Source organism: Runella aurantiaca (assembly GCF_003339505.1).
Taxonomy (GTDB): domain Bacteria; phylum Bacteroidota; class Bacteroidia; order Cytophagales; family Spirosomataceae; genus Runella; species Runella aurantiaca.
Map to the genome: position 1 here is coordinate 1 of NZ_QPIW01000031.1, position 57,671 is coordinate 57,671.

Annotated in this window: 43 protein-coding genes and 1 rRNA gene (1 of these 44 running past the window's edge); 17 read left to right on the forward strand and 27 right to left on the reverse strand. The window is 45.9% G+C overall.

Features of this window, described 5'->3' with window-relative positions:
- From DVG78_RS25225 to DVG78_RS25270, 10 genes are all read right to left on the reverse strand, one after another.
- Positions 1-123: ribosomal RNA gene (locus DVG78_RS25225) — 16S ribosomal RNA — on the reverse strand; the annotation flags it as partial.
- Positions 124-731: 608 nt separating this feature from the next.
- Positions 732-1,451: a bacillithiol biosynthesis deacetylase BshB1 gene (gene bshB1, locus DVG78_RS25230; protein WP_114463800.1), complete on the reverse strand. Its 720-nt coding sequence runs from the start codon at positions 1,449-1,451 to the stop codon at positions 732-734.
- A gap of 6 nt (positions 1,452-1,457) precedes the next feature.
- A complete protein-coding gene (locus DVG78_RS25235; protein ID WP_229598317.1) occupies positions 1,458-2,537 on the reverse strand; it encodes a M23 family metallopeptidase in 1,080 nt (359 codons plus the stop codon).
- A 72-nt stretch (positions 2,538-2,609) separates the two neighbouring features.
- Positions 2,610-3,551, reverse strand: coding sequence for a thioredoxin-disulfide reductase (gene trxB / locus DVG78_RS25240; protein WP_114463802.1), 942 nt, complete (start codon positions 3,549-3,551; stop codon positions 2,610-2,612).
- Positions 3,552-3,720: 169 nt separating this feature from the next.
- The gene (locus DVG78_RS25245; protein WP_229598318.1) at positions 3,721-5,703 is read right to left on the reverse strand and encodes an OmpA family protein; all 1,983 of its coding nucleotides are present in this window, start codon (positions 5,701-5,703) and stop codon (positions 3,721-3,723) included.
- Positions 5,704-5,710: 7 nt separating this feature from the next.
- Positions 5,711-7,693, reverse strand: a complete 1,983-nt coding sequence (locus DVG78_RS25250) for an OmpA family protein (protein ID WP_114463803.1) — start codon at positions 7,691-7,693, stop codon at positions 5,711-5,713.
- Positions 7,648-8,250, reverse strand: coding sequence for a 7-carboxy-7-deazaguanine synthase QueE (locus DVG78_RS25255; RefSeq protein WP_114463804.1), 603 nt, complete (start codon positions 8,248-8,250; stop codon positions 7,648-7,650). Before DVG78_RS25255 ends, DVG78_RS25250 begins: the two co-directional genes overlap by 46 nt.
- A gap of 88 nt (positions 8,251-8,338) precedes the next feature.
- Positions 8,339-9,346, reverse strand: a complete 1,008-nt coding sequence (locus DVG78_RS25260) for a transaldolase family protein (RefSeq protein WP_114463805.1) — start codon at positions 9,344-9,346, stop codon at positions 8,339-8,341.
- Positions 9,347-9,453: 107 nt separating this feature from the next.
- Positions 9,454-11,436, reverse strand: coding sequence for an alginate lyase family protein (locus DVG78_RS25265; RefSeq protein ID WP_114463806.1), 1,983 nt, complete (start codon positions 11,434-11,436; stop codon positions 9,454-9,456).
- A gap of 63 nt (positions 11,437-11,499) precedes the next feature.
- Positions 11,500-11,958, reverse strand: a complete 459-nt coding sequence (locus DVG78_RS25270; RefSeq protein WP_114463807.1) for a DUF5606 family protein — start codon at positions 11,956-11,958, stop codon at positions 11,500-11,502.
- 193 nt (positions 11,959-12,151) lie between these two features.
- Here DVG78_RS25270 and DVG78_RS25275 point away from each other — a divergent pair, with 193 nt between their 5' ends.
- Entirely contained in the window at positions 12,152-13,240 is a 1,089-nt protein-coding gene (locus tag DVG78_RS25275; RefSeq protein ID WP_114463808.1) for a plastocyanin/azurin family copper-binding protein, read from the forward strand.
- A 54-nt stretch (positions 13,241-13,294) separates the two neighbouring features.
- Complete coding sequence (locus DVG78_RS25280) at positions 13,295-14,797, forward strand: DUF7133 domain-containing protein (protein WP_114463809.1); 1,503 nt, start codon at positions 13,295-13,297, stop codon at positions 14,795-14,797.
- On the opposite strand, the gene DVG78_RS25285 is transcribed toward DVG78_RS25280, so the two are convergent.
- The 5 genes from DVG78_RS25285 to DVG78_RS25305 all read right to left on the reverse strand — a co-directional run bounded on the left by DVG78_RS25285 (position 14,798) and on the right by DVG78_RS25305 (position 23,463).
- Entirely contained in the window at positions 14,798-15,637 is an 840-nt protein-coding gene (locus DVG78_RS25285; RefSeq protein ID WP_114463810.1) for a glycoside hydrolase family 16 protein, read from the reverse strand.
- Positions 15,638-15,752: 115 nt separating this feature from the next.
- Positions 15,753-18,590 (reverse strand): S8 family serine peptidase, encoded by a 2,838-nt coding sequence (locus tag DVG78_RS25290; protein WP_114463811.1) that lies wholly within the window; start codon positions 18,588-18,590, stop codon positions 15,753-15,755.
- Between the two features lie 110 nt (positions 18,591-18,700).
- Entirely contained in the window at positions 18,701-19,762 is a 1,062-nt protein-coding gene (locus DVG78_RS25295; protein WP_114463812.1) for a mandelate racemase/muconate lactonizing enzyme family protein, read from the reverse strand.
- Positions 19,763-19,818: 56 nt separating this feature from the next.
- On the reverse strand, positions 19,819-20,880 hold the full coding sequence (locus DVG78_RS25300; protein ID WP_114463813.1) for an N-acetyltransferase DgcN family protein: 1,062 nt from the start codon (positions 20,878-20,880) through the stop codon (positions 19,819-19,821).
- Positions 20,881-20,934: 54 nt separating this feature from the next.
- Entirely contained in the window at positions 20,935-23,463 is a 2,529-nt protein-coding gene (locus tag DVG78_RS25305) for a serine hydrolase (RefSeq protein WP_114463814.1), read from the reverse strand.
- A 219-nt stretch (positions 23,464-23,682) separates the two neighbouring features.
- Here DVG78_RS25305 and DVG78_RS25310 point away from each other — a divergent pair, with 219 nt between their 5' ends.
- From DVG78_RS25310 to DVG78_RS25325, 4 genes are all read left to right on the forward strand, one after another.
- Positions 23,683-24,135, forward strand: coding sequence for an Lrp/AsnC family transcriptional regulator (locus tag DVG78_RS25310; RefSeq protein WP_114463815.1), 453 nt, complete (start codon positions 23,683-23,685; stop codon positions 24,133-24,135).
- 168 nt (positions 24,136-24,303) lie between these two features.
- The gene (locus tag DVG78_RS25315; RefSeq protein ID WP_114463816.1) at positions 24,304-27,345 is read left to right on the forward strand and encodes an amidohydrolase family protein; all 3,042 of its coding nucleotides are present in this window, start codon (positions 24,304-24,306) and stop codon (positions 27,343-27,345) included.
- A gap of 49 nt (positions 27,346-27,394) precedes the next feature.
- Positions 27,395-27,772 carry a four helix bundle protein gene (locus tag DVG78_RS25320; protein ID WP_114463817.1) on the forward strand — a complete coding sequence of 126 codons (378 nt, stop codon included), beginning with the start codon at positions 27,395-27,397 and terminating at the stop codon, positions 27,770-27,772.
- Positions 27,750-29,135, forward strand: coding sequence for an amidohydrolase family protein (locus DVG78_RS25325; RefSeq protein ID WP_229598319.1), 1,386 nt, complete (start codon positions 27,750-27,752; stop codon positions 29,133-29,135). Before DVG78_RS25320 ends, DVG78_RS25325 begins: the two co-directional genes overlap by 23 nt.
- A 64-nt stretch (positions 29,136-29,199) precedes the next feature.
- Here DVG78_RS25325 and DVG78_RS25330 read toward each other — a convergent pair whose 3' ends face one another.
- From DVG78_RS25330 to DVG78_RS25345, 4 genes are all read right to left on the reverse strand, one after another.
- Entirely contained in the window at positions 29,200-29,928 is a 729-nt protein-coding gene (locus DVG78_RS25330) for a DUF4412 domain-containing protein (RefSeq protein WP_114463819.1), read from the reverse strand.
- A 208-nt stretch (positions 29,929-30,136) separates the two neighbouring features.
- Positions 30,137-31,027: an NmrA family NAD(P)-binding protein gene (locus DVG78_RS25335; RefSeq protein WP_114463820.1), complete on the reverse strand. Its 891-nt coding sequence runs from the start codon at positions 31,025-31,027 to the stop codon at positions 30,137-30,139.
- A 79-nt stretch (positions 31,028-31,106) separates the two neighbouring features.
- Positions 31,107-31,694 carry a TetR/AcrR family transcriptional regulator gene (locus tag DVG78_RS25340; protein WP_114463821.1) on the reverse strand — a complete coding sequence of 196 codons (588 nt, stop codon included), beginning with the start codon at positions 31,692-31,694 and terminating at the stop codon, positions 31,107-31,109.
- Between the two features lie 128 nt (positions 31,695-31,822).
- The gene (locus tag DVG78_RS25345; protein WP_114463822.1) at positions 31,823-33,253 is read right to left on the reverse strand and encodes a circularly permuted type 2 ATP-grasp protein; all 1,431 of its coding nucleotides are present in this window, start codon (positions 33,251-33,253) and stop codon (positions 31,823-31,825) included.
- A 234-nt stretch (positions 33,254-33,487) separates the two neighbouring features.
- On the opposite strand from DVG78_RS25345, the gene DVG78_RS25350 reads away from it, so the two are divergent.
- Both DVG78_RS25350 and DVG78_RS25355 read left to right on the forward strand, forming a co-directional pair.
- Positions 33,488-35,029, forward strand: coding sequence for a DUF5723 family protein (locus tag DVG78_RS25350; RefSeq protein WP_114463823.1), 1,542 nt, complete (start codon positions 33,488-33,490; stop codon positions 35,027-35,029).
- A 7-nt stretch (positions 35,030-35,036) separates the two neighbouring features.
- Positions 35,037-35,798 carry an enoyl-CoA hydratase/isomerase family protein gene (locus DVG78_RS25355; protein ID WP_114463824.1) on the forward strand — a complete coding sequence of 254 codons (762 nt, stop codon included), beginning with the start codon at positions 35,037-35,039 and terminating at the stop codon, positions 35,796-35,798.
- Positions 35,799-35,802: 4 nt separating this feature from the next.
- Here the strand turns inward: DVG78_RS25355 and DVG78_RS25360 are convergent, their stop codons facing one another.
- The 4 genes from DVG78_RS25360 to ade form a co-directional block, all read right to left on the reverse strand.
- Positions 35,803-36,735 carry an endonuclease/exonuclease/phosphatase family protein gene (locus tag DVG78_RS25360; protein WP_114463825.1) on the reverse strand — a complete coding sequence of 311 codons (933 nt, stop codon included), beginning with the start codon at positions 36,733-36,735 and terminating at the stop codon, positions 35,803-35,805.
- Entirely contained in the window at positions 36,720-37,982 is a 1,263-nt protein-coding gene (locus tag DVG78_RS25365) for a replication-associated recombination protein A (protein WP_114463826.1), read from the reverse strand. The genes DVG78_RS25360 and DVG78_RS25365 overlap by 16 nt, the downstream gene beginning before the upstream one ends.
- A 126-nt stretch (positions 37,983-38,108) precedes the next feature.
- A complete protein-coding gene (locus tag DVG78_RS25370; protein WP_114069394.1) occupies positions 38,109-38,690 on the reverse strand; it encodes an RNA polymerase sigma factor in 582 nt (193 codons plus the stop codon).
- Positions 38,691-38,790: 100 nt separating this feature from the next.
- Positions 38,791-40,434, reverse strand: coding sequence for an adenine deaminase (gene ade, locus DVG78_RS25375; RefSeq protein ID WP_114463827.1), 1,644 nt, complete (start codon positions 40,432-40,434; stop codon positions 38,791-38,793).
- Positions 40,435-40,613: 179 nt separating this feature from the next.
- On the opposite strand from ade, the gene DVG78_RS25380 reads away from it, so the two are divergent.
- From DVG78_RS25380 to DVG78_RS25415, 8 genes are all read left to right on the forward strand, one after another.
- Positions 40,614-40,949 (forward strand): hypothetical protein, encoded by a 336-nt coding sequence (locus DVG78_RS25380; protein WP_114463828.1) that lies wholly within the window; start codon positions 40,614-40,616, stop codon positions 40,947-40,949.
- Between the two features lie 90 nt (positions 40,950-41,039).
- On the forward strand, positions 41,040-43,274 hold the full coding sequence (locus DVG78_RS25385) for a DUF5916 domain-containing protein (RefSeq protein ID WP_114463829.1): 2,235 nt from the start codon (positions 41,040-41,042) through the stop codon (positions 43,272-43,274).
- A 243-nt stretch (positions 43,275-43,517) separates the two neighbouring features.
- The gene (gene lepA / locus DVG78_RS25390) at positions 43,518-45,305 is read left to right on the forward strand and encodes a translation elongation factor 4 (RefSeq protein ID WP_114463830.1); all 1,788 of its coding nucleotides are present in this window, start codon (positions 43,518-43,520) and stop codon (positions 45,303-45,305) included.
- Between the two features lie 148 nt (positions 45,306-45,453).
- On the forward strand, positions 45,454-45,774 hold the full coding sequence (locus DVG78_RS30420) for a Uma2 family endonuclease (RefSeq protein ID WP_229598320.1): 321 nt from the start codon (positions 45,454-45,456) through the stop codon (positions 45,772-45,774).
- Positions 45,775-45,995: 221 nt separating this feature from the next.
- On the forward strand, positions 45,996-47,624 hold the full coding sequence (locus DVG78_RS25400) for a pyruvate dehydrogenase complex dihydrolipoamide acetyltransferase (protein ID WP_114463831.1): 1,629 nt from the start codon (positions 45,996-45,998) through the stop codon (positions 47,622-47,624).
- Positions 47,625-47,737: 113 nt separating this feature from the next.
- Positions 47,738-48,280: an ATP-dependent protease subunit HslV gene (gene hslV / locus DVG78_RS25405; protein WP_114069382.1), complete on the forward strand. Its 543-nt coding sequence runs from the start codon at positions 47,738-47,740 to the stop codon at positions 48,278-48,280.
- A 43-nt stretch (positions 48,281-48,323) separates the two neighbouring features.
- Positions 48,324-48,884: an aminoacyl-tRNA hydrolase gene (gene pth, locus DVG78_RS25410; protein ID WP_114463832.1), complete on the forward strand. Its 561-nt coding sequence runs from the start codon at positions 48,324-48,326 to the stop codon at positions 48,882-48,884.
- Positions 48,885-49,085: 201 nt separating this feature from the next.
- Positions 49,086-49,589 carry a hypothetical protein gene (locus DVG78_RS25415; RefSeq protein ID WP_158550095.1) on the forward strand — a complete coding sequence of 168 codons (504 nt, stop codon included), beginning with the start codon at positions 49,086-49,088 and terminating at the stop codon, positions 49,587-49,589.
- A 131-nt stretch (positions 49,590-49,720) separates the two neighbouring features.
- Here DVG78_RS25415 and DVG78_RS25420 read toward each other — a convergent pair whose 3' ends face one another.
- The 3 genes from DVG78_RS25420 to smpB form a co-directional block, all read right to left on the reverse strand.
- Positions 49,721-51,124 (reverse strand): Gfo/Idh/MocA family protein, encoded by a 1,404-nt coding sequence (locus tag DVG78_RS25420; RefSeq protein ID WP_114463834.1) that lies wholly within the window; start codon positions 51,122-51,124, stop codon positions 49,721-49,723.
- A 216-nt stretch (positions 51,125-51,340) separates the two neighbouring features.
- A complete protein-coding gene (metG, locus tag DVG78_RS25425) occupies positions 51,341-53,404 on the reverse strand; it encodes a methionine--tRNA ligase (RefSeq protein ID WP_114463835.1) in 2,064 nt (687 codons plus the stop codon).
- Positions 53,405-53,521: 117 nt separating this feature from the next.
- Positions 53,522-53,959: an SsrA-binding protein SmpB gene (gene smpB / locus DVG78_RS25430; protein WP_114069375.1), complete on the reverse strand. Its 438-nt coding sequence runs from the start codon at positions 53,957-53,959 to the stop codon at positions 53,522-53,524.
- A 227-nt stretch (positions 53,960-54,186) separates the two neighbouring features.
- Here smpB and DVG78_RS25435 point away from each other — a divergent pair, with 227 nt between their 5' ends.
- Positions 54,187-57,168, forward strand: a complete 2,982-nt coding sequence (locus DVG78_RS25435; RefSeq protein WP_114463852.1) for a prolyl oligopeptidase family serine peptidase — start codon at positions 54,187-54,189, stop codon at positions 57,166-57,168.
- A 72-nt stretch (positions 57,169-57,240) separates the two neighbouring features.
- On the opposite strand, the gene DVG78_RS25440 is transcribed toward DVG78_RS25435, so the two are convergent.
- Positions 57,241-57,671, reverse strand: the 3' portion of a protein-coding gene (locus DVG78_RS25440) for a GNAT family N-acetyltransferase (RefSeq protein ID WP_229598321.1). Its footprint extends 106 nt past the window's final position; the window shows 431 of its 537 coding nt (coding positions 107-537); its start codon lies beyond the right edge, outside the window; it ends in the stop codon at positions 57,241-57,243.

The following is a 57,671-nucleotide window of genomic DNA, read 5'->3' on the forward strand; positions in this document are numbered from 1 at the left end:
GTGATAGGTAGGTTGCATACGCGTTACGCACCCGTACGACAGTGACATTGCTGCCCCTTCGCCTTGCATGTATTAGGCCTGCCGCTAGCGTTCATCCTGAGCCAGGATCAAACTCTCCATCGTAAATATTATTGAAAATCAAATTGACTGATTCGCAAAAGACTAGCTATTAAACCTTAACTTACTCATCATTTCAAAGAGCTAACCAAACTTTTTCTTTCGAAAAAACCTCACATCGTTTGTGAGAATCTCGTGTTTGGGGTTGCAAAGGTCTGAATTTGAATTCTTATTTCCAAATTTTATTTTTGATTTTTTTACTATTCAAAAACTTATTTAGAACAACCTTTTCAACTTTTTCCCCTCACTCATTGTTTGGGGTTGCAAAGGTCTGAATTTGAATTCTTATTTCCAAATTTTATTTTTGATTTTTTTACTATTCAAAAACTTATTTAGAACAACCTTTTCAACTTTTTCCCCTCACTCATTGTTTGGGGTTGCAAAGGTCTGAATTTGAATTCTTATTTCCAAATTTTATTTTTGATTTTTTTATTTCTCAAAATTTTATTTGGAATTTACCTTTGTTTTGGCCCTAACTCGTTGTTTGGGAGTGCAAAGGTAGGTAGTTCATTTTATAATCCAAGACCTTTTTTGAAAAAAAACGACAATTATCAAAAGTTCTTTAAATAGTAAAATGCTACTTACTTAATAGTGCAATTTTCTAAGTATTTCCACTAGATAAGTGACCACAGATTATCTACGCCTAGTATTCTGCGAGAAGTAAAACCTTCTCCATACTTTACGCCTATATAATGTCCATACTCTTTTGATCTGGCTTCCAAAAACTCTAAAAACTCGGGAGAAGAAATATAACTATTGGGTTCTTGGCTGTTGGGATCATGAAATTGGCTCCTAAACGCTCGAATAGCCTCTTCTTTCTTTTTCCAGTAAGGTGTTATGTCTACTACGAAATCGGGCTTAATGTATCTATCTTGGGTAAAATGGTAGATAAACTTAGGCCGCCAAGCCGCCTGAGCGTTTCCAAACTCATCAAATGTATCTATTTGTCGCAATCCAGATAAGAAACAAGCATCATAAATGAGGTTTGCCCCCTTCCCATGGTCGGGGTGTCGGTCTTCTTGGGCATTGGCTAAGACTATCTCTGGTTGGTATTTCCTTATATAAGGTACAAGGGCCAGTTGGTTTTCCTTATCATTTTGAAAAAAACCATCCGCCAGTCCAACATTGTCTCTGACTTCGGCACCAAGTATTTTTGCCGCTGCATCAGCTTCAGCCCTACGGATTTCGGGGGTTCCGCGGGTTCCTAACTCTCCACGGGTCAGGTCTACGATTCCAACGCGCCGTCCTTGGGCTATAGACCCCAAAATAGTGCCAGCGCATCCCAACTCTATGTCGTCAGGATGCGCCGAAATTGCTAGTATATCAAGTTTCATTATTATTTATTTTACGCGAAGCTTTTGGCCGATTTGTAATCGTGCGCTTAACCGAATGCGGTTCTTTTGTGCCAACTCAGAAGCCGACATACCATATTTATTGGCAATAGAGTCGAGGGTTTCTCCCCGGCGTACCCGATGCAGAACGGTACGTTTTACTGCTGCTTTACTTATATCAAACTCACTATCAATTGATTTTCCACCTCTGAGGTGGTCCCAAACCCGGGGCGATAACACAAAACGCTCGCTTCGAATGGTCTGTCCAGGAAAATCCCAAACCCATGCAGGACTAAACGGATTGCCCTCATAGCGGTTTTCATAATGAAGGTGGTCGCCATAGCTTCGACCCGTGTTTCCTCCCAATCCAACCATATCGCCCGCTTTTACGAGCTGTCCTACTTCAACGGTTGTTTTTGATAAGTGACCATATAAGGTTTCGAGACCATTGTAATGACGAACTAGCACGAATCTTCCGTAACCGCCGCCATTGTAAGCAACCACCCGAACAATGCCGTCGTAAGTGCTATATACTGGGTCGCCAGTATTTAAGTCCAAATCCATTCCTTCGTGCCATCTTCCCCAACGAGGGCCAAACTGTGAAGTCACTTTAGCTTCGCTCGTGGGAAGATTCCAAAAACGCCCTTTTCCTGGGTCATACAATCGAAGGGTTAAATTATCCTCAAATTCCAGCGGATTGAGGTTGTAGGGATCGATGGTTTTTGAATCCCAGATGGTGTAGTAATCTGCTACCTGAACCCAATCATCTCCCACTTGCACAGAATCGACAATTTCGGCAACGGTGGTTTCACCTTCGTCAATGGTTCCTGTGGTGTCGTCTGCTACGGTTGGATTAATTTCTTTTACTGGCTCAAACTGATTGGAGAACCGCATTTTGGGGGTTGTGGATTCAAACTCCTCAAATTCGTCCTTTTGTGGCTTGATTACAGGGGTACTGACTTTGGGTTCCTCTGTTTTGTTGGGCTTAATTTTTGGATTTTTTTTAAATAGACCTTTCTCTTGTGCTTGCAAGCCCGAAAAGCAACCAATGGAAAGGAGTACAAACAAGTAAGCAAACTTGGCTTTCATCAGCGATTGGTTTAGCCGACTTTTGAGTAGGGGGAACGCATCCATGCCTACTCAAAAGACGAAAGTTAAACATTAGTGTAAGCCTTTCTCCGCCAAATAACGTTCTGCATCCAACGCGGCCATACAACCGGTACCCGCAGCCGTTATGGCTTGACGATAAATGTTGTCTTGTGCATCGCCGCAGGCAAATACACCTTCTACATTCGTTTTAGAACTTCCTTTGATGGTTTGGATATATCCTGCGCCATCCATATCAATGTATTCTTTGAAAATATCGGTGTTGGGTTGGTGCCCGATGGCTACAAAAAAGCCAGTAACATCCAGTACTGTCGATTCACCAGTCTTAATATTGCGAATTTTTGCACCCGTTACTTCTCCGTTACCAATAATCTCTTCGGTTTCGGTATTCCACAATATTTCGATGTTGGGCAATGATTTGACACGATCTTGCATAATCTGCGAAGCCCGCAACTCATTACGACGAACAATCATGTAGACTTTCTTGCAAAGCTTTGACAAATAGCTGGCTTCCTCACATGCCGTATCTCCTCCTCCTACAATTGCGACCTCTTGATTACGAAAGAAAAATCCATCACAAACCGCGCAAGCCGATACTCCATGCCCATTCAGACGTTGCTCCGATTCCAAGCCGAGCCACTTTGCAGATGCGCCTGTGGCGATAATGACGGTTGGCGACTCGATAAGATGGTCATTGTCAATCCAAACTTTATGAAGAGTTGGATCCGAAAAATCTACTTTTGTGGCTAATCCGTATCGGATATCGCTACCAAAGCGGCGCGCCTGCGCCTCAAAATCCATCATCATTTGGGGTCCCTGTACTCCTTCTGGATAACCCGGGTAATTATCAACCTCGGTCGTGATGGTCAATTGACCGCCAGGCTGTCCGCCTGTGTATAAGACCGGCTTCAAACCGGCACGAGATGCATAAATTGCTGCTGTATACCCCGCAGGGCCTGAACCAACTATTAAACAAGAAACTTTTTCTGAAGACATTACGAAATTACGATTAAGATTCAACGATTTCTCGATGGTTTTTATATTAAATTCTACAACCCATTCCTAAAAATCGTTCATCTATTCAATGCAATTATTTGCAAAAGAGTTGCAAAATTAAGTAAAAAAGTACCGGATAACAAAACGAAGGGAGACCGCTTTTCAAAACTCACCAAATGCGCCATTCTATCCGGCGATTAAGCTGCCGATTCTCTTCGGAAGTATTCGGAGCCATCGGTTTCGCCTCTCCAAACCCAATCGCACGAATGCGCTCACGGGAAATACCTGCAGTAATCAGATAGTCTGCCACGCTTTGCGCCCGTTTTTGGGAAAGGATTTGGTTTTGTTTTGGGTCCCCTACGTCGTCGGTATGGCCTGCGATTTCGATACGTAAGGTGGACTGGAGTTTCAACTCTTCAATCAGCTTGTTGAGTTCAGTCCGCGATTTATCCTGAAGATCCGCCTTGCCTGTTTCAAAATAGATATTACTCAACACGCCGAACGTGTTAAGGTTCATCGGCTCCAGTTTAATGTCAAGTTGCAACCCCTCGGCCTTGTTTTTTTGCGTGTAATCAAAGGATAAACTTTTATAAAAATAACCCGCCGCGTTTACGTACAATCCCCATTCGCTTCCGTTGGGCAGGGTAGTGAGATACTGTCCATTTTCGGTATCAGTCGAAAACCGTTGAACGACCTTTCCCGTTTTTAAATCAATTAATTCAAGATTTGCCTTCACTGATTTTCCCGAGCGGGCGTCTGTTACTAGCCCTTTTAAGTAATTGGCCGCGTTGAATTTTTGTTGTAGTTCGGTCGGCAATCTAAACCGATATAATCTGGACACCCGCTGATTTCCAACCCGCTTGGTATCCAACGAATAATAGCCGTATTGGCTGTCGGACGTAATGACCAAAGCCACCTGATTATCTGACGTATTAATAGGATAGCCTAAGTTCTCGGGTTTTTGCCAGCCCGTAGCGGTGCTGTCGGAGAAAAACAAGTCATATCCGCCAAATCCTTGATGGCCTTCGGAAGCAAAAAATAGGGTATGGCCATTGGCGTGTAAGTAGGGTGAGGCTTCGTCGTCGGGGGTGTTGACTGGCCCTCCAATATTTTTGGCGGCACTCCATTCGCCATTTTTTTGAAGAGATGTGTACCAAACATCTCGTCCGCCGATTCCTCCTTTACGGTCAGATATAAAATATAAGGTGCGACCATCGGGCGACAGCGTTGGTTGCGACTCCCAAAAAGGAGTATTTACGTTGATTCCGATGTTTTTGGGTGCTTCCCAATCTTTGCCGTTTTTACGGCTGATGTATAAATCACAACTTCCGTAGCCATCCCGCCGGTTACAAGCCGTAAAAACCAAGGTACGCCCATCGGCCGACAGCGTTCCCGTTCCTTCATTCTCAGCCGTATTTATTTTATCAGAAATCGACACCGGCGAAGTCCAATGGCCATCTTTAAAATGGGTAATGTACAAATCTTCATCGTTTTCGGGTCTTAATGCGGTAAACAAGAGCGTTTCACCGTCGGCAGTCAGGGCGGGAAAATACTGAAGAATGAATTGATTGACCGTGTCCGATAATTCTTCGGGACTAATGACCAAGGGGTTTTCGATGGCTTTCTCGCCAAATGCACAGGTGAGCAACTGCCGTTGTGCCCGCTTTTGGGCTACACTATTCGGTCGTAATAAAGGAATATAATGGGTTAAATCGTTTTTGGCCTGAGCATATTCACCCGCTCGTAAGTGATATTCGATGAGCTTTTGATAGGCGGCAGCTGACTGCGGCGCATCGGGGCGCAACGTAACTACCTTTCGGTAAGATTGCAACGCCAAATCGGGTTGCGTATAAATTTCGTACAAATGAGCTTTGCGAAAATGGGCCTCGGCAAAAGTGGAATCGTACTTCAGGGTCTCGTCGGTCCAACGATTGGCCTGTTCGTAATTTTTCTCAATAAAAAACTTTGTACTTCGCTCAAATGCTTCAATCGCTTTTTTATTACCCGAAGGGTTGGGAAGAAAGGATTGGGGAGATTGGGCGAAAAGCGACGAAGAGATAAGGAGACTAAAAAAGAATATACTCCTATTTCGCACGGCTGAAGATTGCATTAATCTCGTCCAAAACAATCGTTCATTATGGCTCTTTTTCATTCTTATGTTATTCAATTACTCGCCAAGAAACCCTCCGATTTAGACGACGAGCTTCCTCTGATTTATTATGAATCAATGGTTTACGATAACCAAACCCTTCTGCGCGTAAACGTTTTGAATCCACTCCATTCACTATCAAATAATGAACCACTTTTTTTGCCCTATCCAAAGAAAGCAGTTCATTATACTTGCTGTCACCCAAATCGTCGGTATGCCCCTCTATAATCAACTTAACAGACTTATTTTTTTCCAGAAAATACACAAGTCGGTCCAATTCTCCACTGGATACCGCCTCTAATTCCGCGCTTCCTAGCACAAACAGTACATTTTTTAATACCTCACTTTTATCAGAATGGAAACGCACTAATGCTATTTCCATTTCCTCGTTTTCAGTGATTGTAGCCGAATCTACCCTAAGTATTTTGGGGTAATAACCACTACTTTCCACTAAAACAAATGCATCTGCCCGATTAGGAAAAATAACCACACACTCACCTGTAGAGTCATTGGTTGCGTAGACCGACAGCGGAAATGATGGTATGCTTTGATTATGGATAGTTAACGTAGCCTTAAGAGGTTTACGTATTTCGGCATCCAATACTTTTCCTTTAAGAACAAACGTTCTTGGACACAAAGCCGCCAGTGTATCTGGCAATTGCAAGTAACAAATCTTAGAGCCGGCCGTTATGCCGTCCTCTTTATCAGCCAACTTGTATTTGTATGAGTAAAACGCCTGTTTGCAATCGGGTGCTATATAAAAACCCTGTTGGTCTGCAAAGTCATTCAATGGATACCCCAAATTAATAGGAACTGACCAATGAATATCGGTCAATTTGGAAAGATATACATCAAAACCGCCCATTCCTTCTCGACCATCCGAAGCAAAAAAGAGGGATTCATTGTTGGAGTGAATAAAAGGCGAAATTTCATCAAACGCTGTATTAACGGTTTTTCCAAGATTTTGAGGGCTAGTCCATACACCCGAAGTGTCCAATTGGGCAACCCAAATATCTTTCCCACCAACTCCCAAGGGGCGGTCTGACGAAAAATACAATGTACGTCCATCTGCCGAAAGCCCCGGCTGCGACTCCCAATTTTGAGAATTAATAATCGGCCCAAGGTTTTGGGGCAATTGCCACGTTTGGCTTATTCTTTTAGAAATGTATAAATCACAACTGCCAAGGCCGTCTGGGCGATGACATGCCGTAAAGACTAGGGTGTTTCCATCGGCAGAAACACTACAAGTCCCTTCATTTTTATCGGTATTGATTATCGGGGAAAGGCTACGAGGAACTGACCAGCCAGTTTCTTCTTTTTGAGAGACAAACAGATCTTCATCTCCCCGAAAACGGGTAAAAATCAGGGTCTTTAAATCAGCCGTCAAAACGGGATAACTTTGAAAATCATTACCATTAATCGGCGAAGGTAGGGAGAAACGGGAGGTAGAATCAGCATTGACGGCCAATACCTTTTGGGCGTAAAGACATTGACTCAGATAACGCTGTATGTTTTGTTGATGGGGAAGGTACGTGCCGGGGAATTTTAAATACCCCTGAAAAAAACGAACGGCTTTAGAATAAACTCCTCGGGCTAAATAATGCTTCCCAAGAATTTCATATAGGTTTTTGAACGCTATTTCGGTAGAATCCAATTCTACCGCTTTTTCATAAAAATTAATTGCCGTGCCTTTTTGCGTCAAGTCCCGTTCTAACAATTGCCCGATGCGCATATAAGCGGGCGCAAACGTGCTATCTAAAATAAGAATTTGACGAAATTCTTTTAGTGCCTGTTCAGGATTAAACTGCAATGTCCGATTGGCAGCCTCAAATTCTTTCTGAGCATGTTTTTGAACGCGCTTTTGGGCAGTTGATATGAAGACAACCAGAAAAAGTAAAAAGGAATGAAGCAACGGCAGGGCTCTACTTCTAAAATACGGGCGAAACGCTATGGAATATCCATGTATTTGTGAGTCTGTAACGAAACGCGCCATTGCGGATGCTGTTTTACATACTCAACGATGAGAGGCGTCATTTCTTGCACACGGCTCCATTCGGGTTGAAGCAATAAGACACATTCTTTGTTGACCAAGGCAGCGTGTTGTTCGGCAAATTCAAAATCCGTTTTGTTATACACAATGACTTTCAGTTCATGGGCCTGCGCATACACGCTCGGATGAGGCGCTTTAAATTTTTTGGGAGAAAAACAGACCCAATCCCAACGCCCCGACATCGGATGAGCGCCGGAGGTTTCGATGTTGGTATGAAAACCAGCCGCCTGCAACGCCTCGGTGAGTTGCTCCAAATTGTGCATTAATGGCTCTCCCCCCGTTACAACCGCCATGCGTGCTGGGTACTTCAGCGCCTCTTCCACCATCTCTTTGATACTTACTTTGGGGTGCGCTTCTACATCCCATGATTCCTTTACATCGCACCACACACAACCCACGTCACAGCCTCCGAGGCGAATAAAATAAGCCGCCTTGCCGCTGTGATAGCCTTCTCCCTGAAGGGTATAAAAGGCTTCCATTAAAGGGAGTACTTCGTTCATAGCTTAAAACTAAAATGTGGCCGGCGCAAAACACCGGCCACAGAATCTTTATTTGTTTTTCGTTAGGGTAACTTACCGCTAACGAGTATTATTTCAAATCCTGAATGTCTAACATCCCGACAGCCTTGCCGCCCTCAGTTACCAAAATAGTATCTACGCTGGTTTTTTTGAACAAAGCGGCAGCGGCATCCAACAAAGCATCGGCTTCGATGGAAACGGGCATTTTGTATTCAAAATCACCGATTTTCTTGCCCAATACATCGCGGCCTTCCGAAGAAAGATAACGACGAAGGTCACCGTCGGTAAATACGCCTTTTACGCTTCCATCAGCATTCACTACCGTTACACAACCAAAACCGTATTCGGTCATTTTAACGATGGCATCGGCCAAGGTTGTATCGGTCGAAACCGTCGGATTAACGCCGTTGATGGCTTCGCCAACGGTAACCGTGATAAGGCGCGTATGCTCCACAAACTGCTGCGTACCTAAAGCCGTAAAGCTGTTTTCGGTCAATACCTTCATGATTTTCCAAGGCACCGTAATGGTGTGGCAACCCAAGTCGAGGGCGTTGCGTACGTGCTCGGCATTGCGCACCGAAGAGAACATTACCTTCGCGTCTGAGCCATAAAAATTAACCATTTCTACGCATTCGCCAATCAATTTGATGGCGTCGTAGCCTTGGTCCTGCATCCGACCTGCCAACACGCAAATGTAGCTTGCACCCGCTGCCATGGCCATATACGCCTGCTGAATGGTGTAAACAAGGTGTACGTTGACCATCATGCCACGGTCGCGCAACAACTTACACGCCCGAACGCCTTCCAGCGAAACGGGAATCTTAAACACTGTTTTGGCAGGGTCAAGGCCTAGCGCCAATTGACGTTCTGCATCTTTCAGAATATCTTCGGCGGTATCGCCAAGGGCTTCAATTTGTAAAACAGGAACAATCTTAGAGAGTTTCACAATCATGGCATCGAGGTCGGTAACTCCTTCGCGGTGCATGAATGTGGGTGTAGTGGTGAGACCCGCTAAAAAACCTAATTGAAACGCATTTTCGATTTCTTTAAGGTCGGCTGAATCAAGGTATAATTCCATTTTTTTGGGAAGAATTGTTAATCGTTGTATGTTAACTGCTTGCGGCAATTCGTAAAGTGTAGGTTACGATTACTCCTAAACAAGCAACTATTTTTAGGATGGTTTTTCTAAACAGGCAGCAAAGGTACGGCAAATATTTCGGTTTTGATATAACGCATTGAAGTTGAAAAGACAAGCCTTTTGGCTGGCACTTTCTTTCCATACAGTTCTGAGTACCACCCCTGCGTCTCTTGAGCCATCAATTCTTGGTTATTTTGGTCAACGGCTTTTATCGAAAATCCTTCAAAAAAAGCCTCAGAAGGATGCCAAATTTGGTGCATCGGTACACTTTCGGGGGCGTTTTCGAGCCAATCTTCCACCAGCCAGCGATATGTTCCTGTGTATTTTGTCACCCGACGGCGGTAAATGATGTTTTTTCCTACCTGACCAAAAGCCTGAATATACCCCTCAAAGATTTGGCAGGGCGGGTCTCCTGCTTCATTTTTCCATGCGCCGCTCGCCTTTTTTACCCAATGGTACCACACAAAACGCGGCCCTTTCAGCATTTGGTCATGTTGGCCAAGCATCACCGTATTGTGCGAGGCCGTACCTGCAAAATATTGGGTCCACTTTTCATCCGTGTTATAGAGGTAAGAACCAGCATCGCGCAGAAGATTTTTGCCGTTTACCCAAAGGTCTACATGCAAATCATCGGCCTGAAACGGGCGGTCTTTGTAAGCTCCGCAACGAATAAAGGTCAGCGAATCGCCATCGTGCAGGGTGTAGTAGCCGCCTTGCGGGAACCCCACCCCCTGCCCCCTCCCCTGTAAGGAGGGTGATTCATTGGCCCTCCCTACAGGGGAGAGTTGGGGGGAGTTCAATCCGTACCAAAAACCATCTTCAAAACATCCTTCTTCTATTTTCAGAACCGAAGCTAAGGCATTCAATTGGGGACGGTAATCGCGAAAATGAGCAGCGTTAAGTGGAAAAAATAAAGCGCCGTCGTTGTTTCCGTAGTTGGGCAACCACCCTGATTTTTTATCCTGACAGGCCCGCAAAAATTCTAATGATTTTTGAGCACGCTCGTACACTACGTTATTAAATCGCTCTCCGTTGAGTTCGGCCAGACGAATTCCCCATGTGAGCAGTTGAATCACCACCCGATGATAATTCATCGAAAACTGCAAAAAAGTCCCGTCTTCATAAATCTGATAGGCTATTTCTTCTTCAAACCATTGTTTACCAAGCGTTTTCCAGCGTTTTGATTCAGGAAAGAAGGGATACAAAAGCCCTACCAAATACAACGTGAGGGTTTCGGTAATGGCGTGGTTGTTGCGAACGGCAATGCGTGAAAAATCAATATTTGCCTCTACGTGGCGCATTTGCCAGTAGATGACGTGCATCATTCGCTGAAAACGCTCTTCGGTCAGGGCGGGAGAACTTTTATAATAATGTAGGGCAAACGTCCAGTTGAGCACTCGCAACGATATTTCCTGACTGCACCGCCAATTGGGACCGCAATTGATTGGGTTGGCCGTTATCCAACTCTCTATTTCTGCAAAAACCGTTTCTGATAAATCCTCTTTAGTATAAAAATCGTACCGAATCAGGGGATACAAAAACGCAAAACGAGATTTTTCCCAAACGTATTTTATATCGCCCGCCGTGGGTGAAAAGTCAGGAATTTGGGTCCAATGTTTTGTGGCATCGTAGCGATAACCGTTGACGGGGTTGGTCAGCCAATCACTGACTGAATAGTAGGATGCGCTGAAAAACAGGATGTTTCCTTTCTGATATTCGGCTATTTGTTGTTTTAACGCATCTGACGGTTTGGAACCGTCGGACACATTTTGGGTGGCGGAAGATTTTGGGGAGGATGCGTCTGACGGTTTGGAACCGTCGGATGCATTTGCAAGAAGTTCTTCACGACTTTCGAAGAAAAACCTTCCATGATGTTTTTTCCATTGAGGCAGCGTAATCAACGCTTTTACTGGAGGATTGACGGGGAATTGGGCTTTCAACAGACCAGTCCTTCGGCGCAATTCGTAGCGTAAACGAAACCACACGTAGCGCGGCCCCATGTTGACCAGTAAGTTAAAAAAAAACAACATGCGTTGGAAAGAGAAAAAGCCGTGACCTTACATCACGGCTTCGTACAAAGTGTTGCGGTGAGACTACTTACTTTCTTCGGCAGGCTGTTCGCTGCTTTCTTCGGACGGTTGTTCTTCCGATGATTTTTCAAACACTTCTGGGGCGTAAGCCGTCAAGATATTATACCAATTGATAATTTTACGAATATCAGAAAGGTATACTTTTTCGGTATCATATCCAGGCAAAACTTCCGACATAAAATCTACCAACTGATAATCCGACAATGTTTTTGCGTCGGGCTTGTTATCTTGGTATTTTTCATGAATGCTCGCAAAGACATCTCCCAGTGGAGTGGCTTTTTCCTCATCCTGCATGAAGATGGAGATATCTTTCAACACTGACACCCGCGCCGAAGCACCAATCATTGATTTTTCGCGTTTGTCGTCCAAACTTTCAACAATTACACCCCCACGACCGGGTTTCAAAATACGGTACAACCCACTTTTACCCGAAAAATTGGCAATTTCTTTCAACAATTCCATATCCAATGGTTATAATAAAACGTTTCAATCCATTTATTGAGCGGCAAAAATAAAGGAATTTCGCGAATCCGTCACATTTTCCCAAAAGCCGCATTTCATTAACGTTCAAAACAAGGAGAAATAGGCTATTTTTGCCATTAAAATTTCAAAAACGTATTTTGCCCCAAGCGTTATTCCCCAAACCCACTATTTCATGCGTCTATTCTTAATTGTTTTCGGTCTTTTCATTGCTACCAAAAGCTTCTCTCAATCCGATACTACGATTACATTACAAGCCATTACGGGGCTTCAATATGACTTGGTAAGGATTGCGGTAAAACCTTTACAGAAAGTAACAATCATTCTTAAAAATGAGGATGATATGGCCCACAATCTGGTGTTTACTAAACCCGACAAACGCTTATCGGTGGTGGAAGCCGCCATTAAAATGGGCGATAAAGGGCAAGCGGTTAACTACGTACCCGAGTCAGATGATGTATTGGCGGCGAGCAAAATATTGATTCCCAACACCACACAAACATTTACGTTTACGGCCCCCAGCAACGAAGGGGCATACCCATACGTGTGTACTTACCCAGGGCACGGCTATGTCATGTACGGCGCACTCTACGTGACGACCAAGCCGTTACCTCCCTTGGCAACCGACCCCAACATTCCGCCTTCTCGCCAAAACACCGAGATTATGGTCAGTTCTCCGCATCCGTTTACGCTAGAATACCCGCTTTTGTACCGCACGTTTATGCCTGACTGCGGCCCAGCGGCCATTGCGGTAGCGCTGACTTCTACGCATTCGTACTGTTTCGACGCGGGCAAATGTTATCTGCGCTACGCCTGGGCGGGCGGGTTTGTGGACAACACCGCCCATTGGAAAGGCAATGGTAATGCGTTTGCCAAAATTCAGGGCAATATTTATTTCAAAGATAACGTCACCTATCCGCTGCGCGTGGGCAAAGCAGATAAATTGCCCGATGTCAGTTTCAAAGGATATACTTTAGCAAACCGTTTGCCCACATTCAACTATGCGCTTGACGGCGTTGACGTGAAGGAAACATTGAAAACCCTCGCCAATGAAGAAGGCCTAACCCGCGTCTTTACGTTTGCCAAACCCACTACCCAAACGTTGTATTTTGTTACCAAGTCCGACGACGGAATCACGTACAAATCGTCCGTGGGGAAATGGCAACATGGCACGCTGGCAATTCCTAAAGGCACCTCAAAAGTGACATTGACCATGAAACGGAACAAGACACAGACACCACACGCCGCCGCCCACAGTCATTAATTTTACAACATTTTTAAGAGACGTAATTCACTCATTTATAGATGCTTATTTAGCATGAAAAAACATCCTTCATTCCCTCAGCTATTATCGTTTTTGTTCGTTGGCTACTTGCTTTTCGGCTCATTCAACGATTGTTTTGCACAACGCGATACCATCACAAATTATTACGAAACCGAGCAAATCAAGCTCCCCAAAGGTCTACGAGCCGAGACCGGCGGTATGGATTTTATGCCCGATGGGCGCTTGGTAGCGTGTTTTCATTTGGGCGAAGTAATGACCTACAACCCTAAAACAAAAACGTGGAAAAAGTTTGCGGAAGGGCTACACGATCCGTTGGGCGTAGTGGCCGTCAGCAATTCGGAGATTTTGGTGGTGCAACGCCCCGAAATGACCCGCATCAAAGACACCAATGCCGACGGCGTAGCCGATGTGTACGAAACCATCACCGACGATTTTGGGATGTCGGGCAATTACCACGAATTTGCTTTTGGGCCGTTGAAAGACAAAGAAGGTAACCTATTTATGGCCCTCAATGTTGCATCCAACGGCGCTGGCATTCGTCCCGAAATACGTGGGCAATACGACTCACTCAGTCGCGAAGGCCGGATGTATTCCTGCGTGCCGTACCGCGGTTGGGTCATGAAATACAACGTTAAAACCAAAAAACTGGAGCCGTACGCCTCAGGTTTTCGGTCGCCCAACGGCTTAGGCTTTGATGCTAAAGGCCGACTATTTGTTTCTGACAATCAGGGCGATTGGCGCGGAACCAGTCCGCTGTATCACGTCGAAAAAGGAAGATTCTATGGTCACGTAGCTAGCTTGATTTGGCAGGAAGGTTTTCCGAGGGTAAAGCCTTTGTCGTTGCCCGTGGCGCAACTCGACAGCATGAGAACACGCGAATCTATCGCATTCCCCCACACCGAAATCGCCCACTCTCCTACCCAACCGCTGTTGGATAATACAGGCGGAAAATTCGGTCCTTTTGCTGGGCAATTGTTTATTGGAGAAATGGATTATCCAAGATTGGTACGGCTCCTGATGGAAGAAGTAAATGGCCAATTGCAAGGTGCCTGCGTTGCTTTCGGCGACGGAACGGGGCTACTGAAAGGCAATAATCGATTGGTTTTCGACAAAAACGGCGACTTATGGGTAGGGCACAACGACCATGGCTGGGTAGGCGACGAAGGACTATCAAGGATTCACTGGAAAGGCAAAGTGCCGCTGGATATTATAGCGATGAATTTGACCACGGAGGGCTTTGAGCTTACTTTTTCTTTACCCGTAGACCCCAAAATCGCTTCTAACCCTGAACTTTACAAATTTCAACGGTATTACTACAAATACCACCAGCCCTACGGTTCGCCCAAAACCGACGTAGCCGACGTAGCTATTAAAGAAGTGAAAGTCGCCCCCGACGGCCGTAAAGTGACATTCAAACTAGCGGAATTGAAAGCGGGTTATGTATATGACCTAAAGATGGGAGAATTACAAACTCCCGACGGCAAGTTGCTGATGAACAGGGCAGTGTTTTATACTTTGAATCAGTTGAAGAAGTAATTACCGCTGATACACCCGCACATAATCAATCTCATACTTTGAGGGAAATTTTGTACCCGAAGGGTCGCCGCCGTTATCGCCACCGACCGCGAGGTTGAGCAGTAGATAGTGGGGTTGCATAAAAGGATTTTTCCCCGAACCATCGCGGTTAACGGTTTGGGAAAGCTCCACAAAATTGAGCAGTTCGTTGTCTACATACAGCCGAATGGCTTTTTCGTCCCAATCCATGCGCCACACGTGAAATTTCTTGCCCCAACGGCGGTCTTCAAAGGTTTCGATGGGTTTCTTGAGGTCTTGCCAAACGCCCTTAAAACGCGTCTCGCTACCCCAGGCGATGTTGGCCAGCAGCATTCCCCGGTAAAATTCCATAATATCAATTTCGCCATTGCGCGGCCATTCGCCTTCTACGCCCAGCGTCCAGAAGGCGGGCCAGAGTCCAGGGCGGGTGTCGATCCGGGCGCGCATCTCGATGCGCCCGTATTTCCAACTGTGCAGCCCCTGCGTTTTTAGGCTCGACGCGGTGTATTCTATTTCTTTGCGGTTCTTTTTCCAGTCCTGACTGTTGGAATCATAGTTTGGATTTGGGCGGTTTTCGCGGCGCGCTTCGATGATGAGTTTGCCTTTTTTGCAATAAGCATTTTCGGGCTGGTACCACTGCAATTCGTGGTTACGTACAAATCCCTTTTCAAATGTCCAATTGTTTTTATCAGGCGCACCGTCAACGTTAAATTCATCGGCCCAAACAAGGCCCCAACCAAAATATTCACGTTTTTTTTGGGCTTGCACTGATACCGAAACAATGAAAAATAAGCAAAGAAGGCTGCGAAATTGACGCGTCATTTTAGTGTATTTTGCGGGTAAACGAACAGGTTTTATGTGCCAAAGCCCTCACCTGCCTCAAAACTACTTTGTTCGTTTTTTATTTCATCATTATCACCGCCCTATCCTAAAACTTTCAATTATCACAACCTATCCCAGCTTGCGCCGTGAAAACACTGTTTCCGCTTGCGCTAAAACCCGGGTTTAGGAGAATGGCATTGTTGGCTCGGTATTGAATTTGGGCGGGGGTTTCTATTTCGTTAGAGGCCGTAATGGTCATTCCCGTAAAAGTCTGCACCGAATTGGCGTATATTTTGTCCGTAATCAATACATTCGTCAACGGCGATACAAAAGCGACGGTATTGGACGTAATGGGCGCGCAGGTGGCTAGTGAATCGGTGCAGGTGGCGGAATAATTAATCGGCGTGGATGGGGTGACGAGAAGCGCTTGACTCTTTTTGCCGTTTGACCACGAGATTTTGTTCGTTGGACAACCGATGGCCAGCAGCAAATATGTTTTTGTCGAACAAAGCGTGACGGGGCTTGTCAACGGCGGCGTATTGCCAATCACCACACCTCCTACCATCGTTGAATCAACTATTACATACTGATTATTAGTGTCTTTAGCCACCTGAAGTGGTTGATTTTTTAGAAAGTTATTAAACGTACTATCATTGGCTAAGTTCATTGAAATCGGAAATACGTAGACTTGCGGTACAGGCGTAACTGTCACAGTAACGGGCGTTCTGGGGCTTGGGCAAAGCCCTTCGCACCTAGATTGCACATAATAGGTCTGCACTCCAACCATGGTCGTCAAGGCTAAATACTCCGCTCCAGCACCCAAAAGCACCCCTCCTGTGGCAGAATCCCACCAAGTAACGGTCGGTGACTGCGCTGGGCTATTGGTGGTAAGGGTAACTGAAAAATTTTTGACACACAAGGGGTCAATAAAACCATTGTCCTCGGCCAAAAGCGTCCATGCCCCAGCAGGTTCTTCATTGATAAAAGCAGAAAATGATTGAGTGGGAGCAAATGTACCCGATATTGGAAGTGAGTTGAGAAGTATTGGGCTTGCGCTATCTTCAAAAACCGTTGTTACAACGCCAGAAGTAGTTGTCCCTGAGGCATAAGTGTTGGCCGCAATTAAGGTAATGACCGTTCCCGATGGGGATTTAAGTTTAAAAGAAACCTCCTCGTTGAACGGCTTACCACCCCCGTCCGCTGCATCGCAGGTGTTTTCATCGCCTTGGTCTTTTTTCTCCCATGTAATCGACACTTTCACCGAAGTGATTAAACCGCCCAAGCCCGCGGCATTTACGCTTGGATCATCGCCGTTTTTACTAAATCCGTCATAACCAACGGTCGGTCCGTTATACGTAAAAGTCGTAGGGCCTGCGTAGTTGCAGTCAGCCGCATTGGCCAACAATCCGTTTCCGATGGTTAAAGGCGTACAATAAGAGACCTCTTTGTTGGTTACACTCGGGGCCGCTGTAGCGAGCGTATTGTATCTTACCTTAACCGTACCCGAATTGATAACGCATTGCTGTTTTGAAATTGTTACCTGATAGTCATTGGCGGTATTGACTACCAACGAATCAGCGACATTCGTGGTTTCTGCCCCATTCACCCGCCATTGATAACTTAGGCCCGGGCCAGTATTGGCCGACAACGTAACCGATTCACCCTCACAAAGATACGTTGAGCCATTAGCCATAATCGTTGCCGAAAATATCCCCTGTGTGGAGCACGAAATCGCCTTCAACAAGTTGATTCTACCTGCCCCTAAAAGCCCAATTTGGGTAGGATTAGCCGCGTCGATGTTATCCGCGGTATTGACTAAAATACTTTCAAGCTCCGCAGAAGTCAACGAAGGGGAGCACGACCAAATATAACCTAATACACTCGCCACCAACGGGGTAGCCATCGACGTACCATTAAAAGAGGCGTATTCATCAGTGGGCACTGTACTTAAAATACCGCGCCCCGGTGCCGAAATATCCACCCAAGAACCATAGGTAGAAAACGAACTGCGCTTATCGTCGGCATCAAGGCTGGCAACCGAAATCACATGCGTATACGCCGCTGGAAAACTTTCCACATCGTTGTTGTTGTTTCCTGCCGCCGCCACAATCACAATCCCTTTTGAATGCACATAGTCAATCACTTCTTGCTCGGCCTGCGAATACCCCGCCCCGCCCCATGAGAGGCTGATGATTTGGGCCCCATTGTCGGCCGCCCAAGTGATACCCTCAAATCCGTTGTAGATTCCCAGCGGACTTCCGCCGTCAGGTGTAGCTTTTACGGGCAAAATCTTGATTCGGTTGTTTGAGGCCGACGCTATTCCTATCGTATTATTACTCACGGCGCTGAGGATTCCCGCCACGTGCGTACCGTGGCTAAAGCTGGTATTGGGAGGATTGGGGTTATTGTCGTTATCTGACAAATCAAACCCTGGGAGCATATTCGCCTGTAAGTCAACGTGGTTTGTTTGAATGGCATTGTCTACCACCGCCACCACAATATTTGTATCACCAGCATTTACATCCCAAGCTTCAAATGCTTTGATTTTGGTTAAAGACCATTGTGCCGCCACAATCGAGTCATTGGGCGTAGCGATGATTGTACGAAAAGGCACTTTCTCAACGTATTCAACCTCGGGATTTTGCTTGAGCAAATCAATCAGCTCATCTATTTTATCTGGTTTTTTTACGGTAAGACGGTATATTTTTTGAAGTTTTTCAGAACCCGTGGTGAAGAATGCACGACTCATTTTTGTCAGGACAAAATCCGTAGAAAAATCCTTTAAAAAAGGGAGTTCCCTCTCGAAATTGACCGTAGCCGTCAAAGTTCCGACGGGCTTTTTAGTAACTTTTAGGTATATTTCTCCATCAATAAAATCTTTGTTAATTTTCTGACCAAATGAAAAATGAGAAAAAAGAAGGCTAAAAAAAAGCAACTGAACACGCCTTGTCATACCGCACTGATTTTTGGATGCTGTTAAAATGTAATATTTGACCAAGACGAAGTTAGAGAAAAACAATCATTTTCTACTTTCTTTCCTCCAACTTAACCCTTATCGGCTTTTTAACTAAGCCCCAACCCCACCTTTCTGGTCAATTTCAAACATCCATTTTCTAAGATAAATCCGCCACTTACCACATCTTCGGCCAAGTCAAAACTACCATCCAAATCAAGGTAACGGGTGTTGGAACAGGCAAATGCCGCGTGGAGCGCCGCCGCAATGCTCACGATGCTTTCGTCATTGCAACCCCAAAAAAGGTCGATACCAGCGTGTTGGGCAATGTTAGCAATTTCCAACGCGCTGATGATTCCACCGCATTTCATGAGTTTGATATTAAAACTACCAAAAGGCTGTGGTTGCTGCGCCAATTGCAACGCATAATGCGCATCTTTGAGGGATTCGTCGGCCGTTAAAATCCGCCTTTCTTCTTCTTTCAAAACCAGCAACTCTAGCTCTTTTCCAACCAACAAAGGCTGCTCAATCAACTCTAAATCAACGGATTGCATAGCATTCAAAAACTTTTGTAAATCAACCAATGCGTAACCTTGATTGGCATCGACTCTGATTTTGATTTTGTTTTGAAAACGTTCGTTCAATTTCAAAACCCGTTCAATATCTTGCTCTACGTTCTCGCCCGTTTTTACTTTCAGCACTTTGAAGCCAAGTCTGACGTATTCCGCTGCCTCTCTGAGCGTATCCTCCACCGACATGATTCCGATGGTCACGGATGTAGGGAGCTGCGTTATTTTTTGGCCGTAAAACTCCACCACCGGGATTCCTAAAAATTGCCCGAAGGCATCGTGTAGGGCAATATCAAGGGCGGCCTGCGTACCGGGCAACTGCGGAAAATGGCGTTTTACTTCGTCAATTAATTGCCTAAAATGCCGAATATCCCGTCCTACGAGGTTTTCAAAAAAGGCAGATTGACAGTTTTTAAAAGTCTGTTTGCAGGTTTCTCCCACTACCTCTTCTGCGGGGCTTGCTGCACCCTTGCCCACCATGCCGTTTTCTAGCTCTACTTCCAAAAACACATTTTCTACGTCCGAAAACGTATACCCCGCAATACTGTAAGGCTTGCTCAAAGCTAGATTTTTCAGATAAGCACGAATCGATTTTATTTTCATATAAAAGCCCAAAGGTTAACGGCCTAAATCCTTCTTCATCAGCCTCGTTTGTGTCATCAACGCGCTACGTTCAAGCGCGTCAATTCTTTCAAAGTTGGCATCAATGCTTCCACCCCTTCTTCCAATGGCAACAGCACCGAAATTTGCAGCTGTTGTTCGTAATGTTTCTGGTAATCAAGCGCTTCCTGCGCTGAGCAGTCTTCCGTATTCAACGCCAAAGCAATTATTTTTGCCCCAAATTTTTCAATAATTTCCACTTCCGACTCCACACTCGGAATCCTGCCCCAATGGGGCTCGTTGTCAAAATATTTTCGTTTGGGTGCATGAACCAAAATAACGTGTTTGGCATTTCCTGAAATCAAAAACTCCAACCCGCACGGCCCACTAGGATTGCGCAGCGACGATTGTCCTTCCACCAAAATCAGGTCAGCATGGGTTTCTTTCCAACACGAAACAATCGCGTGTTCCACCTCGCCCGATACAAAATCGTTGAGGGTGGAGTCAAAAATAAAACCGTATTTCCCGCCTTGTAACCAGCCCGTCTGCCCCGTATAAATCATCTGGGCATTTATCCCTTGGCTTTCGCACACCTGACGAACCATCCGAGCCGTGGTACGTTTTCCCAGCGCACAATCCATGCCGATGACCGCAATTATTGGGGCCTTTACGTCATAAATTTCTCCCGTCCAGAAGTGTAAATCTTGGCGAGATTTGGGTTTACGAACGTCAATCAACTGCACTTGATGTTGCGCCGCCAGCGCCACAAGTTCAGGTTTTTCGCTCAAGTATTCGTGGAGTCCATTGACGATGGAAATCTGCTGTTGGATAGCTTCTTTTATAATATTCAACATGTTTTCGGGCAAAACACCGCCCACCGTTGCCACTCCAACAATCAGATAATCAACCTGTTTCAACTGAGCAAGTGCACTCAAAAGTGAATCGAAAATGGGGATATTTCTGGCTTTTCCGTCCAGCACGTCGCCTGCGTCGCGGCCCGCCGTGGGTGGGTCAATTACCCCGACGATTTCATAACGCTCCGTACCCCGAATTAAGCCGTGGGCCGTTTTGGCATCGTTGGTAGTGAGCAGGCCGTTGGTTAAAATAATAGCTTTGTTCATGGTGTGTACCTTTTTTTATAACCTTAAACAAGGACGTTTAGGCTTTGTTGATTGCTATTTTCTTTTGATAAATACCCCAGGGAATTTACCCGTGGTTTTCTGCGACTCATAAACGAGTTGGCCGTTGACCCACACTTTTTCAATCCCCGACGAAAGCGCGGTAGGGTTTTGAATATTGGCGTTGTCTTTCACGGTTTCGGGGTTTAGCAGCACCAAATCGGCATAGTACCCCCATTGTACAATTCCACGGTCAGTAATTCCTAGATGCTCCGCCGTTAGCCCCGTCATTTTATGAATGGCGGTTTCTAAAGGCATGATTTTTTTGTCGCGTACGTACATTCCTAAAACCCTCGTAAAAGCCCCATGCCCACGGGGATGCCCACGCCATGCGCCATCGGAACAGATATTTGTGTGCGACCAACTCAGGAAATCCGCAATGTCAGACTCATCCATCGACTTGCCCATAATTGCCTCAATTCCACCCTCATAATCTGGATTTTTCTCCTCAAACTCAGCCGCTTGTGCAATCAAAGTCATCAAGGTTTGGGCGGGTTTTTCTTGGCGAAGCGTGGCAATTTGAGAAAGGGTTTTGCCCGCGTAATCTTTATTGGGTGCAAACCGCACGACAACCGATTTTTTGGGGTCACACAGTTGGGTTACGGCAAACTCAGCACTTGCACTATTTGTATAATCTCGATTGGGAAAAAGCACCCGCAACGTGGAGTTCCAAAAATCGTACGGGTAACAATCGGCCGTGATGTTTACGCCTTGGGAGCGGGCTTTTTGGAGCTTGCCCAACAGCGCCGACGCGCTTCCCCATTGGTCACGTTTGGCAATTTTGATGTGCGAAATCTGCACGGGCATTTTCGTTTGTTTACCGATTTCAATGATTTCGTCAATGGCTTCATCGAGATTAATATCCTCGCTTCTGATGTGGCTCATGTACCGTCCACCCGACTCCGCCGCTACTTTAGCCAATTCCAATACTTCGTCTCGATTGGAAAAAAAAGCCGACTCATATTCCAACCCCGTCGCCAATCCCAGCGAGCCTTTTTTCATTTCGTCGCGCAGCAAAATCTTCATCTTTTCTACCTCCTCTGGCTTGGCAGTTCGGTATAAACTCTTGACTCCCATCGCTTTGGTCCGCAATGTAGAATGTCCCGTATAACTGGCGACGTTGATGGCAACAGGCCGTTTTTTGAAAAAACTTTGTATCGTATCCATCGGCGTACTACCACCGTCTTGCCCAGTTACAATCGTCGTAACTCCCTGATTAAGTGCCGCAATCGCATCGGGATGTTCTTCTAAACCGCCAAAATGGTGACTGTGGCTGTCAATAAAACCGGGCGCGAGCGTCATTCCTTTTCCATCGGTCACGGATTCGTTGGGGAATGGCATTAAATCACCGATTTCCCATATCTTGTCGTCTCTCAATCGTACAGCCGTTTGCCGGCTGGCAGCGCCCGTTCCATCAATGAGTTTAATGTTCGAAATCAGTTGTGTTTGAGGAAGTTTAGGGAGTTTATCCGCCAGAATATCTCTTACAATTCTAATGGCCGTTACATCGGTAGAATTGGTCAGAACAATAATGGTTTGTTTCTTTTCTACATTTCGAACAATCACGTTCAAAAAACCGACCCAACCTCCCGTGTGCGACAATAATTTACCTTCTTCTTCTATTTTCCAGCCGAATCCGTAAGGGTAAGTCGTACCGTTGTTGAGTTTAACGGGCGTAATTGCCTCCTGCCACGTAGCGAGGCTGACCAGTTTTTGAGTATACAAGGCTTGGTCCCATTTCAGTAAATCTTCGACCGAAGAATACACATTGCCATCACCAACAACTCCATCCAAACGTATTAAATCATTGGGCACATTCTGTCCGTTTTTTCGCTGATAACCCATTACCCGATTGACGGGTGATTGCTTCATACGCAGGCAATAAATGTAGGTATCATTCATACCCAACGACCTTGTAATCTGCTGTTTAAAAAAATCTTCAATGGGCATACCCGCCGCTTTTTCAATCACCGAAGCCAGAATGACGTAACCGGTATTATTGTACTCCCATTTTTCTCCTGCTTCAAAATCGACGTTGGGTTGATGGGTTTTCAACAGCTGAAGCAGCTTTTCGTTGGTCAGCGTATCCAGCGTATTGTTGTGTTTCTGGGCCAACTCAAAATATTCGGGCAGGCCGCTCGTGTGGGTAAGCAGGTGCCGAATGCTTATTTTTTTGTAGGGAAAATCGGGTAAATGTTGCTGCACCTTATCGTCAAATTGTAGTTTCCCTTGCTCTTTCAACATCATGACCATCATCGCCATAAATTGCTTCGAAATCGAGGCCAAATTGAAGGATGACGTTGTTTGGAGGGGTGCCTGCGTGGTCAAATTGGCGATGCCAATCGCTTTTTTGTACACAATTTTTCCATTTTCGGCCACCAAAACCGCCCCGCTAAACGACGCTCGTTGGTGCAAAATCGTCAATGCCGAATCCAACGTTTTCAATTTTGAAGAGCTGTATTGAGCGTAAGAAAACTGAATACTCAACAGCACACAGAGTACCGAAAAGAATCGTTTGGCTGCCATAAAATTGGGGTTGAAAATTTCGATAAAAGATTCAGGAAGTAGTTGGCAAATCGGAAATATGCCTGCCGTTTGATTCTTATTAATGTTGATGAAGTGTGGACGAAAATAGTTTTTTATTCTTTAAACAAAGAATTTATTAGTTACAAAAAATAGTATGTCATAAAAAATAAGCATATTTTGCTTTAAATAAAGTCAAATACCCCATCCCAAAAGGAAATTATGCTTGACGAAACTGACCTCCGTATTTTGGCGCTGTTGCAACAAAACGCCAAGTTGACCATCAAAGAATTGGCCGAAGCCCTTCACCTGACTACCTCCCCCGTTTTTGAACGTATCAAACGCTTGGAAAAAGAAGGCTACATCAATAATTATGTGGCATTGGTCAACCCCGAAAAAGTAGGGCGCGGACAAGTAGTGTTTTGCAACGTTTCGATGCCCGTTTATACCACCGAAAACATCGAAACATTTGAGAAAATTGTCCGTCAGATGCCGCAGGTAATGGAATGTTATCATTTGGCGGGAATGGTTGATTATCAACTAAAAGTCCTCGTCAGAGACATCAAAGAATACGACAGTTTCCTGAAAACATTCGCCGAAATACCGATGGTAAAAGTCCACAGCAGTGTGGTGGTATTGCACGATGTGAAATACTCCACCGAAGTGCCGCTATAGGAAAAATAATGGCTTTTATTTTAAATGAACCCGCCGAGCTAGTACATTATCCAAAGCATTGCATCATCTTTTCAGTAAATAACTGCACTTTTTTACGCCTCCCTTTTTTTCAACACTTTTCCAAAGTAGATTTGGAAACCGTAACCTAATCTAAATCCGTATCACTTCATGAAAAAACTGATTACACTTCTCATCACAGTATCGGTATGTACGTCCATTTGGGCCCAAACGCCCACTTTTCCGCGCAACGGCGTTTATGACGAGCGCCCCGAATTGTACGCTTTCACCAATGCCACCATTTACATTGACGCGCGCAACGTACTCGAAAATGGGACTTTACTCATCAAAAATGGCGTCATCGTTGGCGTGGGCAAAGACCTCCAAATTCCAAACGGAACCGTCGTAAACGACCTCAAAGGCAAGCGCATCTATCCCGCCCTGATTGACATGGAATCGGACTACGGAATGCCCGAAGTCAAACGCACCCAAGGTGGCGGACGCGGCACTCCGCAGCAGATTGAATCCAACAAAAAAGGCGCTTACGGCTGGAATCAAGCCCTTAATCCCGAAACGGAAGCAGGGAAATTATTTACCGTCAACAATGCCAAAGCCGATGAAATGCGCAAATTGGGCTTTGCCACGGTGCTCACTCACCACCACGACGGCATCGTACGCGGTAGCGGCGCACTCGTAACATTGGCTACCGATAGCGAAAACAGCGTCATTATTCGTAGCCCCGTTTCGGCCCATTTATCGTTCAGCAAAGGCTCTTCTGGTCAACAATATCCCAACTCACCCATGGGTGCGATGGCGTTGTTGCGCCAAACCTACTACGATGCCGAATGGTATAAAAATGCGGGCAAAAATGTTGAATACAATATATCACTCGACGCTTTTAATGCCCTGAGCGGATTGCCAACCGTATTTGAAGCAACCGACAAATGGAGCTTGCTCCGGGCCGACAAACTAGGTAACGAATTCAAAACACAATATATTTTTCGGGGCAATGGCGATGAATACCAGCGCATTGACGAAATAAAAGCCTCGGGGGGCACGCTCATTGTTCCGCTCAACTTTCCAGCGGCCTTCGATGTCGAAGATGTTTGGGATGCCGACAACGTGAGCCTTGCCGAAATGAAACACTGGGAAATGGCTCCCGCAAACGCGGCAGCAATCGAGAAAGCGGGCGTTAGTTTTGTACTGACTTCGGCATTGCTCAAAACAAAAACCGAATTTTGGACCAACCTGCGCAAAGCCATCGAATACGGTTTATCAGAAACCAAAGCATTGGAAGCCCTCACGACGGTTCCTGCCCAGCTCCTCAAATGCGACGATAAAGTAGGAAGCCTCAAAACGGGCGCTTGGGCCAATTTTATCATTACTTCGGGCAATTTGTTCAACGCCGATAATGTCATCTACGAAAACTGGATTCGGGGCAAAAAATACATCATCAATAACATCAATCAAGCCGATATTCGGGGAACGTACAACTTAAGCATGGAGGCCGAAAAAGGGAAACTAATCATCAGTGGAAAACCCGAAAAGCCTGATTATCAAATTGTGCTGAGCGATACCGTGAAAATTACGCCGAAAGTCACTTACCTCAACGACGTGATTTCACTCAATTTTCAACCCGACAGAAAAGCCCCCAACGCAACCACCCGCCTGACGGGTTACCGGGAAGGAACGGGCTTCAAAGGAAGCGGCGAAACCGCCAAAGGCACGCCTACCAAGTGGGAGGCAGCCTTGCAGGAACCCATAAAATTGGCCGAAGCGCGCCGCGATTCGACCCGCAAACCTGCTCCGAATGTTGGAAAACCGTTGTTTCCATTTGTTGGATTTGGGAATGCTGAAAAACCAAAATCAGAAACGTTATTGATTAAAAATGCCACCGTTTGGACCAGCGACGACGCAGGGATGTTGCCCAACAGTGATGTATTGGTGGAAAACGGCAAAATTGCCCGCATTGGCAAAAACCTCTCTGCCGCCAACGCCCGCGTGATTGACGGCACAGGAAAACACCTCACGCCGGGTATCATTGACGAGCACTCGCACATCGCGCTTTTCTCCATCAATGAAGGCGGCCAATCCAGTTCCGCCGAAGTACGCATGAGCGATGTTATTAACCCCGACGATATTAATATTTATCGCCAATTGGCGGGCGGCGTCACCATGTCACAGCTATTGCACGGCTCCGCAAATTCCATCGGTGGACAATCGGCGGTGGTGAAGTTAAAATGGGGCGGCAATGTTTCGGATATGCTACTGCCTGAAGCGCAGTTTATCAAATTTGCCTTGGGCGAAAACGTAAAACAGGCCAACAGCGGTAATCCAACGAGCCGTTATCCGCAAACGCGGATGGGTGTTGAACAGGTTTTTATGGATCATTTCACCCGCGCCCGCGAGTATGAGCGCGCCTGGGATTCCTACAATTCCATGAAGACCAAAATTGGAATGCCCGTGCCTCGCCGTGATATTGAACTAGACGCTTTGGTTGAAATTCTTAACGCCAAGCGTTTTATCACTTGCCACTCGTATGTGCAATCCGAAATCAACATGCTCTTGAAAGTCGCTGATTCTTTAGGCTTCAAAATCAACACGTTTACGCACATTTTGGAGGGTTATAAAGTAGCCGATAAAATGAAAAAACACGGGGCGGCAGGTTCATCCTTCGCCGACTGGTGGGCGTATAAAATGGAAGTAAAAGACGCGATTCCGTACAATGCCGCGATTTTGACCAAAGTAGGCGTATTGACCAGTATCAACTCCGACGATGCCGAAATGGCCCGCCGCCTCAATCAGGAAGCCGCCAAAGCGGTAGAATACGGCGGCATCGCAGAAACCGAAGCCCTCAAAATGGTGACCATCAATCCCGCCAAAATCATGCACTTGGATAAGCGTACGGGCAGCATCAAGACGGGCAAAGACGCCGATTTGGTATTGTGGAACAACCACCCGCTTTCTATCTACGCCCGTCCTGACTATACCATTGTTGAAGGAGCGATTTACTACTCCACCGAAGGCGATGACAAACGACGCGACGAAGTAGAAAAAGAACGCGCTCGTTTGGTACAGAAAATGATTTCTGCCAAAACGGGCGGCGCTACCGCCATCCGTCCGCCTTTCCGCCGTCAGCGTATGTGGCATTGCGAAGATGTAGAGGGCGTTATGGCAGAAGGCGAAGAGCAAAGCGAGGAGGAAAAGAAATAGGAAAAAAGAAACAGGAAGTAAGAAGTAGGAGCCAAGAATTTTATACATCATGGATAATAAAACGCCCATCCAAACTTTCCGAGATTTACAAGTTTATACTTTGGCTCATCAATTAGCCATGAAAATTTTTTGGCTCAGTACAAAATTTCCTTCTGAAGAAAAATACTCCTTAACCGATCAAATACGACGTTCCTCTCGCTCCGTTGCAGCAAATATTGCAGAAGGTTGGGGAAAGAGAAGATTTGAAAATACATTCAAAAGGCATTTAATCGACTCCATCGGCTCTCTTGAAGAGACTAAATGTTGGTTATTATTCGCTTTAGATTGTCTGTATATTAGTCAAGAATCATACAAAGAACTAACTACCGATACTGAATATCTCGGTGCTAAACTTTCGAAATTACATGAGAACTGGAAGACCTTCTAACTATTCCATAAAAGTCCATAAGTTATATTTTGCTCAGGCATCTTATTTCTTACGGCCTATTTCTTATTTCTTACTTCTTATTTCGGGTCTCTTATTTCAGCCCGTATCGGCACAAAACCCCGCGCCTGCCAAGCCCCAAACCAAGCCTATTGCACTGGTGGGCGGCACGGTTCATGTAGGAAACGGAACCGTGATTGACAAAGGAACGGTGGTCTTTGACAAAGGAATCCTTACCGCCGTAGGCGATGCGAGTACGACTTTTGACCGCAACGCCACCGAAGTCATTGACGTAACTGGCAAACACCTTTATCCGGGCCTCATCGCGATGGGCGCCACGACGGGCTTGGTCGAAATCAGTTCGGTTCGGGCCACTACCGACAATCAGGAAATCGGGGCGCTCAATCCCAATGTTCGGGCATTGGTTGCGTATAATACTGATTCTGAAGTCATTCCTACCTTACGCAACAATGGATTATTACTTACCCAAGCAACTCCCCAAGGTGGCACGATTTCGGGTTCGTCGTCGGTGATGGAACTCGACGGATGGAATTGGGAAGATGCCGTTCTGAAAAAAGACGATGGCTTGTGGCTAACATGGCCGCCGTTTTTTGCCCGTGAGTTCAACTTCGAGGATTTTTCGGTAAGCCTCCAGCGAAACAGCCGCCGTCAGGAGGTAATCAATAATCTTGCGCAACTGTTTTCGGATGCCCGCGCGTACAGCCAAATCAAAAACCCAAGCATTACCAATCTCAAATTGGAAGCGTTGCGGGGGCTATTTAGTGGCAATCAAAACTTGTATATCCGCGCCGACAACAGCAAAGACATTATCGAAGCCGTCAAATTTGCCAAATCGCACGGGGTTCAGAAACCCGTCATTGTGGGAGCAGAAGACGCTTTGCGGGTGGTAGATTTTCTGAAAGAAAACAATATTCCCGTGGTCTTGGGAGAAACCCACCGCCTCCCCAACCGTCAAGATGAGCCCGTGTATCAGCCCTATCAACTGCCTTCTTTGTTGCAAAAAGCGGGCGTCACGGTTGCATTAAGCTACGGTGAAGCCTATTGGCGTACGCGCAACTTACCATTTGTGGCGGGAACTGCCGCTGGTTTTGGCAACCTCGACCGCGAAGAAGCGCTAAAAATGATTACATCTATCCCCGCCAAAATTCTGGGTGTTGACAAACAAGTAGGGACGTTGGAAAAAGGGAAGCTGGCCACGCTCGTGGTCTGCAAAGGCGACATTCTGGATATGCGCTCCAACGGCATTGAACACGCTTTCATCAGGGGCCGTAAGACCGACCTCGACGACCGCCACAAACGCCAGTACAAAAAATACAACGACAAATACGATATCGGAAACAAATAAAGGCTTATTACCATACTTGCCAAGACTCAGCGTCTCTATTTCGAGTCTTGGCAAGTATTAACCATTATTGCTTGTTGCCGTGTTGTTTTATCATCTCTTCCATTATTTTTTTACGCTCGGCAGGCGTCATATTCTGGATTTTGTTTGGGTCAATGGAAGTCCCTTTTTTATAGTCCGCTGGAATGTTGAACAGGGTAGCCGACACGGGCTTAGTATCGTATTTCACCAACTCCATCGTCATTCCCCCTTCTTTATTTTTCATTTGCGTTTTGACCACAAAACCTTCAGCACCCGCTTTTTTCATTTCGCGGTACATTTGGTCATTGCCACCGCTCATGCTTGATTTCCAATAACCCATCATGCTTTCATAGCCAGCGATGTCTTTCGTGGTCCACATATCCATGGGGCGGTTGCTCATGGTCACCACGATGTGCGTGCAGTTGAGATTTTGAATCTTTTCTTTTCCCACCACTTTTACCGTCACCTTTGCGGCATTGGGGTCTTTGGGGGCCGAATTGGTATTTACTTCGGTGTAGGTTTTAGCCCCTTCATTCAGCATAATCATGGCATTGGGCTTATTGGGAAGCATCAGCATTACCTGCTTGTGCGACATTCCTGGCATATTGAGACTGGTTTCCATCCGCACTTTACCGCTCGCAAATTGCATTTTGCTGGTCGATACATTACTTTGCCCTTGCCCCGACATGGTCATTTTGTATTCAATCGTTCCTTGTTGTGCCTGTACTGAAATGACTCCCGCCAACGCAAGAGTAAGCGTTAAGAATTGTTTCATAGTATTGATTTTTATGGGAAAGATATACAACGTCGGTTGTTATGATTTTGTATGGTAGAATGGTTTAAAATCAAAAAAGGGCTATTAGCCCTCAATCCTCAAGTACCCATTTTCATCTTTACAAACCCAAACGACTCTCTTCCCATAAACACCAAAATTCACAAAGCTAAGGGCGATTGCTGAGAATTCAACAACCGCCCTTAAAATCTTAACTTACCGCATTAAATGCAACAGAAAATTCTTTTTTAGCAAAATCCTCAAACGTTGTCGGTGTGGTATTGGCCGTATCACGCTCGTAGCCGTTGAGGTACTCTCCTGAGTTTAAGCCCGCAAAAAGTTCGTTGTAACCGTCGGCAATGGTTTCGGGGAGGCCCGCGCCAATCATCCCCGCCCGGGCATCTTCGGGCGAAAATTGTACATAATGAAAAGGCTTTCCAACGGCATCGCTCAAAATAGCCGTTGCTTCCGTCATGGTGTAATCGGCCGCTCCCGCCACAAAAACATAGGAATGACCTTCAAAATCAAGCGTTAAAAAATACTTAACGGCCACTTCTGCAATGTCGTGCGTATGCACCAACGGAACCTTTAAGTCAGCATTCAGAGTATACCCCTGAATTCCTGCGGCCTTGATTAAACCGATGTTGCCGAAAAAATTCTCCATAAAATAACCTGCGCGCAAATTGAGTACGTTCAACCCTTCCACGGTTTTGAGTGCCTGTTCTAAATCGTACAATCCACTTACGGGTCCAGCCCCCGTTGGCATGTGTGCCCCCATTGAACTCAATACCACGGCGTATTTTACGCCCGATTCCTGCAATGCGTCCACAAAATTCTGAATGATTTCACGCTGATACGCCCGCCAATCTGTAATGTTCCACTTGGGAGGAACCATCAAATAAACGGCTTCAGCACCTTTGAATGTTTCTTTCAGAAATGCCGCATCTTCCAAATCACCAACGGCCAATTGGGCTCCTTTTTCGGCCAATGCGGCTCCCTTCGTTGCGTTGCGAACAACGGCTTTTACTTTTTTTCCTGCAGCAAGTAGCTCTTCGGCAATAATGTGCCCAGTGTGTCCGGTGGCTCCTGTAATAACGTACATGTTTCTTTGATTTTAATAAATTTAAATTTGTTTTTCATTGTACGTACATACCAGTTGGTATGTACGTGGGCAAAAAAAATCAGACTTTAAGTCCTTCGGAAAATTGTTTTAATTGGGCAATAACCATTTCAAAAGCGGCCCGACTTTGCATGGCTTTGGCCACGCTAAAACCTCCTTCAATGGCTGATAAGTAGAAAAAAGCGGTCTGAGTTGGGTTAAAATCAAGTTTAAACTCCCCCGCCAATTGGGCATTTTTTAGGCCTGTCTCAACCTGTAACTGCATTTGGTGGGTAATTCGGTGCAATCTTTTACGAAACCCTTCATCCAAAGGCGGCATTTCCTGCGTAAGATTAGTAAGTGGGCAACCAAGCTTGATTTCTTCGTCAGTTTTGGCAAAATCTCGATAGGATTCTAGTACATCCAATAAAACAACGCCAAAATTTTTCTCGGCGCGTTCAAACGGTTGCCAGATTTTTAGGTAGTGTGGCGCCAACAATTCGTCCAAAATAGCGTACCCTAAATCAAATTTATTGGGGAAGTAATGATACAACGCCCCCTTCGTAATACCCATTTCAGCCACTACCTTATCGGCACGAACTCCCTGAAAGCCATTGCGGTGAATGGCTTCGTAGTTTTTGTGCAATATTTCGGTGCGTGTATCTGTCATTGTGGCACAAAGGTAAACATACCAATTAGTATGTCAAGTTTTTTATCAATTATTTTTGAAAAAAAATAAGCCCCTTATGAAAAGGGGCCTACAAAAAGAAATAGAAAAATATTTTAAACCATTAACTATCAGTACGTTACCCACGTATCTTTTCCACCACCCCCTTGCGATGAGTTTACGACCAACGAACCTTTGCGCAAAGCAACGCGCGTGAGTCCGCCCGGAATGACGTTGATACCGTCGCCGTAAAGAATATAAGGGCGCAAATCTACGTGACGACCTTCGGCGTGGTCGTCCACGATACACGGCACGCGTGAGAGCGAAATCACGGGCTGGGCAATGTAGTTACGGGGATTGTCTTTGATTTTCTGACGGAACAGTTCGTGTTCTTCTTTAGTCGCTTTCGGCCCAATGAGCATTCCGTAGCCTCCTGCTTCGTTGGCTTCTTTAATGACCAGATTTTCCACGTTTTCAAGTACGTATTTCAGGTCATCGGCTTCGCGACAAATGTACGTCTGAACGTTAGGAATCATGGCTTCTTGATCCAGATAATACTTGATAATGCGCGGCACGTACGCATAAATCACTTTATCGTCGGCAACGCCCGTTCCAGGCGCATTGGCAAGGGCTACGCGGCCTTTTTTGTACACATCAAATATTCCCGGAATCCCGATGAGCGAATGCGGATTAAACGCCTGCGGGTCCAAAAACGTATCATCCAAACGACGGTAGATTACATCCACAATCTCAAACCCACGGGTTGTCCGCATTTTTACGTATCCTCCCGAAACCACTAAATCGCGAGCATCGACGAGTTCAACGCCCATTTGCTGCGCCAAATACGAGTGCTCAAAGTAAGCCGAATTATAAATCCCCGGCGTCAGTACCACAATGTTTGGATCGGGACGGTCGGCAATAAATTTAAGCATTTCAAACAAACGCGCTGGATAATCCGACACGGGCCGTACCCCCGTTCGGGCCAAGACTTCGGGAAAAATCTGCTTAGATAACTCCCTGTTTTCCAGCATATAAGACACCCCTGACGGACAACGGAGATTATCTTCCAAAACCATGAATGTTCCGTCGTCGCCCCGAATCAAATCCGTACCCGTGATGTGGCACCAAATTCCCTTCGGGGGTTTTAACCCCTTACAGGCTTCGAGATAACATTTTGAGGTTTCAATCAAATCTCTCGGTACCACTCCGTCATCCAGAATTTTCTGGTCGTTGTAGATATCGTCAATAAACATATTCAGGGCCGTAATCCGCTGAATAAGTCCTTTTTCCAGTCGATTCCAATCGTCGCCCGCAACGACCCTCGGGATAATGTCAAGCGGCATAATACGTTCGGTTCCTTCTCCTTCAGAATAAACATTGAACGTAATTCCCATTGACATGAGCGCCCTTTCGGCGGTATGCTGGCGGTTCATCAATTCGGTTTGCGTCAATTGTTCTACGCGTTGTTTAAATGCCTCACAGCCGGGGCGAATCCTGCCGTCCGACGAAAACATTTCATCGTAAAACTTCTCGGTGTCATAATTTTTAAAAGAGAAATGCATAATGGCGAAAAAGTAGGTGAGTTATTTGTTTTGCCGAACAAGATATGTACAAAATAACAATTTAGCCAAATTTTCTACCTCAATTTATCCTATTCATTTTACATTTCTTAAATTGTATGATTATATCGTACTTTGCATCACCTTTTTACGTTTCTTGAGAAGGAAGATATAGTATTTCCAACAAATCTTATTTTCCGCTGGTTTTAATACAAACTAACACTTTACTCTTTTGGGATGACACGTTGCCTTTTGGTCATTATTGTTGGAATACTGAGTTGCCTATCTGCCCAAGCTCAACACTGGCTGGGGCTATCTTCGAGCAATTATGCTGGTACAAACGCACTTTTTTTAAACCCTGCTCATGCCGCCGACTCTCGACATAAATTGTACATAAATCTTATTGGCAACGATTTTTTTTTAATCAACAACTACCTTCGTTACGATGCTCCTTACTCATTTATAAGTTTAATCACCAACAGTGTTTCCCAAAAATACCGTAGCGAACGTGGTTTAATTATCTGGAAAGACACCTATTATGCCGAGCGCCTCAATGGTAAACCGAAACATTTTCATACTGGCGGTGATTTGCGGGGACCGTCTGCCTTATTTTCTTTCAAAAACAATCGCTTTGCCATAGCACTAACCACCCGAGGTAGGTATACCCTCAACCTGACAGATGTATCGGAAGAAACCGCGCGCGTGATTCGCTACGGAACCAATTTGGTTGAGTTGCAAAGTAAGGATTTCACCAATCAAACCGCCAAGTTGTCGACCAACGGCTTTGTAGAAATGGGCGCCACGTTTGGTGCCGTACTGGCCGATTGGGACGAAGACTTTCTGAAGATAGGCGTGACCGTGAAGCGATTGGTTGGCGTTTATAATGTCCACGCCGACATGCAAGACGCCGCTTATCGAATCAACGTTGAAAGTCTCAACCCAGAACGTGAATTTATTCTTGCCTCCAAATTACAGGCAACTTACGGATACACCACCGAAGAAGCCTTCTCTAATCTGGGACTAAGCCCCCAATTTTTGTTCGGGAATCGCTCGGCTGGGGGCGGCTGGGGCTTTGACCTCGGAGCGGTATATGAGTACCGACCAGACGTACAAAAACTCAAAATCGGTGGACCACGGGGAGGGCGGCACCACGATCCCAACAAAAACAAATACAAATACCGTATTTCAGCGGCGCTGACAGATATTGGGGCTATCCGCTACAAGAACTTAAATTATGTACGAGAAATCGATGTTGACCCACCAGCAGCCCAGTTTTCGTACGCCTATTTTAACAGCCTTCCGAGTACTGGAGCCGCTGTCGATGCCGTCAATAGAAGCATTGGCGTCCGGCCCGCTGATACTCCCCGAGGATGGACCGTTGGTCTGCCCACTTCTTTCAATGCAAGTTTTGACTATCATCACAAAAATCGTTTGTACGTCAATGCGCTTTGGGTACAGGGATTGGGTGGCAAAAATTATGCAGACATAAAACCACAATCAGTATTTGCCATAACACCCCGCTACGAAACCAAATGGTTTGAAGTATCCACGCCTTTGGCCATGGTTGACAATTATCGAGTATTTACCGTGGGATTAGCCACCCGAATCGGCCCAGTTATCATCGGAACCGACCATTTGGGAGGGCTTTTGGACATTGGCAAACCCCAAGGATTGGACTTTTACTTTGGGTTGTACGCTCCATTCTTCCATCGCAAACCCGACGATCCAAACAAGTGCTGGTATCAGCCTTACGAAAAATCCTCGCGTCGTAAACGATAATCCGCTTATGGAACCTCATGTCACCGTCGACCTTTCTCCCGAAGGAATCGCTACGATTACTTTTTTCCATCCTGCCCAAAACGCCATGCCGAGTTTTCTTTTGCGGCAGTTGGCCGAAACCATCCATGAAACGGGTCAAAATCCTGCCACAAAAGTCATTATTTTACAAAGCGGAGGTGAGCGTACATTTTGCGCGGGGGCAAGTTTTGACGAACTAGCCACGATTCAAACCGAAGAAGAAGGCTTGACTTTTTTTTCGGGCTTCGCCAACGTCATCAATGCTTGTCGTACGAGTCCAGTGATTATTTTGGGGCGGGTACAGGGTAAAGCCGTAGGCGGCGGGGTAGGTTTAGCCGCCGCGACCGACTATTGTTTTGCCACCCAACACGCCGCTATTCGGTTGAGTGAATTATTGATTGGAATCGGCCCGTTTGTGGTAGGGCCTGCCATTGAGCGCAAGATAGGCGTATCAGCCTTTTCACAACTAACGCTCAATGCTTCTACCTTTTACTCTGCCACTTGGGCCCAAGACAAAGGTCTTTATACTGAGGTTTTTGAAACAACCGCCGAATTGGATACGGCCATCAGCGTCTTTGCACGTTCTCTCACTGCCTACCATCCCGCTGCTTTACAAGAATTGAAGAAAGTATTTTGGCAAGGCACAGAACATTGGAATACCCTCTTGACCGAGCGTGCAGCCATCAGCGGCCGACTCGTGCTGTCGGATTTTACACGTGCGGCTATTGCCCGAATGAAAGCAAAAAGCTAATAAATCAGGGGCGAAATCGCAATTGAATGACCAGTGGATAATGGTCTGACTTGGTGTATTTTCCCTTCTGAAATGCGACCGTTTCTAGTCGGTTATTGATTAAACAATGGTCAATCGGAATCAACATAAGTGGCATCCAAACGGGCCAACTTGGATGAAGACCAAACCCTTCGCGGCAATTGGTTAGCCCTGACTTCATTATAAAATCTTGGTAAATAACCGACCATGGTGTGATGTTCAAGTCACCAATCACGAGCGTTGGATTCCGTTCTTGGGTCACCAATGCTGCAATGTGCTTCAATTCCTGATTACGGATTATAAAATCCACTTCCTTGATGGGGTTGTAAGCATGGCACGCAATGATGGTCAAGGGTTTGTTTTTGACAATAGTGGTCAATCGCATCAATCCTCGCACAGCAAAAGTCGCCGCTGAATCAACCACAATCGGCGTACGACTTGCCATAAACACCTCAGTGTCATTTTTAGCAAAAACTACGAAGGAATGTGGATATTCTTGCGCAAACGTCTTTTTTAAGTGCGCGATAAGCGGCGGTGTGGCTTCATTGATGGAGAAAAAATCAGGTTTTTCTTCCCGAATTTGCTGAGTAACGAGCGAATAATCATGGTTTTTGAAAAGAACGTTGGCATGATAAACTTTAAAATCCGTTTGACCTTGAAAAGGGGTTTTGGAGGCAAATAACCAATTTTCGACCAACCAAGCATTCCCTAAAAATACCAATACACTCACCGCAGTCAATGTCCATTGCTTCCGCAAAAGCTGCCAAATGGCTAACATCAAACTTAAAAAGCAGTATTGAACCCGGAAGCTAGAAAAATGATCAAACCAACGGCTGTATTCACCCAAATATCCAATCAACGAGGCAAAAAGCACCAACCAAGAAGCGTATTGTAAGGTTTGTTTCAGTACTCGTACCATTCGCCCCACCATTTTTGCAATTGTTTACGAATTTCATTTTCCCGGGCATTTTGTCCTGGCTGGTACAAAACAGTGCCTTTCAGCTCGTCGGGCATAAAATTTTGAGCTGCAAAATTTCCAGGATGATTATGAGAATATTGGTAGTTTTTGCCGTAGCCGATTTCTTTCATCAACTTCGTCGGGGCGTTGCGTAGGTGCAGCGGCACGGGCAAATGTGCGGTTTGTTCAGCCAACGCCAATGCCTCATCAATGGCCAAATAACTCGCATTGCTTTTGGGCGAAGTAGCCAAGTACACCGCCACCTGCGACATGATAATGCGAGACTCGGGATAGCCAATCACTTTAACGGCCTGCAAACAAGCATTGGCCATAATCACCGCCGTCGGATTGGCGTTTCCAATGTCTTCGGAAGCCATAATCAACATACGCCGGGCGATAAAATCGGGGTCCTCCCCCGCTTTTATCATTCGGGCCATCCAATAAAGAGCCGCGTTGGGGTCACTTCCCCGGAGCGATTTAATGAAAGCCGAGATAATGTCATAATGTTGCTCTCCCGATTTATCATAACGCGCCATATTTTGCTGGGCTACTTCGGTCACCATTTCATCGGTAATCGCAATCAGCGACTCCTGACTATGGGCATTGACCACCAATTCCAGCAGATTCAACAGCTTTCGTCCATCGCCTCCCGACAACCGTAACAGGGCATCATACGACTCAAACTGAATGGTTTTGGTCTTCAAGTCTTCGTCTTTTTCCACCGCTTGGTGCAGCATTTTTATCAACTCTTCTTTTCCGAGCGCTTCTAAAATATACACCTGACAACGCGACAGCAGCGCCGAATTGATTTCAAATGACGGATTTTCGGTGGTTGCGCCAATGAGGGTAATTTGTCCCTTTTCGACCGCGCCAAGCAGCGCATCCTGTTGACTTTTGTTGTAACGGTGAATCTCATCAATAAACACCACGGGCGAAAAAAGACCAGACGGGCGCGCCAAGACATCGCGCAACTCTTTCACTCCAGAACTTACCGCGCTCAAACTGTAGAGGGTACGTTTGGTCGATTCGGCAATGAGCAGCGCCAAGGTTGTTTTTCCTACGCCCGGTGGCCCCCACAAAATCATGGACGGCACCAAATTGTTTTGGATAGCCCGACGTAAAGCACCGTTGGCCCCCAATAGTTTGGGTTGGCCGATAAAATCATTGAGCGTGCGCGGGCGCATGCGTTCGGGCAAGGGAGCAAGCATATGATTTTTTGTTTATTCCGAAATCACTCGGGCCGTTAATAGTGGGTACAAAAATACCAACGCCCGTAGAAATTCATCCACGGGCGTTGGCCTAAATATCAAATTAAAGCAAAATTCTTTTTTACGCTACACGATTACGCGCTCCATCGACAGCTGTTTTTTCAAGCTAGTCAACGCGCCAAATACGAGGTTATACACCGATTGGATATTGATTTTCATGAAGTTAGAAATTTCTTCGTTGGTCATATTAACGTAGAATTTCAGGAAAATCGCTTCGCGCTGACGGCGGGGCAGTTTTTCGAGTGCTTCATTCAGGTTACGATTGGTTTGCAAATAATCTTCCTGAGCAATCACATAAGATTCAGCTGATGCGGTATACAAATGATGATACTCCAACGGAATCTCCTCGCTGCTGGTGTTTTTTTGCTGAGCATTGAGGTGACGAACTAACTTACGCTTAATCGAAGCCATCAAATAATAACGTACCGAGGTGGTATCGCCGAGCGTGTGGCGGTGCTGCCAAAGTTCCACAAACAAATCGTGGATACAATCCTTGATTAAAGCCTTATCGGCGCTGAATTGTGTACAGTAGTTGTACAAAAGTTGAACATAACATTGATACAAACGTGCAAAAGAAGGCTCATCGTCTTGGCGGAACTGATTCCAGAGAGTTACCTCTTCTTGGGTTGTAAGGTGAAAACGAGGCATTGGGGTGGAGGGGTTTGGGGTTTAGAAACAATCACGCCTCAAATGTAATTTTCTTTATAATAAGTTGCAAAATAAAAAGTGTTTTTTTAACAATTAATTTTTAAAAATATAATTTGGTAAAACTGAAACTTTGCCCATCAAATAAACCTAAATCACTCATTTTCAACGAAGGAATTACTAAAAGGCCCATAAAAGATAGCGTCATAAATGGCGAATTTAGCTTCGAACCAAGTTGAGATTTAACAAAAAAATCAATTTGCGTATACTGTTCCGCCACATTATATCCATCAACGTCCGACATCAAACCCGCAATTGGGAGCGGTAGAAGATGCGCCGCACCCGCTTTAGGGCTGACCGCACTCACGCCCCCTTGGGCTTCAATGACCAAATTGATGGCCTGTACCAAACTTTCATCGTCACTGCCCACGGCAATGATATTGTGCGAATCGTGCGCCACCGACGACGCAATCGCGCCTTCCTCCAATCCGATGTTTTTTATAAATCCTACCGCAACAGGGGCAGGATGATAGCGATTTACAACGACGATTTTCAAAATATCCCGCGCCGTATCCGACACAATAAGACCATCCTGTATCAGCGCTGGCACTTCCAGCAGGTTTGTGATGAGTTGTCCATCCAACGCCTCAATGACGTTTAATGTCAAGGACAATGAAGTCGTTTCAATTCTCAAATCAGTGGCCTGTAATAATTTACAGTCAAATTGGTTGACCAGTGGGCTTCGCAGGTCAGGGATATTTGAGCTGCCGTTTTTGGATACCTTCTCTCCTTCAATGTAGGTCTCCAAAATGTCAAAATCTTGAAGATTGTTGACCAAAATAAAATCGGCGGGGTCTCCCTCGCGCAACAAACCGACGTTGAGACGATAATGCAATACGGGATTCAGGCAGGCCGCCCGCAACACGCTGAAAAGCGGGTAACCTTTGGCCAACGCCCGCTTCACTAACTGATTGATATGGCCTTCCACCAAATTATCAGGATGCTTATCGTCCGAGCAAAACATCAGCCGGTTAGGAAAATCGGCGATGAGCGGGATAAGCGCCTCAAAATTTTTAGCAGCGCTTCCTTCGCGTATCAAAATATAATCTAAGCCAAGTTGGAGTTTATCAAGCGCTTCGTCGTAGGTGAAGCACTCGTGGTCGGTCGTGATGCCCGCGTCGATGTATTTTTGAGCGTCGGTGCCGCGCAGCCCTGGCGCATGTCCGTCTACGGGCTTATTAAATGCCTGCGCCAAGCGGATTTTCATCATCACATCGGGGTCTTCGTGCAAAACACCCGGAAAATTCATCATCTCGGCCAAGTAGCCAATTTCTTTCATGGCCAACAACCGACGAACATCTGTGACAGAAATTACTGCCCCGGCGGTTTCAAAAGTAGTAGCGGGTACGCACGAAGGCGCACCAAAGCAAAACTTAAACGGTACGCGTTTGCTATCTTCAATCATGTATTCTACGCCCGCCACGCCCAACACATTCCCGATTTCGTGCGGGTCAGAGACCGTTGCGACGGTTCCGTGGACAACCGCTAGCCGGGCAAATTGCGCTGGGGTCAACATCGAACTTTCAATGTGGACGTGGGCATCCACAAAACCGGGCATGATGTACGGCAGTTCTGGCTCCTCGGCTCCAATTATTTTGATACTGATGATTCTTTTTTCGGCTACTTCAATTTCTGCCTTTCCAATGGTGTGGTCAAAAAGATTAAGTAAATTGGCTGTAAATAACATAGTTCCCGAAAGGGTTAGGGGTTTACAATGAAAGAGTTAAGCGCAAATAAATACTTTATAATCGGTAAGAAAAGAAGCAATAATACCCTTGCCACTTTTAGATTTAGCCCTCAACCCGTTGAGAAAGTTGCCTAAAATTAGTTCTTTCGTAAAAAGTTGTCAAACCTTTTACGAAAACCATGCCAAAACAATTTCGTCTGCCCATGATTTTAGTACACACTCCTTTTTTGTGGGTGGAAGGGCTGACGTTTTTTCCGTGGGTGTTTTGCAGAGACGCCAGCCCGCCCAAATGGCTGCTCAATCACGAGCGCATTCATCTTCGCCAGCAGCTTGAGTTGGGAATATTTCTTTTTTATGCTTGGTATTTGGTAGAGTTCCTCGTGCGGTTGATTCAGTACCGTCGTCGATACGCTGCTTATCGAAACATCAGCTTTGAGCGCGAAGCCTACACAAATGACAAGGATTTAATATACCTAAAGACCCGAAAAGCTTGGGCTTTTTGGAAATATTTGTGAGTTATTGAGCTATGAGATGGTTGTTGGTACACAAAACCCTTAAATTTGTTCTTTCCTAATCTATCCCTCGTAAACAACCCACCGCATTTGATGAGAATTCTACTTTTACTCCTATTTTCCATCCCGGTATTATCCCAAAACACAACCCCTTACAAAGTCAATTTTACGACGGAGAAAATCAAAATTGACGGTGTTTTGGACGAACCCATCTGGGAAAAAAGTGCCACATTAGGGGATTTTTGGCAATACTTCCCCACTGATACCCTAAAAGCCGTGTACAAAACGGATGTAAAAATCGCGTACGACGATAAGTTCGTTTACATCAGTGCTAAATGCTATTCTCAAAGCAACAAGTTTGTCATTCTTTCCTACCGGCGGGATTATCGGGCGGGCGGCAACGACAACGTTACCTTTGTCATTGACACGTTCAACGATAAGACCAACGCGTTTTTGTTTGGAATGAACCCCTTAGGCGTGATGCGGGAGGCATTGCTCTACAACGGCGCGACCGACAACTCGTTTTTTAGCGAATTTTGGGACAATAAATGGACGGGCGAATCAAAGATTTATGATAACTATTGGACCACCGAAATCGCGATTCCCTTTACGACCTTGCGTTTTAAAGAAAACACGCCTCAATGGTTGTTTAAAAGTTATCGTTTTGATACCCAAATCAACGAGCAAAGCACGCTTGTGCAAATCCCCCAAAATCAGATTATCATGAATTTGGGCTATGCCATTCCGATTGAATTCGAAAAACCTTTGAAAAAATCAGGAGCCAATATCTCACTGATTCCGTACATTGCGGCGGGCAACGCGCAAGACTTTGTGAATACTAAAAACCCCAACAATGGAAGCCGGCTCAACTTCGGAGGAGACGCCAAAATCGCCGTTACGTCGGGGCTTAATTTGGATTTGACCATCAATCCCGATTTTTCCAATGTAGAAGCCGACCGGCAAGTCATCAACCTCTCCCGGTTTGACATCAACTATCCCGAACAGCGGCAATTTTTCTTGGAAAACTCCGATTTGTTTTCAGGTTTCGGCAGTTACGTCATCAACCCTTTTTTGCCACCGCAAAGCAACCTCGGCGGAGCGGGCAATCAAATCATTAGTCCTTTTTTCTCGCGTCAAATCGGCATCGCCCGCGACTCCACGACGGGCTTAGGCGTTCCTAACCGTATTGTGTACGGCGCACGTTTGAGCGGAAAGTTGGACGACAACTGGCGTCTTGGTCTACTCAACGCCCAAACTGCCGATGATGAATTTAAGGGAATATCGGGGGCAAATTATGGCGTACTGGCCGTGCAACGGAAGATATTTAACCGGTCAAATATCGCGGCTATTTTTGTCAACAAACAGACCCTACACCCCGAAATGAGCCCCAAACTGACGAATTTCAACCGAGTGGGCGGTCTGGAATACAATTTCACCTCAAAAGACAGCCGCTGGACGGGCAAAGCTTATTATCACCAATCCTTCAGTGAAACCAAGCAAAAAGATGCTTTTGCCAATGGATTCTCCATCATGTACAGTGTGTTGAAATATACTTTCCGCTGGGCGCACGATTGGGTGGGCAAGGGCTACGACGCCGAAGTGGGTTTTGTACCCCGCAAAGATTACCTGCGTATCAACCCTACACTCGGGTTTTCGTTTTATCCGCGCAACAAACTCGTCAACCGGTACAGTGTTGGGGTGGCCTTGGAGCAATACACCATGCCCAACATCGGTACCACCGACCGCATAGCGGGGCCGTTTCTATCCATGTTTTTCAATAGTTCGGCGCGGATGCTATTCTCGGTGAATCAAAACTACACGTATCTTTTTTCCGATTTTGACGCCTTGCGAAGCAACAACAAACTGGCCCCTTTGAAAAGAGGTTCGGAGTATACTTACTACAACGCTTCGCTCAATTATTTCTCGGACCAACGCAAAAAATGGTGGCTTTTTGCCCAGCCCCTCATCGGGCAATATTACGACGGAAACATCGTGAGTCTGGCGGGTTCGCTAAACTATCGTTATCAGCCCTACATTGCATTGGCGATGAATTTCACCTACAACCACATTGATTTGCCCATTGGCAAAAACAACGTTTTTTTGATTGGCCCACGCTTAGACTGGACGTTCTCCAAAAAGGTTTTTTTGACAACCTATATGCAATACAACAGTCAATTTGAGAACATGAACATCAATACGCGTTTTCAGTGGCGATTTGCGCCCGTGTCAGATTTCTTTTTGGTCTACATCGACAACTACAACACCGCCAACGGCCAATCCCGCAACCGCTCTATTCAGGCCAAGCTGACGTACTGGTTTAATCTGTAAGTTATCTACGCACTTTGGTATTGGATTAAAAAACGATGGTTTCTTTGAAGAATGATTATACCCCTTAAAACGAGGTACAATCTGCTGACGTACAAACAATCCTACCAAAGCCGCTGTTATTCGGCTAATCTGACGTAATTTTGCGAACCAATTGGGTATTGAGTAGTTAGTGTTGAGTTTTGGGTACTGTTTTTGTATCAAACTCTTACTACTCAATACGCTGCACTCAATACTAAATTTTTAATGAAACACATTCGTAATTTCTGCATTATTGCCCACATTGACCACGGCAAAAGCACGCTGGCCGACCGCTTATTGGAGTTTACCAAGACGGTCACTAACCGTCAAATGCAAGCCCAGCTACTTGATGACATGGATTTGGAGCGTGAGCGCGGTATCACCATCAAGAGCCACGCCATCCAAATGGATTATTTATATAAAGGCGAAAAATACACCCTTAATTTGATTGATACGCCTGGCCACGTGGATTTTAGCTATGAGGTATCGCGCTCGATTGCCGCCTGCGAAGGCGCGCTGTTGCTCGTAGATGCTTCGCAAGGCGTGGAGGCACAAACGATTTCCAACCTGTATTTGGCGATGAATCAGGGGTTGGTCATCATCCCCGTTTTGAACAAAATTGACCTTCCGGGTGCCATGCCCGAAGAAGTCAAAGACGAAATGGAAGACCTCCTCGGCTGCGACCGCGACGACATTATTCCCGCCTCGGGCAAAGCAGGCATCGGCATTGAAGAAATTTTAGCGGCCATCATTGAGCGTGTTCCCGCCCCGAAAGGCAACCCTGACATTGAACTCCAAGCCCTGATTTTTGACTCTGTTTTTAACTCTTATCGTGGTATTGAAGTAATTTTTCGCGTTCAGAACGGAAGCATCCGCAAAGGCGACAAGGTAAAATTTGTGGCCACGGGCAAAGAATACAACGCCGACGAAATCGGGACGCTACGTCTGGAAAAAGAACCCAAAGAGGTGATTGAATGTGGCGATGTAGGGTACTTGATTTCGGGTATCAAAGTAGCTCGTGAAGTAAAAGTTGGGGATACGATTACGCACGTAGATAAACCGTCCAAAGAACCCATCAAAGGGTTTGAAGAAGTAAAACCGATGGTATTTGCGGGACTTTACCCCGTCGAAACCAGTGAGTTTGAAGAAATGCGTGAGGCCATGGAAAAGCTGCAACTCAATGATGCAGCCCTCGTGTGGGAACCCGAAACCTCGGCGGCGTTGGGCTTCGGTTTCCGTTGCGGCTTCTTAGGAATGTTGCACATGGAAATCGTGCAAGAACGCCTAGAGCGGGAGTTTGACATGACCGTGATTACGACCGTTCCTTCGGTAAAATTCAACGTGGTGACCACCAAAGGAAACATGCTCGAAGTAAGTGCGCCTTCAGAAATGCCCGAACCCAACTACATTGAATGGATTGAAGAGCCTTTTATCAAAGCACAAATCATCACGAAATCAGAATACATCGGGCCCATTTTGAAGCTCTGTATGGACAAGCGCGGCCTGCTCAAAAACCAAAATTACCTCACCGCCGAGCGCGTGGAGTTGGTGTTTGAAATGCCGTTGGCCGAAGTAGTATTTGACTTTTTCGATAAGCTAAAAACCATCTCGCGCGGATATGCTTCACTCGACTATGAGCTATTGGATTACCGTGAGTCAGATATGATTAAACTCGACGTGATGCTCAACGGCGACGGGATAGATGCCCTTTCGGCCATCGTACACCGTACCAAAGCCTACGAATGGGGAAAGAAACTTTGCGAAAAATTACGCGAACTTATTCCCCGTCAAATGTTTGAAATTGCCATTCAGGCCGCTATCGGACAAAAAATCATTGCCCGCGAAACCGTCAAAGCCATGCGTAAAGACGTATTGGCTAAGTGTTACGGAGGGGATATTTCCCGTAAACGTAAGCTGTTGGAAAAACAGAAAAAAGGGAAGAAACGGATGCGTCAGGTCGGTAGCGTAGAGATACCGCAAGAGGCATTTATGGCGGTGTTGAAGATTAATTAATGCATAAAGATGGGTTTGCCAGCACACAATCATCCAGTTTATACCATTGCTGAATACCTCGAACTCGAACGCCAAACTGGTATTAAATACGAGTATGAAGACGGTGAAGTATTTGCGATAGCTGGAGGAACGGTTGAACACAGTCTTATTGGAAACAATAGTAGGTGGAGAACTCCGCCGTGTTCTCAAAAATCGTCCGTGCAATGCCTACAACAGCGACCTAAAAATCGCCATCAACGAGGAAAAATATCGCTACGCTGAAGCATCGGTAATTTGTGGCCCAGTAGAATACTTTGATGAGAATCCCGAAGCCGCCAAAAATCCCGTGCTGATTGTAGAAGTGCTTTCCGAAAGTTCAGAATCGTACGACCGAGGTGAGAAATTTAAAAAATACCGCCAAATTCCTACTTTCAGGGAATATGTATTAATTGAGCAACGCTTTCCGTTGGTAGAAGTATTTTTAAAATAGACGAAAAGACTTGGCAATACCGGGTGTATGAACAATTGGACCGAATGGTGCAGTTAGATTCTATCGAAGCCGAAATTCCGCTTGCCGAATTATACAGCGGAGTGATTTTTAATGAACAAACATCGAACTAATTTCTGAAAGAAATAAACGACTTTTGAGTGTTTCTACTAATTTTGACACTCGAAACTTAAAGGAACTATTCCCTATTCATTCTCACTCATATGGCAGAAGTAATCCGAATGCCCAAGATGTCCGATACCATGACCGAAGGCGTCATAGCAGCTTGGAACAAGAAAGTAGGAGATGTAATTAAATCAGGCGACATCATCGCCGAAGTAGAAACCGATAAAGCGACCATGGACTTGGAGTCGTACCAAGAAGGTACACTTTTGTACATTGGCGTAGAAAAAGGCGCTGCCGTACCCATAGATGGAATCATGGCAATCGTGGGTGCGCCTGGCGAAGATTACAAGGCGCTGCTTGATGGCGGCGCTGCTCCATCTCAACCCGCGCCTGCGGCTCCCACTGAGCAACCAGCGGCGGCACCTGCTCCCGCAGTAGCAGCCCCTACGCCCGCCGCGAATGTCAACGCAACAATCGTTCGGATGCCTAAAATGAGCGATACCATGACCGAAGGCGTACTGGTAGCGTGGCTAAAAAAAGTAGGAGACAAAGTAAAATCAGGCGATATTCTGGCCGAAGTCGAAACCGACAAAGCCACCATGGAACTTGAAAACTACGAAGACGGCACCTTGCTCTACGTTGGAGCCAAAGAAGGAGAAGCCGTAGCCGTAGATGGCGTCATTGCTATCATTGGCGAAGAAGGCGCTAATTACCAAGCTTTATTGAACAGCGATGGTCAACCAGCCCCCGTTGCAGTCGCAGCACCTGCTCCCGCCGCAACGCCTCCTGCTGCTCAGGCCCCGCAAGTCTCCGACAACGGTGCCGACGCTCGCATTAAGGCGTCGCCCTTGGCAAAAGCGTTGGCAAAAGATAAAAACGTTGATTTAACCAAAATCACGGGTTCGGGCGAAGGTGGACGCATCGTTAAGAAAGACATTGACGCCGCACAATCAGCAGTTAGCAGTTCGCCGTCGGCAGTTGACAGTGCAAAGCCTGCACCACAAGCCGAAAAATCCGCACCCGCCGCTGCTCCAGCGCCCGTGGGCGAATACGAAGACGTGCCGGTATCGCAAATGCGCAAGACCATTGCCCGTCGTTTGAGCGAAAGTTTGTTTACAGCACCGCATTTCTACCTTACCATGGAAATTACCATGGACAAAGCCATGGAATTGCGCGGTAAAATCAACGAAGTTAGCCCTGTCAAAATATCATTTAACGACATGGTCATCAAAGCCGCTGCGTTGGCATTGAAACAACACCCTGCCGTTAACTCTGCGTGGCTAGGTGATAAGATTCGCAAATACCATTACGTAAATATTGGGGTTGCCGTAGCCGTTGACGAAGGTCTGTTGGTTCCCGTAGTGCGTGATGCCGACAAGAAAGTTCTTTCTATCATTGCCGGTGAAGTGAAAGAAATGGCCGCCAAAGCCAAAGACAAAAAACTTCAACCTAAAGATTGGGAAGGCAATACATTCTCGATTTCAAACCTTGGAATGTTTGGAATCGACGAATTTACGGCTATTATCAATCCGCCAGATTCGTGCATCATGGCCGTGGGTGGCATCAAGAAAGTAGCCGCGTTCAAAGAAGACGGTACGATTTATCCCACCAACATCATGAAAGTAACGCTCTCTTGCGACCACCGCGTGGTGGATGGTGCTACAGGCTCGGCCTTCCTCCAAACATTTAAGAAACTGTTGGAGAACCCGCTCGGAATGTTGGTATAATCAACCTCACGGCGGCGGCCAACCGTCCTTAGTCCCTCTCCTACTGTCATTTTTTAGGAGAGGGATTTTTATTGTCTATCAATTGTTTTTCAATCATCAGACTCATTTATATCATGCAACCAATTCATGCCACAACCGTAGTAGGTATCATTCATAACGGAGAAGTAGTAGTAGGCGCCGACGGACAGGCCACCATGGGAAATACCGTTGCCAAAAGCAACGTTCGTAAAGTAAGAAGCTTAGCTGGCGGAAAAGTAATTGCGGGATTTGCAGGCTCCACCGCCGACGCGTTTACGCTCATCGAACGTTTTGAAGAAAAACTCAATGCCTACGGCGGCAACCTCAAACGCGCCGCCATCGAACTCGCCAAAGACTGGCGCACCGACCGATACCTTCGCAAATTGGAAGCCATGATGATTGTGGCGGGAAAAGACGAGCTGCTCGTTATCTCAGGCACGGGCGATGTACTCGAACCCGACAATCAGGTGGCCGCTATTGGCTCAGGAGCGATGTTTGCCCAAAGTGCGGCCTTGGCGCTCAAAAAACACGCACAGCACCTTTCAGCCGAAGATATGGTCCGCGAAAGTCTTCACATTGCCGCCGATATTTGTATCTATACCAACCACAATCTGGTCGTGGAGAAAGTCAAAGAATAAAGGCTGGATTCACTTTTTTGTTTTATAATCAATTACACTTTCTATGAAATACCTCGTCGTAGGTCTCGGCAACATTGGACCTGAATACGCATTTACGCGCCACAACGTAGGCTTTATGGTACTTGACCGACTGGCCGCCCAACATGACTTTAAGTTTTCGATGCAAAAACTGGCCTATACCGCCGAGTTTAAATACAAAGGACGGCAAATTTACTTTATCAAACCGACCACATACATGAATCTCAGCGGCAAAGCCGTGCGATACTACATGGACTCGTGGAAAATCCCCGTTGAAAATGTGCTGGTCGTGACGGATGAGATTCAACTTCCGCAGGGCAAGATTCGAATCAAACCCAAAGGCTCCAATGGTGGACACAACGGCTTACGAAATATTGAAGAATTGCTGGGCACTCAGGAGTACACCCGATTGCGGTTTGGGGTTGGCGATGATTTTCCCCGTGGACAACAGGTAAAATATGTTTTAAGTAATTTTCCCGAAAATAGTTTCGAAGAATTACTCATTGATTTGGACCGTGCTGGAGAAGCAATACTTAGTTTTTGTACTTTAGGACTTCAAAATGCTATGAATAATTTCAATCAATGATTGTACTTTTTAAAGAATTTTACTTTTTTGCAAATAAAAATTTTATTAAAGTTGTATTATTTTAATCAGAATAATATTCTGAAATTTTCAACCAAATACTTTGTTTTTTATTAAAAATCAGGGTTTTATGAAAGATTAAACAGAATATTATTTCGAATATCAAAAATTAAAAATTTGGACTTATAAAATCTTGCCGTACCTTTGTATCGTTCAATCAGCAGAAGAGAATTGAACTATATTATGAAATACCCAGTTAAGTTAATTATATTTGTAATAGGATTCTGTTTGAGTTTAGTTTCAATCGAATCAAACGCAAAAGATGATAAGAGTACCGTAAATACCGCGGGCTTATCAAAAGGAAGAGAAAAGGCATTTGAACAGTACATTACCGATCATTTTACGCCTTTTATTGAGCAGGACGAGTGGAAAGTTTTTACGGAAGTTGTGACTTTATACAACCAAAGCCCGTCCAAGTTAGTGAATGTAAACGCCGAAAAGCAGCAAGAGTTTAAAAGTGCAGTGAAGTTGTTGAATCATGCCATGAAGAGCAGCGATGACGAAAATGCAAAAATTTGGCTCGAAAACGTTCGCAAAACGGCACATAATATAAATTTTCTGTGGACTGTAGATTGGGAAACATTGACTCCCGCCCACGACACAGAAAGAATCATTGGGGAACCAATCAGCATGCTCAACGGTTTTTAGTAACTTTTGAAAAGCTGCAAAGAATTTAAAGTTAGTTTTTTCATGTAGAAAAGGTTAAGGGTTTAGGAATAGTCAGTATAAAGCCCCGCTCTCGATAGCGGGGCTTTATCTTTTTGTACCTATCAAGAGTTCTACACATTCACCAGCATTCCGAGCTTACGCGCTTCTTTCCAGCGTCCCCGGGTAAAATCCGGGAATTTAACTGGCGCATTGCCACCCTGAATCGAAAGCGCCGAAAGCGGCGTAACCGACGACCACGAGGCCGCATCGTACACGTCCATATCCAGCGACGTACCCCGGTTGAAGCAATCAATCAAACGGTAAATCAACACAAAGTCCATCCCGCCGTGTCCACCGTTTTTCTCAATTTCGTCCTTCATTTTGGCCCAAATCGGGTGTTTGTATTGCTCTCTGAGCGCCTTGTATTCTTCGTCTTTCAAAAATCCGTGGCCCTGTCCTTTTTTCGAGAAATGACTTGGATAGCCCATGTGAAACGCTTTGGTTCCCGCCAACATGTTGATACGACTGTAAGGCCGCGCCGTAACAATATCGTGCTGCACCAAAATCGAGCGACCTAAATGTGTCTTAATCAAGGTGTTGTTCATGTCACCTTTCTTAAATCCTTTGCGACCGTGAAACTCATTTGTAGGGTCGGTCATTACCGTCGAATCTTCGCTCAAGCTTGCTTCCAAACTGCTCATCGAAACCAAGTGATTGAAGCGGTCGCCACGGTCGATGTTCATGTATTGAGCTACTGGCCCCAAACCGTGCATCGGATACAGGTTTCCATCGCGGGCGTAGTTGTGACGAATGCGCCACATGTTGTAGTAATCTGTTTTGGAGAAAAGCAACTCACGCAGGTCGTGGATATAACCGCACTCCGCGTAGGTAAGCGTGCCAAAAAGACCTTCATTGGCCATGTTGAGCAGCCATAATTCTTCGTCACCATAACAGACGTTTTCGAGCATCATACAGTTACGCTGGGTTTGTTCAGCGGTGTTGACCAATTTCCAGCAATCTTCCAAGGTATACGCTGCGGGCACTTCAGTGGCTGCGTGTTTGCCCTGTTGCATGGCATAAACGCACATGGGCACGTGGTCTTCCCAAGGCGTAGCGATGATGACAAGGTCAATATCATCGCGGCGACACATTTCTTTCCAAGCATCCACTTTGGTGTGGTAGTAAGCAACATCATTTACGCCCTGTTTTTCCAACCATTGCTTTGTACGATTGGTGTAACGCTCCTGAATATCGCAAACCGCCACAATTTTAGCCTTAGCTCCGCAGGCATGTACAAGCTTTACGTGCCCCGAACCTCGGTTTCCAACCCCAATAAAGGCGACACGGACTTGGGCAATGGGTGGCATTTTGAGGCCGATTACCGACTTACCCACGGGTTTAGGCGCGAAAGTGGCCCGTTCGATTTGCGCCTCAACAGAATTGTTATTGGCTTTGGAAATAAAAGGTAATCCTAAAGCGGAACCTATCGCCGCCGATGCTTTCAAAAATGAACGGCGTTCCAGGAAATTTTTCATGAAATAGGAGGGGTTTGAAGGTTAATTAAATAGTGTCGATTACGGAGTTTTATTGTCTATTTCTGCGATGCAATACGTATCGTTAATTTAATAATAAAATTAGAAATAGTTATAGTACAATTGGGAAGCAAATTAATAAAATAATTTAAAAAACGAAAAAAGGGTCTGACGGTTTAAAACCGTCAGACCCTTTCAAACAATTGTCTCCTCCTAAATCTATGAAATCGAAGCACCCGCCCACACCTCTTTGTGGGGCTGAATCAGCGAAAGGCTGCCATCGCGGTCTTCGGCCATGAGAATCATGCCGTTGGATTCTTGCCCCATGATTTTGCGCGGGGCGAGGTTGGCAATGAAGGTCACTTGACGACCCACCATTTCTTCGGGCGTGAAATGTTTGGCAATCCCGCTTAAAATGGTGCGTTTTTCAAAACCGTCATCCACTAAAAACTTCAACAATTTATCACTTTTAGGCACCCGTTCAGCTTCCAGAATGGTCCCAATGCGGAGGTCTAATTTGGCAAAATCGTCAAATTGTACCGTTGGCTTCAACTCAGGTACTGATTTGGTTTCTAATTCATTCATTTTTTTTGCGTCGTGTAATTTTTGAATTTGTTTTTCAATGACAGCGTCTTCAATTTTTTCAAATAACAAAAATGCGTCGCCAATCGCCTGTCCTTCAACCAATAAATCTGCACTTCCCGCTTCTTCCCATTTCCATTGCCCCTCTCCCAACTGTTGGCGCAATTTTTTGCCTGTAAAAGGCAAAAACGGCTCACTCACAATGGCCAAGTTGGCCGCAATTTGCAGTGCAATGTTCATGATTGTATTTACTCGTTCAGCATCGGTCTTGATGACTTGCCAAGGCTGCGTTTCGGCCAAGTATTTATTCCCCAAACGCGCCAAATCCATCAAAAACGACAAGCCTTCACGGAAACGATAGGTCTCAATGGCCTCGGCGATTCGGGCTGGGAAAGCCGACAGCGTTGCCAAGGTTTCTTTATCAAAATCGGTCAATTCGCCGCGTACTGGCACTTTTCCGTCGCAATATTTGTGCGTCAACACCACGGCACGATTCACGAAATTGCCGTAAATAGCCACCAATTCGCTGTTGTTGCGGGTTTGGAAATCTTTCCACGTAAACTCGCTGTCTTTGGTTTCGGGGGCATTGGCCGTTAGCACATACCGCAACACATCCTGTTTGTCAGGCATTTCTTCCAAAAACTCATGCAACCACACGGCCCAGTTGCGGGATGTCGAAATTTTATCGCCTTCCAAATTCATGAATTCATTGGCAGGCACATTGTCGGGCAAAATGTAATCGTCACCCATCGCCATTAAAGTAGCGGGGAAGATGATGCAATGAAATACGATGTTGTCTTTGCCGATAAAGTGAATCAATTTGGTATCTTGGTCTTCTGGTGACGACCGCCGCCACCAAGTTTCCCAACCGGCGTCGGTGCCGTTTTTCTGAATCAACCAATCTTTGGTGGCCGAAATGTACCCGATTGGCGCTTCAAACCACACATACAGCACTTTGCCGTCGGTATCGGGCAGCGGCACTTTGATACCCCAATCCAAGTCGCGGGTCATGGCGCGCGGGCGCAGCCCTTCTTTCAACCAAGACTGGCATTGACCTGCCACGTTGGTCTTCCATTCGGTATGGCTATTGACGTATTTTTCAATGTCAGGCTGCATTTTATCCAGCGGCAAAAACCAGTTTTTAGTAGCCCGCAATACTGGTTTTGAACCTGACAAAGTAGAATGTGGATTCTTTAACTCCAACGGACTCAACGCCGTACCGCAACGCTCGCACTGGTCGCCGTAGGCGTTGGGATTGGCGCACACGGGGCAAGTACCCACGATGTAGCGGTCGGCCAAAAACTGCTGCGCCACTTCGTCGTAGTATTGCTCACTCGTTTCTTCAATGAAGCCGTCTTTATCGTAAATGGTTTTAAAAAATTCCTGCGACGTTTGGTGGTGAATGGGCAGGCTCGTGCGGGAATACACATCGAACGAAATTCCAAAATCCACAAACGACTGCTTGATTTGGGTATAATATTTGTCGACGACGGCCTGAGGCGTTAGGCCTTCTTTTTTGGCGCGGATTGTAATAGGCACGCCGTGCTCATCGGTGCCACTCACGAAGGTAACGTCGGCGCCTTTGGCCCGCAAATAGCGCACATAAATATCCGCCGGTACGTAACAGCCCGCCAAGTGCCCAATGTGAATGGGGCCATTGGCATAAATAAGCGCGGCGGTGACGGTGTATCTCTTACTCATAAGGTGTAATATCAAATTTGAGGGGGCAAAATTAGTAAAATTAGTTTGCGATGGTTTGAGTTAAACACACAAACTACCGCCCTTTGCTCTGCTTCAGGGCAGACGCAAGGGCTTCAACTACTCGTCATTACCGCGTTTGAGGTCGCGCTCTTTGATGGTTTCGCGTTTGTCGTAGAGTTTCTTCCCTTTGGCAAGGGCAACATCCACTTTGGCTAAGCCTTTTTCATTGATAAAAATACGCGTCGGCACCACCGTCAATCCTTGGTCTTTCAGCTTCAACTGCAATTTTTTTAGCTCCCGTTTTTTCAACAACAGCTTGCGGTCACGCGTGGGATTGTGGTTGGCGTAAGTACCTTTTTCGTAAGGCGAAATGTGCAAATGATGCACGAGCAATTCGCCGTCCTGAAAAATACAATAGGCATCGGTCAGGTTGACTTTTCCTTCTCGGATAGATTTGATTTCGGTGCCAGTCAGCACCACTCCAGCCGTGTACGTCTCCAAAAAGAAGTACTCAAACGAGGCACGGCGGTTGTTTATATTGATGGTTCTGCTCATTTCTACGATAAAGAGCCAGAAGAAAGCAGGAAAGAAGTCCGCAATTCTCGCTTCTCTAGCCTCACTCCTCGCTTCTATTTTAATTTTTTAAGGGTGCGAAGATAACAATTTCCTTTCTTTTATCTTCATTCGCAAAAGTTGCGAAATAATTGCTTTACCAAGTAACGTTGCTCTTGCTTACATTTGTTCAAAATTCTCAATTCATCCAGTCTAAACTCCAAATTTTTATGAAAAAACTCTTTGTACTACTTGGTTTCTTCCTCAGCACATTCGCCATTGCCCAACCCAAACCCAAGCCGGCGATGACGTGGAAAGACGTGCTGATGTGGAAAGCAATACCCGGTTTTGGCGGCACCCAACTCTCCCCCGACGGTCAGTGGTATGCATACGTGCTGAGTGCGTATGAAAGCGACGCCGAACTCATCATCCAAAAAACAACCGATTCCACCAAATATGTGTACCCCATCGGTGCGCCGACATTTGCACAGATGAGTTTTTCGGACAATAGCAAGTGGATTGCTTTCAAGGTTTTTGCCAAAGACAAAGACAAGAAAGCCGCCGCCAAGCCCGGCGGTAAGCCCATTCCTGACAAAGTATTTTTGGTAGAATTGGCCTCCAACAAAAAAACAGAATTTGAGCGTGTAAAATCCTTTGCCTTCAACGGCGAAAAAGCGACGCATTTGGCGTTGTCACTTACGGCAGCGGGCGGAGGTGCACCCGCTGGACCTCCAAGCGGCGATGCTGCCAAAGGCACCGATTTATTATTGTTTGACCTTGCCACGAGCAAAACCCAAAACATCGGAAACGTGTCGGAAATGGCGTTTGACAAATCTGGAAACTGGCTGGCTCTGACCATTGATGCCAACGAAAAAGCAGGAAACGGGGTGCAACTCCGCAACATGACCACGGGCGTAACCCTTACGATGGACAATGACAAAGCCCGTTACCAATCGCTCAACTGGACCGAAAAAGGCGACGCATTGGCCTTGCTAAAAAGCACCAAAGACGAAAAATACAAAAATGAACGCGTTGGCGTATTGGGCATCAAAAACTTTGGAACCATGCCCGAGTTGACTGCGTATGAACCCAAAACCGATAGCGTTAATTTTCCGAAAGAAATGACCGTTAGCCCCAACCGTTCGCCCTATTGGTCAGAAGATTTAACGCGATTGTTCTTCGGAATTCATAAACTAGAACTGGCAAAGAAAGAAGACAAAAAACCCGCCGAAGCCAAAAAGGACACGACCAAACAGCTTTCTGACGTCGAAAAACTAGCCAAAATCAAGGCCGACACCACCCTGAAAACCCTTGAAGATTTACAAAAAGCATTGGCAAAACTTAAAACGGATTCAACCAAAACCGCCGTTGCCGCCAAGCCAAACGATGCCGAAAAACCCGAAGTGACCGTTTGGCATTGGCAGGACAAACGCCTCCAATCGCGGCAACAAGTGCAGGAAACACAAGATAAAAACCAGAATTACCTGTCGATGTACGACGTGGCCGCCAAGAAGTTTATTCAATTGGCCGACAGCACCGTCAAAAACGTATCGGCAGCGCCCAAACAGCTCTTTGGCCTGGGAACCGACAATTCAAACTACGAACTGGAAGGCAGCCTTGACGGGCAAAATTATGCCGATGTTTATTTGGTTGACCTCAAAACGGGCAAACGCGACAAAATCCGCGAGAAGCATTATTTGCCTAGCTTCTGGGCCAGTCCGCAACCCTCACCCGACGGAACCAAATTTCTATACTGGGAAGGCACGCATTATTTCTTGTACGATATGATCAACAAAACATCGCGCAATCTTACCCAAGACATCAAGACATCTTTTGTTGACGTAGAAGACGACCACAACCAAAAAACGCCACCGTACGGCATCATCGGCTGGAGCAGCGACAGTAAAGCGGTGCTATTGAGCGATGGCTGGGACATTTGGCAAGTACCCACCGACTTGAAGGACGCCAAAGGGAAAGCACTAATAGCCTTCAACTTAACCCAGAATGGCAAACGCGACAAAATCCGCTATGAGCAACGCTACCAACTTGACCCCGAAGAAAAAGGGATTGATTTGAAAAAACCGATTTATGTACGCATCTACGGCGAATGGACCAAAAAGAGCGGTCTGGCGCGCATTGAAAATGGAAAAACGTTGGTTGTCAAACCTTTGATTTGGGAAGATGCCGCCATCGGAAGCCTCACCAAAGCCAAAAAAGCCGATGTATTTGTGTTTGCGAAAGAAACCTTCACCAAACCGCGTCAGTATTTTGTGAGCAACAGTGTGGAGTTAACTTCTGAAAAACAGCTCACCAAAAATGCACCATTGTTTGACAAATACGCTTGGTCGGCAGGGGCTCGTTTGGTGGATTATGTCAGTGATAAAGGCGATTCGTTGCAGGGAGCACTGTTTTTGCCCGCTGGCTATGAGCAGGGTAAAAAATACCCAACCATCATTTATTACTACGAAAAGCTTTCGCAATCACTGCACAACTTCTCTAACCCAAGCTACTCAGGAACAGGCTGGAACCCAGCAATCTATACTTCCAACGGCTACGCCGTATTTATTCCCGACATTGTGTACAAACTCAACGATCCGGGGATGTCGGCCGTTTGGTGTGTGTTGCCGGGCGTAAAAGCAGCACTCAAAACGGGCGTAATTGACGAAGCCCGCATGGGCATTCACGGGCACTCATGGGGCGGCTACCAGACCAGTTTTTTGATTACCCAAACCAATATGTTTAAAGCCGCCGCCGCTGGTGCACCGCTGACCGACATGATTTCGATGTATAATCTCATCTATAAAAACAGCGGTACAAGCAACGGCCAGATTTTTGAAGGCTCGCAGGGACGCTTGGTAGCTCCTTGGGAGAACTGGGATGCCTACCACCGCAATTCACCCATCTATCACGTCACCAAAGTACAAACGCCGCTGCTACTATTGCACAACGACGCCGACGGTGCCGTAGACTTTACGCAGGGTGTGGAATTTTATACGGCCTTGCGCCGCCTGAAAAAGCCCGTCGTGATGATGCAGTACAAAGGCGAAAACCACGGCTTGGCCAAACAACCCAACCGCAAAGATTATTCGGTACGAATGATGGAATTTTTTGATGCGCAACTGAAAGGCAAACCCGCCCCCGAATGGTGGTCAAAGGGTATCCCTCGGCTGGATTTAGAAAAACACTTGGAAAACCGCATTTTTGAAGATTAAGCACTCGCTGCGCTGACCGTTATTGGTATATTTGTTATTGGTAAGTGTGTTTTACAATAGCCCTGGCGAGATTCAAGTCTTGTCAGGGTTCTTTGTTTCTACCCTAAACTTCACATAAACATGTTCGTCCCATATTTTATCTTCTTTGCAGACGGATTGCCGTAATACCGCTTCAAACTGATAACCAGCCTTTTCTAGCACGCGCATAGAAGCTCGGTTATATTCGAAAACACCTGCGTACAGCCGATGTACCTCGTAGTGTTTAAAGGTATATTCCGTCATTTCTTTCACCGCTTCCGCCATAATTCCTCTGCCCCAAAAGGGTTCGGCCAGCCAATAGCCAATCTCAGCATTTTTACGAAAAACATCTTTTTGAAGGATGATTCCCACCCCACCTACGGCTTCTCCCTCCACGTCGATGGCAAAGACGGAAGGGCGTTTTTCCATTTCACAAAGTTCAATCCAGTGGTGAGCATCGTCGAGGGTATAAGGATGCGGAAAGG

What these genes read in the sequence shown, in the direction of transcription:
- bshB1 (WP_114463800.1), bottom strand. Translation starts at nt 1,451, where the DNA reads ATGAAACTTGATATACTAGCAATTTCGGCGCATCCTGACGACATAGAG.
- DVG78_RS25235 (WP_229598317.1), bottom strand. Translation starts at nt 2,537, where the DNA reads ATGAAAGCCAAGTTTGCTTACTTGTTTGTACTCCTTTCCATTGGTTGC.
- trxB (WP_114463802.1), bottom strand. Translation starts at nt 3,551, where the DNA reads ATGTCTTCAGAAAAAGTTTCTTGTTTAATAGTTGGTTCAGGCCCTGCG.
- DVG78_RS25245 (WP_229598318.1), bottom strand. Translation starts at nt 5,703, where the DNA reads ATGAAAAAGAGCCATAATGAACGATTGTTTTGGACGAGATTAATGCAA.
- DVG78_RS25250 (WP_114463803.1), bottom strand. Translation starts at nt 7,693, where the DNA reads ATGGCGCGTTTCGTTACAGACTCACAAATACATGGATATTCCATAGCG.
- DVG78_RS25255 (WP_114463804.1), bottom strand. Translation starts at nt 8,250, where the DNA reads ATGAACGAAGTACTCCCTTTAATGGAAGCCTTTTATACCCTTCAGGGA.
- DVG78_RS25260 (WP_114463805.1), bottom strand. Translation starts at nt 9,346, where the DNA reads ATGGAATTATACCTTGATTCAGCCGACCTTAAAGAAATCGAAAATGCG.
- DVG78_RS25265 (WP_114463806.1), bottom strand. Translation starts at nt 11,436, where the DNA reads ATGTTGTTTTTTTTTAACTTACTGGTCAACATGGGGCCGCGCTACGTG.
- DVG78_RS25270 (WP_114463807.1), bottom strand. Translation starts at nt 11,958, where the DNA reads ATGGAATTGTTGAAAGAAATTGCCAATTTTTCGGGTAAAAGTGGGTTG.
- DVG78_RS25275 (WP_114463808.1), top strand. Translation starts at nt 12,152, where the DNA reads ATGCGTCTATTCTTAATTGTTTTCGGTCTTTTCATTGCTACCAAAAGC.
- DVG78_RS25280 (WP_114463809.1), top strand. Translation starts at nt 13,295, where the DNA reads ATGAAAAAACATCCTTCATTCCCTCAGCTATTATCGTTTTTGTTCGTT.
- DVG78_RS25285 (WP_114463810.1), bottom strand. Translation starts at nt 15,637, where the DNA reads ATGACGCGTCAATTTCGCAGCCTTCTTTGCTTATTTTTCATTGTTTCG.
- DVG78_RS25290 (WP_114463811.1), bottom strand. Translation starts at nt 18,590, where the DNA reads ATGACAAGGCGTGTTCAGTTGCTTTTTTTTAGCCTTCTTTTTTCTCAT.
- DVG78_RS25295 (WP_114463812.1), bottom strand. Translation starts at nt 19,762, where the DNA reads ATGAAAATAAAATCGATTCGTGCTTATCTGAAAAATCTAGCTTTGAGC.
- DVG78_RS25300 (WP_114463813.1), bottom strand. Translation starts at nt 20,880, where the DNA reads ATGAACAAAGCTATTATTTTAACCAACGGCCTGCTCACTACCAACGAT.
- DVG78_RS25305 (WP_114463814.1), bottom strand. Translation starts at nt 23,463, where the DNA reads ATGGCAGCCAAACGATTCTTTTCGGTACTCTGTGTGCTGTTGAGTATT.
- DVG78_RS25310 (WP_114463815.1), top strand. Translation starts at nt 23,683, where the DNA reads ATGCTTGACGAAACTGACCTCCGTATTTTGGCGCTGTTGCAACAAAAC.
- DVG78_RS25315 (WP_114463816.1), top strand. Translation starts at nt 24,304, where the DNA reads ATGAAAAAACTGATTACACTTCTCATCACAGTATCGGTATGTACGTCC.
- DVG78_RS25320 (WP_114463817.1), top strand. Translation starts at nt 27,395, where the DNA reads ATGGATAATAAAACGCCCATCCAAACTTTCCGAGATTTACAAGTTTAT.
- DVG78_RS25325 (WP_229598319.1), top strand. Translation starts at nt 27,750, where the DNA reads ATGAGAACTGGAAGACCTTCTAACTATTCCATAAAAGTCCATAAGTTA.
- DVG78_RS25330 (WP_114463819.1), bottom strand. Translation starts at nt 29,928, where the DNA reads ATGAAACAATTCTTAACGCTTACTCTTGCGTTGGCGGGAGTCATTTCA.
- DVG78_RS25335 (WP_114463820.1), bottom strand. Translation starts at nt 31,027, where the DNA reads ATGTACGTTATTACAGGAGCCACCGGACACACTGGGCACATTATTGCC.
- DVG78_RS25340 (WP_114463821.1), bottom strand. Translation starts at nt 31,694, where the DNA reads ATGACAGATACACGCACCGAAATATTGCACAAAAACTACGAAGCCATT.
- DVG78_RS25345 (WP_114463822.1), bottom strand. Translation starts at nt 33,253, where the DNA reads ATGCATTTCTCTTTTAAAAATTATGACACCGAGAAGTTTTACGATGAA.
- DVG78_RS25350 (WP_114463823.1), top strand. Translation starts at nt 33,488, where the DNA reads ATGACACGTTGCCTTTTGGTCATTATTGTTGGAATACTGAGTTGCCTA.
- DVG78_RS25355 (WP_114463824.1), top strand. Translation starts at nt 35,037, where the DNA reads ATGGAACCTCATGTCACCGTCGACCTTTCTCCCGAAGGAATCGCTACG.
- DVG78_RS25360 (WP_114463825.1), bottom strand. Translation starts at nt 36,735, where the DNA reads ATGGTACGAGTACTGAAACAAACCTTACAATACGCTTCTTGGTTGGTG.
- DVG78_RS25365 (WP_114463826.1), bottom strand. Translation starts at nt 37,982, where the DNA reads ATGCTTGCTCCCTTGCCCGAACGCATGCGCCCGCGCACGCTCAATGAT.
- DVG78_RS25370 (WP_114069394.1), bottom strand. Translation starts at nt 38,690, where the DNA reads ATGCCTCGTTTTCACCTTACAACCCAAGAAGAGGTAACTCTCTGGAAT.
- ade (WP_114463827.1), bottom strand. Translation starts at nt 40,434, where the DNA reads ATGTTATTTACAGCCAATTTACTTAATCTTTTTGACCACACCATTGGA.
- DVG78_RS25380 (WP_114463828.1), top strand. Translation starts at nt 40,614, where the DNA reads ATGCCAAAACAATTTCGTCTGCCCATGATTTTAGTACACACTCCTTTT.
- DVG78_RS25385 (WP_114463829.1), top strand. Translation starts at nt 41,040, where the DNA reads ATGAGAATTCTACTTTTACTCCTATTTTCCATCCCGGTATTATCCCAA.
- lepA (WP_114463830.1), top strand. Translation starts at nt 43,518, where the DNA reads ATGAAACACATTCGTAATTTCTGCATTATTGCCCACATTGACCACGGC.
- DVG78_RS25400 (WP_114463831.1), top strand. Translation starts at nt 45,996, where the DNA reads ATGGCAGAAGTAATCCGAATGCCCAAGATGTCCGATACCATGACCGAA.
- hslV (WP_114069382.1), top strand. Translation starts at nt 47,738, where the DNA reads ATGCAACCAATTCATGCCACAACCGTAGTAGGTATCATTCATAACGGA.
- pth (WP_114463832.1), top strand. Translation starts at nt 48,324, where the DNA reads ATGAAATACCTCGTCGTAGGTCTCGGCAACATTGGACCTGAATACGCA.
- DVG78_RS25420 (WP_114463834.1), bottom strand. Translation starts at nt 51,124, where the DNA reads ATGAAAAATTTCCTGGAACGCCGTTCATTTTTGAAAGCATCGGCGGCG.
- metG (WP_114463835.1), bottom strand. Translation starts at nt 53,404, where the DNA reads ATGAGTAAGAGATACACCGTCACCGCCGCGCTTATTTATGCCAATGGC.
- smpB (WP_114069375.1), bottom strand. Translation starts at nt 53,959, where the DNA reads ATGAGCAGAACCATCAATATAAACAACCGCCGTGCCTCGTTTGAGTAC.
- DVG78_RS25435 (WP_114463852.1), top strand. Translation starts at nt 54,187, where the DNA reads ATGAAAAAACTCTTTGTACTACTTGGTTTCTTCCTCAGCACATTCGCC.